The 56,091-nt window shown below is 73.3% G+C and carries 53 protein-coding genes and 1 pseudogene; 39 read left to right on the top strand and 15 right to left on the bottom strand.

Going from position 1 to position 56,091, the window contains the following annotated elements; genetic code table 11:
- Positions 1-120 precede the first annotated feature (120 nt).
- The 3 genes from ACN6LD_RS25000 (at position 121) to ACN6LD_RS24990 (ending at position 4,017) form a co-directional block, all read left to right on the top strand.
- Positions 121-2,643, top strand: coding sequence for a SpoIIE family protein phosphatase (locus ACN6LD_RS25000; protein ID WP_445044323.1), 2,523 nt, complete (start codon positions 121-123; stop codon positions 2,641-2,643).
- A gap of 204 nt (positions 2,644-2,847) precedes the next feature.
- Positions 2,848-3,573, top strand: coding sequence for a class I SAM-dependent methyltransferase (locus tag ACN6LD_RS24995; protein ID WP_445044322.1), 726 nt, complete (start codon positions 2,848-2,850; stop codon positions 3,571-3,573).
- Between the two features lie 102 nt (positions 3,574-3,675).
- The gene (locus ACN6LD_RS24990) at positions 3,676-4,017 is read left to right on the top strand and encodes a DoxX family protein (RefSeq protein ID WP_319192299.1); all 342 of its coding nucleotides are present in this window, start codon (positions 3,676-3,678) and stop codon (positions 4,015-4,017) included.
- 71 nt (positions 4,018-4,088) lie between these two features.
- Here ACN6LD_RS24990 and ACN6LD_RS24985 read toward each other — a convergent pair whose 3' ends face one another.
- Positions 4,089-5,012 (bottom strand): sigma factor, encoded by a 924-nt coding sequence (locus tag ACN6LD_RS24985; RefSeq protein WP_445044321.1) that lies wholly within the window; start codon positions 5,010-5,012, stop codon positions 4,089-4,091.
- A gap of 371 nt (positions 5,013-5,383) precedes the next feature.
- On the opposite strand from ACN6LD_RS24985, the gene ACN6LD_RS24980 reads away from it, so the two are divergent.
- From ACN6LD_RS24980 to ACN6LD_RS24955, 6 genes are all read left to right on the top strand, one after another.
- On the top strand, positions 5,384-6,217 hold the full coding sequence (locus ACN6LD_RS24980; RefSeq protein WP_445044320.1) for a M55 family metallopeptidase: 834 nt from the start codon (positions 5,384-5,386) through the stop codon (positions 6,215-6,217).
- Positions 6,210-7,514 (top strand): M20/M25/M40 family metallo-hydrolase, encoded by a 1,305-nt coding sequence (locus ACN6LD_RS24975; RefSeq protein WP_319192303.1) that lies wholly within the window; start codon positions 6,210-6,212, stop codon positions 7,512-7,514. The genes ACN6LD_RS24980 and ACN6LD_RS24975 overlap by 8 nt, the downstream gene beginning before the upstream one ends.
- Positions 7,511-9,550, top strand: coding sequence for a prolyl oligopeptidase family serine peptidase (locus ACN6LD_RS24970; RefSeq protein WP_445044319.1), 2,040 nt, complete (start codon positions 7,511-7,513; stop codon positions 9,548-9,550). The genes ACN6LD_RS24975 and ACN6LD_RS24970 overlap by 4 nt, the downstream gene beginning before the upstream one ends.
- A complete protein-coding gene (locus ACN6LD_RS24965; RefSeq protein ID WP_445044318.1) occupies positions 9,547-10,470 on the top strand; it encodes a S66 peptidase family protein in 924 nt (307 codons plus the stop codon). Before ACN6LD_RS24970 ends, ACN6LD_RS24965 begins: the two co-directional genes overlap by 4 nt.
- Before the next feature lie 68 nt (positions 10,471-10,538).
- Entirely contained in the window at positions 10,539-10,790 is a 252-nt protein-coding gene (locus tag ACN6LD_RS24960; protein ID WP_319192308.1) for a LapA family protein, read from the top strand.
- A gap of 20 nt (positions 10,791-10,810) precedes the next feature.
- Positions 10,811-11,374, top strand: coding sequence for a GNAT family N-acetyltransferase (locus ACN6LD_RS24955; RefSeq protein ID WP_319192310.1), 564 nt, complete (start codon positions 10,811-10,813; stop codon positions 11,372-11,374).
- Here the strand turns inward: ACN6LD_RS24955 and ACN6LD_RS24950 are convergent.
- Positions 11,334-11,693, bottom strand: a complete 360-nt coding sequence (locus tag ACN6LD_RS24950; RefSeq protein ID WP_319192312.1) for a DUF6204 family protein — start codon at positions 11,691-11,693, stop codon at positions 11,334-11,336. The two genes, ACN6LD_RS24955 and ACN6LD_RS24950, sit on opposite strands and share 41 nt — an antisense overlap.
- A 175-nt stretch (positions 11,694-11,868) precedes the next feature.
- Complete coding sequence (locus ACN6LD_RS24945; protein ID WP_319192314.1) at positions 11,869-12,822, bottom strand: TIGR03557 family F420-dependent LLM class oxidoreductase; 954 nt, start codon at positions 12,820-12,822, stop codon at positions 11,869-11,871.
- A gap of 229 nt (positions 12,823-13,051) precedes the next feature.
- Between ACN6LD_RS24945 and ACN6LD_RS24940 the strand changes: the two genes are divergently transcribed.
- The 13 genes from ACN6LD_RS24940 (at position 13,052) to ACN6LD_RS24880 (ending at position 21,884) form a co-directional block, all read left to right on the top strand.
- Positions 13,052-13,426: a hypothetical protein gene (locus ACN6LD_RS24940; protein ID WP_445044317.1), complete on the top strand. Its 375-nt coding sequence runs from the start codon at positions 13,052-13,054 to the stop codon at positions 13,424-13,426.
- Positions 13,427-13,430: 4 nt separating this feature from the next.
- Positions 13,431-15,278 (top strand): transketolase, encoded by a 1,848-nt coding sequence (locus tag ACN6LD_RS24935; RefSeq protein WP_445044316.1) that lies wholly within the window; start codon positions 13,431-13,433, stop codon positions 15,276-15,278.
- A complete protein-coding gene (gene ligD, locus ACN6LD_RS24930) occupies positions 15,275-16,207 on the top strand; it encodes a non-homologous end-joining DNA ligase (RefSeq protein WP_445044315.1) in 933 nt (310 codons plus the stop codon). Before ACN6LD_RS24935 ends, ligD begins: the two co-directional genes overlap by 4 nt.
- Before the next feature lie 117 nt (positions 16,208-16,324).
- Positions 16,325-16,744: a gas vesicle protein GvpO gene (locus ACN6LD_RS24925; protein ID WP_415924907.1), complete on the top strand. Its 420-nt coding sequence runs from the start codon at positions 16,325-16,327 to the stop codon at positions 16,742-16,744.
- A gap of 88 nt (positions 16,745-16,832) precedes the next feature.
- Positions 16,833-17,273, top strand: a complete 441-nt coding sequence (locus ACN6LD_RS24920; protein WP_319192320.1) for a gas vesicle structural protein GvpA — start codon at positions 16,833-16,835, stop codon at positions 17,271-17,273.
- On the top strand, positions 17,270-18,028 hold the full coding sequence (locus tag ACN6LD_RS24915) for a GvpL/GvpF family gas vesicle protein (protein ID WP_319192322.1): 759 nt from the start codon (positions 17,270-17,272) through the stop codon (positions 18,026-18,028). The genes ACN6LD_RS24920 and ACN6LD_RS24915 overlap by 4 nt, the downstream gene beginning before the upstream one ends.
- A 7-nt stretch (positions 18,029-18,035) precedes the next feature.
- On the top strand, positions 18,036-18,299 hold the full coding sequence (locus ACN6LD_RS24910; RefSeq protein ID WP_266725687.1) for a gas vesicle protein GvpG: 264 nt from the start codon (positions 18,036-18,038) through the stop codon (positions 18,297-18,299).
- Positions 18,296-18,997 (top strand): DNA primase, encoded by a 702-nt coding sequence (locus tag ACN6LD_RS24905; RefSeq protein WP_319192325.1) that lies wholly within the window; start codon positions 18,296-18,298, stop codon positions 18,995-18,997. Before ACN6LD_RS24910 ends, ACN6LD_RS24905 begins: the two co-directional genes overlap by 4 nt.
- A complete protein-coding gene (locus ACN6LD_RS24900; RefSeq protein WP_445044314.1) occupies positions 18,994-20,229 on the top strand; it encodes an SRPBCC family protein in 1,236 nt (411 codons plus the stop codon). The genes ACN6LD_RS24905 and ACN6LD_RS24900 overlap by 4 nt, the downstream gene beginning before the upstream one ends.
- Positions 20,226-20,636: a gas vesicle protein gene (locus ACN6LD_RS24895; RefSeq protein WP_319192329.1), complete on the top strand. Its 411-nt coding sequence runs from the start codon at positions 20,226-20,228 to the stop codon at positions 20,634-20,636. Before ACN6LD_RS24900 ends, ACN6LD_RS24895 begins: the two co-directional genes overlap by 4 nt.
- Positions 20,633-21,418, top strand: coding sequence for a GvpL/GvpF family gas vesicle protein (locus tag ACN6LD_RS24890; protein WP_319192331.1), 786 nt, complete (start codon positions 20,633-20,635; stop codon positions 21,416-21,418). Before ACN6LD_RS24895 ends, ACN6LD_RS24890 begins: the two co-directional genes overlap by 4 nt.
- Positions 21,415-21,603, top strand: coding sequence for a gas vesicle protein (locus tag ACN6LD_RS24885; RefSeq protein ID WP_057582194.1), 189 nt, complete (start codon positions 21,415-21,417; stop codon positions 21,601-21,603). Before ACN6LD_RS24890 ends, ACN6LD_RS24885 begins: the two co-directional genes overlap by 4 nt.
- Entirely contained in the window at positions 21,600-21,884 is a 285-nt protein-coding gene (locus tag ACN6LD_RS24880; RefSeq protein WP_057582193.1) for a gas vesicle protein K, read from the top strand. The genes ACN6LD_RS24885 and ACN6LD_RS24880 overlap by 4 nt, the downstream gene beginning before the upstream one ends.
- A gap of 105 nt (positions 21,885-21,989) precedes the next feature.
- On the opposite strand, the gene ACN6LD_RS24875 is transcribed toward ACN6LD_RS24880, so the two are convergent.
- On the bottom strand, positions 21,990-22,811 hold the full coding sequence (locus ACN6LD_RS24875) for a methyltransferase domain-containing protein (RefSeq protein ID WP_445044313.1): 822 nt from the start codon (positions 22,809-22,811) through the stop codon (positions 21,990-21,992).
- A 162-nt stretch (positions 22,812-22,973) separates the two neighbouring features.
- On the opposite strand from ACN6LD_RS24875, the gene ACN6LD_RS24870 reads away from it, so the two are divergent.
- Positions 22,974-24,593: an ABC-F family ATP-binding cassette domain-containing protein gene (locus ACN6LD_RS24870; RefSeq protein ID WP_445044312.1), complete on the top strand. Its 1,620-nt coding sequence runs from the start codon at positions 22,974-22,976 to the stop codon at positions 24,591-24,593.
- 314 nt (positions 24,594-24,907) lie between these two features.
- A pseudogene (locus ACN6LD_RS24865) lies at positions 24,908-25,162 on the top strand (DUF6158 family protein); the annotation flags it as partial.
- Positions 25,163-25,475: 313 nt separating this feature from the next.
- On the opposite strand, the gene ACN6LD_RS24860 reads toward ACN6LD_RS24865, so the two are convergent.
- Both ACN6LD_RS24860 and ACN6LD_RS24855 read right to left on the bottom strand, forming a co-directional pair.
- Positions 25,476-26,018 (bottom strand): type 1 glutamine amidotransferase domain-containing protein, encoded by a 543-nt coding sequence (locus ACN6LD_RS24860; protein ID WP_319192338.1) that lies wholly within the window; start codon positions 26,016-26,018, stop codon positions 25,476-25,478.
- Positions 26,019-26,154: 136 nt separating this feature from the next.
- On the bottom strand, positions 26,155-27,021 hold the full coding sequence (locus ACN6LD_RS24855; protein ID WP_445044330.1) for an NAD(P)-dependent oxidoreductase: 867 nt from the start codon (positions 27,019-27,021) through the stop codon (positions 26,155-26,157).
- Positions 27,022-27,238: 217 nt separating this feature from the next.
- On the opposite strand from ACN6LD_RS24855, the gene ACN6LD_RS24850 reads away from it, so the two are divergent.
- From ACN6LD_RS24850 to ACN6LD_RS24830, 5 genes are all read left to right on the top strand, one after another.
- Positions 27,239-27,856 carry a TetR/AcrR family transcriptional regulator gene (locus ACN6LD_RS24850; protein ID WP_319192342.1) on the top strand — a complete coding sequence of 206 codons (618 nt, stop codon included), beginning with the start codon at positions 27,239-27,241 and terminating at the stop codon, positions 27,854-27,856.
- A 306-nt stretch (positions 27,857-28,162) separates the two neighbouring features.
- Positions 28,163-28,771, top strand: coding sequence for a hypothetical protein (locus ACN6LD_RS24845; protein ID WP_445044311.1), 609 nt, complete (start codon positions 28,163-28,165; stop codon positions 28,769-28,771).
- A gap of 208 nt (positions 28,772-28,979) precedes the next feature.
- Positions 28,980-30,074 (top strand): GNAT family N-acetyltransferase, encoded by a 1,095-nt coding sequence (locus tag ACN6LD_RS24840; RefSeq protein ID WP_319191045.1) that lies wholly within the window; start codon positions 28,980-28,982, stop codon positions 30,072-30,074.
- Between the two features lie 259 nt (positions 30,075-30,333).
- A complete protein-coding gene (locus ACN6LD_RS24835; protein ID WP_445044310.1) occupies positions 30,334-31,719 on the top strand; it encodes a hemolysin family protein in 1,386 nt (461 codons plus the stop codon).
- The gene (locus ACN6LD_RS24830; RefSeq protein ID WP_319191041.1) at positions 31,716-32,735 is read left to right on the top strand and encodes a hemolysin family protein; all 1,020 of its coding nucleotides are present in this window, start codon (positions 31,716-31,718) and stop codon (positions 32,733-32,735) included. The genes ACN6LD_RS24835 and ACN6LD_RS24830 overlap by 4 nt, the downstream gene beginning before the upstream one ends.
- A 94-nt stretch (positions 32,736-32,829) precedes the next feature.
- On the opposite strand, the gene ACN6LD_RS24825 is transcribed toward ACN6LD_RS24830, so the two are convergent.
- Complete coding sequence (locus tag ACN6LD_RS24825) at positions 32,830-34,698, bottom strand: thiamine pyrophosphate-requiring protein (RefSeq protein WP_445044309.1); 1,869 nt, start codon at positions 34,696-34,698, stop codon at positions 32,830-32,832.
- 329 nt (positions 34,699-35,027) lie between these two features.
- On the opposite strand from ACN6LD_RS24825, the gene ACN6LD_RS24820 reads away from it, so the two are divergent.
- The 4 genes from ACN6LD_RS24820 to ACN6LD_RS24805 all read left to right on the top strand — a co-directional run bounded on the left by ACN6LD_RS24820 (position 35,028) and on the right by ACN6LD_RS24805 (position 39,602).
- Positions 35,028-35,825, top strand: a complete 798-nt coding sequence (locus ACN6LD_RS24820) for an RNA polymerase sigma factor SigF (RefSeq protein ID WP_319191037.1) — start codon at positions 35,028-35,030, stop codon at positions 35,823-35,825.
- Positions 35,826-36,225: 400 nt separating this feature from the next.
- Positions 36,226-36,966, top strand: coding sequence for a hypothetical protein (locus ACN6LD_RS24815; protein ID WP_319191035.1), 741 nt, complete (start codon positions 36,226-36,228; stop codon positions 36,964-36,966).
- 324 nt (positions 36,967-37,290) lie between these two features.
- Positions 37,291-38,538 (top strand): aminotransferase class I/II-fold pyridoxal phosphate-dependent enzyme, encoded by a 1,248-nt coding sequence (locus ACN6LD_RS24810; RefSeq protein WP_445044308.1) that lies wholly within the window; start codon positions 37,291-37,293, stop codon positions 38,536-38,538.
- The gene (locus tag ACN6LD_RS24805) at positions 38,535-39,602 is read left to right on the top strand and encodes an MBL fold metallo-hydrolase (protein ID WP_319191031.1); all 1,068 of its coding nucleotides are present in this window, start codon (positions 38,535-38,537) and stop codon (positions 39,600-39,602) included. Before ACN6LD_RS24810 ends, ACN6LD_RS24805 begins: the two co-directional genes overlap by 4 nt.
- Positions 39,603-39,672: 70 nt before the next feature.
- Here ACN6LD_RS24805 and ACN6LD_RS24800 read toward each other — a convergent pair whose 3' ends face one another.
- Together ACN6LD_RS24800 and ACN6LD_RS24795 are read right to left on the bottom strand one after the other, a co-directional pair.
- Positions 39,673-40,302 (bottom strand): DedA family protein, encoded by a 630-nt coding sequence (locus tag ACN6LD_RS24800; protein WP_319191029.1) that lies wholly within the window; start codon positions 40,300-40,302, stop codon positions 39,673-39,675.
- Complete coding sequence (locus ACN6LD_RS24795) at positions 40,299-41,072, bottom strand: MBL fold metallo-hydrolase (protein WP_319191027.1); 774 nt, start codon at positions 41,070-41,072, stop codon at positions 40,299-40,301. The genes ACN6LD_RS24800 and ACN6LD_RS24795 overlap by 4 nt, the downstream gene beginning before the upstream one ends.
- Positions 41,073-41,156: 84 nt before the next feature.
- Here ACN6LD_RS24795 and ACN6LD_RS24790 point away from each other — a divergent pair, with 84 nt between their 5' ends.
- The 3 genes from ACN6LD_RS24790 (at position 41,157) to ACN6LD_RS24780 (ending at position 44,701) form a co-directional block, all read left to right on the top strand.
- Positions 41,157-41,567 carry a hypothetical protein gene (locus ACN6LD_RS24790; protein ID WP_057582176.1) on the top strand — a complete coding sequence of 137 codons (411 nt, stop codon included), beginning with the start codon at positions 41,157-41,159 and terminating at the stop codon, positions 41,565-41,567.
- A gap of 103 nt (positions 41,568-41,670) precedes the next feature.
- A complete protein-coding gene (locus ACN6LD_RS24785) occupies positions 41,671-43,794 on the top strand; it encodes a phage holin family protein (RefSeq protein ID WP_445044329.1) in 2,124 nt (707 codons plus the stop codon).
- A 478-nt stretch (positions 43,795-44,272) separates the two neighbouring features.
- Positions 44,273-44,701 carry an OsmC family protein gene (locus ACN6LD_RS24780; RefSeq protein WP_319191024.1) on the top strand — a complete coding sequence of 143 codons (429 nt, stop codon included), beginning with the start codon at positions 44,273-44,275 and terminating at the stop codon, positions 44,699-44,701.
- Between the two features lie 98 nt (positions 44,702-44,799).
- Here the strand turns inward: ACN6LD_RS24780 and ACN6LD_RS24775 are convergent, their stop codons facing one another.
- From ACN6LD_RS24775 to ACN6LD_RS24760, 4 genes are all read right to left on the bottom strand, one after another.
- The gene (locus tag ACN6LD_RS24775; protein ID WP_319191022.1) at positions 44,800-45,237 is read right to left on the bottom strand and encodes a hypothetical protein; all 438 of its coding nucleotides are present in this window, start codon (positions 45,235-45,237) and stop codon (positions 44,800-44,802) included.
- The gene (locus ACN6LD_RS24770) at positions 45,234-47,090 is read right to left on the bottom strand and encodes a right-handed parallel beta-helix repeat-containing protein (RefSeq protein WP_445044307.1); all 1,857 of its coding nucleotides are present in this window, start codon (positions 47,088-47,090) and stop codon (positions 45,234-45,236) included. The genes ACN6LD_RS24775 and ACN6LD_RS24770 overlap by 4 nt, the downstream gene beginning before the upstream one ends.
- A gap of 211 nt (positions 47,091-47,301) precedes the next feature.
- Positions 47,302-48,165 carry a helix-turn-helix domain-containing protein gene (locus ACN6LD_RS24765; protein ID WP_445044306.1) on the bottom strand — a complete coding sequence of 288 codons (864 nt, stop codon included), beginning with the start codon at positions 48,163-48,165 and terminating at the stop codon, positions 47,302-47,304.
- Positions 48,166-48,279: 114 nt separating this feature from the next.
- Positions 48,280-49,146, bottom strand: coding sequence for a helix-turn-helix domain-containing protein (locus tag ACN6LD_RS24760; protein ID WP_445044305.1), 867 nt, complete (start codon positions 49,144-49,146; stop codon positions 48,280-48,282).
- A 265-nt stretch (positions 49,147-49,411) separates the two neighbouring features.
- On the opposite strand from ACN6LD_RS24760, the gene ACN6LD_RS24755 reads away from it, so the two are divergent.
- The 3 genes from ACN6LD_RS24755 to ACN6LD_RS24745 all read left to right on the top strand — a co-directional run bounded on the left by ACN6LD_RS24755 (position 49,412) and on the right by ACN6LD_RS24745 (position 52,597).
- Positions 49,412-49,714, top strand: a complete 303-nt coding sequence (locus ACN6LD_RS24755) for a 4a-hydroxytetrahydrobiopterin dehydratase (RefSeq protein WP_319191014.1) — start codon at positions 49,412-49,414, stop codon at positions 49,712-49,714.
- A 30-nt stretch (positions 49,715-49,744) separates the two neighbouring features.
- Positions 49,745-50,533, top strand: a complete 789-nt coding sequence (locus ACN6LD_RS24750; protein ID WP_445044304.1) for a class I SAM-dependent methyltransferase — start codon at positions 49,745-49,747, stop codon at positions 50,531-50,533.
- A 108-nt stretch (positions 50,534-50,641) separates the two neighbouring features.
- Positions 50,642-52,597, top strand: coding sequence for a rhamnogalacturonan lyase (locus tag ACN6LD_RS24745; RefSeq protein ID WP_445044328.1), 1,956 nt, complete (start codon positions 50,642-50,644; stop codon positions 52,595-52,597).
- Positions 52,598-52,660: 63 nt separating this feature from the next.
- Here ACN6LD_RS24745 and ACN6LD_RS24740 read toward each other — a convergent pair whose 3' ends face one another.
- Positions 52,661-52,939, bottom strand: coding sequence for a hypothetical protein (locus tag ACN6LD_RS24740; RefSeq protein WP_445044303.1), 279 nt, complete (start codon positions 52,937-52,939; stop codon positions 52,661-52,663).
- Between the two features lie 206 nt (positions 52,940-53,145).
- Entirely contained in the window at positions 53,146-55,812 is a 2,667-nt protein-coding gene (locus tag ACN6LD_RS24735; RefSeq protein WP_445044302.1) for a cellulose binding domain-containing protein, read from the bottom strand.
- Positions 55,813-56,091 lie beyond the last annotated feature (279 nt).

Genomic DNA, 56,091 nt, shown 5'->3' with positions numbered 1-56,091 from the left:
TACCCCGGCGCACCCGGGGGGAAACCAATTCCGTCATTGCCGCACATGCCCACCGGCGTGGCCGTACGGTGGTGCTGCGGGACAGATCTTGCACAGCTCTGGGGAGAGAGGGCCTGGGCCATGGACCGTGGCACCGAGAGGGACGCGCCTTTCAGCCGCGGAACCGGCGGTGAGGCGGCGGACCGCGCGGGCCGTGCGCCCCTACGGGCGCAGGGCGACCCGTCCGCCGACGCCGGGCGGGTCCCGCTGGCCGTGGTCGTGGTGGACCGCGAAGGTCTCGTCTCCCACTGGAGCAGCGGCGCACGCCGGCTCTTCGGCGTCGGCAAGGACGAGGCGATCGGCCGTCCGGCGATCGATCTGCTGCCCGTCGCCGGCGCGCTCCCCGACCCCGGCGACGACCTCCTCTACGACGACTTCCCGGGCGGCGCCTACAGCGAGTACGGCGCCTACGACGGCCTCGGGCCCGGACTGGACTCCTCCCTGGACCGCGGACTCGGCTACCCGGCGGCCGGACGGGCCCGGTTGACCGTGCCGGAGCGGGACCGCGTCGACGTCCTCTGGTGGGCCTACCCGCTGGTCGGACCGGGGACGGAACGGCTGCTGGTGCTGGCCGCCGACGCGGCGGTCCTGCGCCAGGAGGAACCGGCGGACGCCCTGGCCGTGGAACGCGTCGCGCCCGGCTTCGCCGTGCACACCGACTTCCCCGGCGCGGAGGAACTCGCCCGCCGGCTGCCCGAGATCCTGCCCAGCATGAGTGTCGGCGAGAGCGCCCGCATCGTCGGTCAGATCCTCGAACTCGGCTATCCCGTGCTGGAGTTCAGCCACAACGACCGGGTGCCCGTGACCCCCGACTGGGGGGTGGCCCGGCGCGTCGAGCGCAGAGAGCGGCGCGAGCACGCCGCCCGCGCCGCCGCCGAGGGGCTGCCGATACCCGACCAGCTCGCCGACGAGGGCGACGACCTCGAGTACGTCGCCGTCCGTGAGCGGCTGGAGTTCCTCAACGAGGTCAGCGGGCGGATCGGCACCTCCCTCGACCTCTCCCGCACCGTCGTCGAGGTCAGCAGAGCCGTGGTGCCGCGCTTCACCGACGTGGCCGGCACCTATCTGCGCGAACAGGTCGTCGCCGGCGAGGGCTTCCCCGACGGCGTGCCGGACACGACCACCATGTGGCACCGGGTCGCCCTCGAGCACACCGACGAACCCGGCCGCTGGGACGACGTCGTGCCCGTCGGCGAGGCCATGCCGTTCCCCGCGCACACCCCGTTCTTCCAGTGCATGACCACGGGCGAGCCGGTCCTCGTGCCGCGGATCGACGAGCAACTGGGCCATGCCATCGCGTCGCAGTTCGACAAGCGCGACATCCGGCCCCTCATCACCGGCCGTTCCATGCTGGTCGTCCCGCTGAAGGCCCGCAACGTCGTCCTCGGTTTCATGATCCTGCTGCGCCACCCCGAGCGCGTCGAGTTCAACGACATGGACCGGGTCACCGGCGCCGAACTAGCCGCCCGCGCGGGCCTCGTGCTCGACAACGCCCGCATGTACACCTATCAGGAGTCCGTCGCCGAGACCCTCCAGGACAGCATGCTGCCGCACATCCCGCGCAGGATGGCGGGATGCGACATCGCCACCCGCTATCTGCCGGGGACCCTGCTGGGGCGGATCGGCGGCGACTGGTTCGACGCGGTGAAACTGCACGGCGCCCGCACCGCCCTCGTCGTCGGCGACGTCATGGGCCACGGCCTCAACTCGGCTGCCATGATGGGACAGTTGCGCACCGCCGTGCAGACGATGGCCGCCCTGGACCTGCCGCCCGCGCAACTGCTGCGCAACCTCGACGACCTGGCCCAGCGGCTCGGCGACGGCTATCTGGCGACCTGCCTCTACGCGGTGTACGACCCGATCGCAGGCGAACTGCACCTCGCGAACGCGGGTCACATCCCGCCCGTGCTGGTGCGCGCCGCCGACGGCCGCAGCGAACTCCTCGAACTCCCCACCGGCGCGCCCATCGGCGTCGGCGGCGTGCCCTTCGAGGCGGTGCGGGTGCCCGTGGCGCCGGGCGACCGGCTGGTGATGTGCACCGACGGGCTCGTGGAGATGCGGGGCGAGGACATCGGCGTCGGTCTGGCGACCCTGTGCGAGTCCGCGGCCCATCCTGCCGCGTCGATGGACGACGCCTGCGACACCATCATCCGCGCCCTGAACACCCGGGGCGGCCGCAAGGACGACGTCGCCCTGCTGATGGCCCGGCTCGGCGGCATCGCGCCGCAGGACGTCGCCGAACGGCGCTTCCCCCTGGACCCGGCCGAGGTCGGCCGGGCGCGGGCGGCGGTCCGTGAGCAACTGCACGCCTGGGGGCTCGGCGAGTCGGCCGGCCCCGCCGAGCTGATGGTGAGCGAGCTCGTCACCAACGCCCTACGGCACTCCCGCCGCAGCCCCGTGGCCGTGCGCCTGGTCCGCGGCGACACCCTGCTGTGCGAGGTCGACGACGACGATCACGAGCTGCCCACCCTGCTGAGCGCCGGTCCCGGCGACGAGGTCGGGCGGGGACTGCGCGTGGTGAGCACCCTGGCCCGCGAGTGGGGCGCCAGCCGTACGCGCACGGGCAAGTCCGTGTGGTTCGAACTGGCGCTGCCGCGGCGCTGACACCCCGCAGCCTCGCGCCGGGGCCGGGGCCGGGGCCGGGGCCGGGGCCGGGGACGGAGGCGAGGCGGGGGCGCGCCACGCATCGTGGATCGCGAACGCGGCGTGAAGGAACACGCACCGTGCTTGTCGCGGCGAGCGCAGGACGGTAGACCGTACTCGCCCGTCGCTTACGGCGGATCGGCTGTGCACCCAGGGGAGTTGGGCATGAGCGTGGCGAGTCGGTACCGGCAGGCGTGGGAGGGCTTCTGGCGGGAGGCCCCGGACGAGCCGGGCGGTGTGTTCTGGGACGCGGACCCGAAGGTCACCGCCGCGCGCCACCTCGCCCTCTACGAGCCCCATCTCGCCGATCCGGAACTGGCGTTGGTGGATCTCGGCTGCGGCAACGGCACCCAGACCAGGTACTTCGCGGACCGTTTCCCGCGGGTGATCGGCGCCGACCTGTCCGCGGCCGCCCTCGACCACGCACGGCGCGCCGACCCCGCCGGAAGGGCCGTGTACCGGGAGCTGGACGCGGCCGAGAAGGGCGCGGCCGAGGCGCTGCACGCCGAACTCGGGGACGCCAACGTCTATGTGCGGGGCGTCCTGCACCAGTGCGAGGCCGCCGACCGGCAGCCACTGGTGGACGGCATCGCCGCGCTGGCGGGGGAGCGCGGCCGGATCTTCCTCGTCGAGCTGTCGGAGGCCGCGCGTCCCGTCCTCGGCGCGCTGGCGCAGAGTCCGTCCGGTCCGCCGCCGAAGCTCGCGCCCGTGCTCCGGCACGGCATCGCCCCCGGCGAGGTCGCCGACGACGCGGTGCCCGTCCATCTGCGGGACGCCGGGCTCATGGTGCTCGCGTCGGGCGAACTGCCTCTCATCACCACCGAGTTCACGGCCGACGGCGTCAGGATCGAGCTGCCGTCCAGATGGCTGGTGGCCGCCCGGAGCATGTGACCGTCGTCATACGGCAGCGGCCTCTCGTGCGGTCACATCTGCGCCGCGGGCGGTGTCAGGGGGGTGAGGAGCACACGGAAACCCCCAAGAGGAGCTGTTGAAATGTCCACTGCCTATGTCGTCGTCACCGTCGTCGCCGCAGCCATGGCGGGCTTCTCGGCCGCCTCGGTCCTCCTGGGAGCCGAGTGGGTGCTGAAGCCGCTGGCCGACTACGGAGTGCCGCGCGCCTGGGGACCCTGGCTCGGCGCGGCCAAGGCCGCCGGAGCGGTCGGTCTGCTGGCCGGACTGTTCGTGCCCGTGGTCGGCCCGGCCGCCGCGATCGGCCTCGTCCTGTACTTCCTGGGGGCGGCGGTCACCGTGCTGCGTGCGCGCTGGTTCTCGCACGTGCCGTTCCCGCTGCTGTACGCGGCGCCGGCGGCCGCCTCGCTGATCCTGGCGTTCTGACCGGGCGAAGGGGCGGCCGCAGGACCCGGCCGCCCCTCGCCTGTGCGTCACGGCCGCCCCTCGCCTGTGCGTCAGTCGTCGGGTCCGGCGGTGTGGGCCGGCGCGGCGTCGAGCACCGTCACGTCGATCCCGGCCAGCCGCTCACGGTCCGCCACCACGTCGATCGCGGTGATGCCGCCTTCCGCGAACGTGAAGACGAGCGCGAGCCGCAGCCTTCCGCGCGGCGCCATGACAAGGCCCACCGTGCCGTCCAGCAGGGCGGGGCCGGTGAACCGGGCCCGGCCGGTCGCCGCCATCGCGCCCTCGGCCACCGGGCGGGCGCCGCTCACGCCGACCGGGCCGGGCGTCGGGATCACGAACCGGTCGGCGGTGAGGACCACGTCCGGGTGCAGCAGCGCCAGGAGCGCCTCGAAGTCGCCGCCCCGGGTGGCGGCGAGGAAGGCCTCGACGACCTCGCGCTGCCTGGCCCGGTCGGCGGCGGGAGCACCGCCGCCCCGGACGCGGCGGCGGGCCCGCCCGGTCAGCTGGCGGGTGGCGGCCGGGGTGCGCTCGATCAGCGGGGCGATGTCGTCGAACGGCACGGAGAACAGGTCGTGCAGGACGAACGCCAGCCGCTCGGCCGGGGCCAGCGTGTCCAGGACGACGAGGAGCGCCACCCCGACCGCGTCGGCGAGGAGCGCCTCCTCCTCGGGGTCGCCGGCCTCCGCCGCAGCAGCGGCGAACCCGGCGGTGTCGGCGCTCTCGGCGTCGAGCGGCGTCTCGGGACGCCTCCCGCGGGAGCGCAGCATGTTCAGGCCCACCCGGCCCACCACCGTGGTCAGCCACCCGCTGAGGTTCGCCACGTCGCCGACATCGGCCCGGCTCGCCCGCAGCCATGTCTCCTGCACGGCGTCGTCCGCCTCGCTGAGCGAGCCGAGCATCCGGTGGGCGACGGCGCGCAGCCGCGGCCGGTCGGCCTCGAAACGCTCCGCCGCCAGCGTGGTGTGTGCGGTCATGACCGGATCCCCCTCGTGGTCACCGCGGCGCGGACACGCGGTCACCGCGGTGTGGATGTGTACGCGGAGATCACAGCACGCCGCTGTGCGGTGGTGCCAACGGCCGCACACGGGCGGGGGCCTCGTCGCGCCGACGCCCTCCCGCGCCCCGGTCACCGGCACCGCACCCCGGCCGCCCGGCGCCGCGCCTCGGTCATCGGCGTCGCGCCCCGGCCGCCCGGCGCCGCACCCCGGCCGCCCGGCGCCGCACCCCGGCTGCGCGGCACCGCGCCTCGGTCACCGGCGTCGACGGATGTTGCGGCCTTTCTCCGCCGTGATCGACCGGAGAGGTCCTAGGCTCGGACTTCCTGGACCGGACGGGGGCCGCGGACGTGAAGATCCTGATCAGTGCCGACATGGAGGGCGCCACCGGCGTCACCTGGCCCGCCGACGTGCTGCCGGGGACCGCGCAGTGGGAGCGGTGCCGGACGATGTTCACCTCCGACGTCAACGCCGCCGTGCTGGGGTTCTTCACCGGCGGAGCCGACGAGGTCCTGGTCAACGAGGCCCACTGGACCATGCGCAACCTGCTCCTGGAGCAGCTCGACGAGCGGGCGCAGATGCTCACCGGGCGGCACAAGTCGCTGTCCATGGTGGAGGGCGTCCAGCACGGGGACGTCGACGGCATCGCGTTCGTGGGCTACCACGCGGGCGCCGGGATGGAGGGCGTCCTCGCCCACACCTACCTCGCCAACTCCATCACCGGCGTCTGGCTCGACGACGTGCGGGCCAGTGAGGGGCTGCTCAACGCACGGGTGGCCGCCGAGTACGGCGTGCCGGTCGTCCTCGTCACCGGCGACGACGTGGCCTGCGAGGACGCGCTCGGCTACGCGCCCGGGGCGCTGAAGGTCGCGGTCAAGGACCATGTCTCGCGATACGCGGCCGTGTGCCGCACCCCGGCCCGCACCGCGGCCGACATCCGGGCGGCGGCGAAGGCGGCGGCCCGGCTGGCGGTCCGTCAGGAGCCGGTGGCCGCAGGCCCGTTCACCGTCGCCGTGGAGTTCGACGCCGAGCACCTGGCGATGGCGGCCACCGTCGTGCCCGGCGTCGCCCGCACCGGGGAGCGCAAGGTCGCGTACACCAGCGGCACCATGTACGAGGGCATCCGCACCTTCAAGGCGGTCACCACGATCGTCTCGGCCGCGATCGAGGAGCAGTATGGCTGACGCACGCGCCCTGGACGAGGTCGTCCGCTTCACCTCCGACCTCATCCGCTTCGACACCGGCAACCGGGGCGGCGGCGACTGCCGGGAACGGCCCGCCGCCGAGTACGCGGCCGCGCTGCTCGCCGAGACGGGCGTCGAGCCGGCACTGCTCGAACGCACGCCGGGCCGCACCAACGTGGTGGCCCGGATCGAGGGCTCCGACCCCCGCGCGGACGCCCTGCTCGTCCACGGCCACCTGGACGTCGTCCCGGCCGAGGCCGCCGAGTGGAGCGTGCACCCCTTCTCCGGCGAGGTGCGCGACGGTGTCGTGTGGGGCCGCGGCGCGGTCGACATGAAGAACATGGACGCGATGATCCTCGCCGTGCTGCGGGCCTGGTCCCGGCAGGGTGTGCGGCCCCGGCGCGACCTGGTCGTCGCCTTCACCGCCGACGAGGAGGCCAGCGCCGTGGACGGCTCCGGGTTCCTCGCCGACCGGCATCCGGAGCTGTTCGAGGGCTGCGCCGAGGCCATCGGCGAATCCGGGGCGTTCACCTTCCACGACGGCGCCGGACGCCAGATCTACCCTGTCGGGGCGGGCGAGCGGGGCACCGGCTGGCTGAAGCTCACCGCGCACGGGCGCGCCGGACACGGCTCCAAGGTCAACCGGGAGAACGCGGTGACCCGGCTGGCCGCGGCCGTCACCCGGATCGGCGAGCACGAGTGGCCGCTGCGGCTCACCCCGACGGTCCGCGCAGCGCTCACCGAACTCGCCGCGCTGTACGGCATCGAGACCGACCTGAGCGACGTCGACGGCCTGCTGGAGAAGCTCGGCCCGGCCGCCGCCCTCGTCGAGGCCACCGTGCGCAACAGCGCCAACCCGACCATGCTGGACGCCGGTTACAAGCTCAACGTGATCCCGGGAACGGCCGTCGGGTACGTCGACGGACGGTATCTCCCCGGCGGTGAGGAGGAGTTCCGGGCGACGCTCGACGCCCTCACCGGACCCGACGTCGACTGGGAGTTCGCGCACCGCGAAGTCGCGCTCCAGGCACCGGTGGACGCGCCGCTCTTCGCCCGGATGCGGGCCGCGGTGCAGGAGTTCGCGCCCGAGGGGTACGTGGTGCCGTACTGCATGTCCGGCGGCACGGACGCCAAGCAGTTCTCGCGGCTCGGCATCACCGGCTACGGCTTCGCCCCGCTGAGGCTGCCGCCCGGCTTCGACTACCAGGCCCTCTTCCACGGGGTGGACGAACGGGTCCCGGTCGACGCGCTGCACTTCGGCGTCCGCGTCCTCGACCGGCTCCTGCGGACGGCGTGAACCGCGTCGTGGGCGCCACGGAAGGCGAGGCGCGGGTACTGCCCTACGGGTCCTGGCCGTCGCCCGTCGACGCGGCCCTCGCGGCCGCACACGACGGCCGCCCCGAGTACGTGGGCTTCGTCGGCGACGAGGTGTGGTGGACCGCGCCCAGGCCGGCCGAGAACGGCCGCCGCACCCTCGTCCGGCGACGCGCGGATGGTGCGCAGGAGTCGGTGCTGCCGCCGCCCTGGAACGTGCGCAGCCGGGTCGTCGAGTACGGCGGGCAGCCCTGGGCGGCCGCGGTGCGCGGCGACGAGGTCCTGGTGGTGTTCGCGCACTTCGCCGACCAGCGGCTGTACGCGCACGAGCCCGGCTCCGGCGGCGCGCCGAGGCCGCTCACCCCCGTCTCGACGGTGGGCGGCGGGCTGCGCTGGGCGGAGCCGCAGTTGCTGCTCGGCCGGGACGAAGTCTGGTGCGTGCTCGAGGAGTTCACCGGTGAGGGGCCCGGCGATGTGCGCCGGGTGCTCGCGGCCGTGCCGCTGGACGGCTCGGCCGCCGACGACCGCGCGGCAGTGCGCGAACTCACCGACGACCGCCGCCGGTTCGTCACCGGCCCGCGGCTGACCAGGGACGGCCGCCGGGCCGCCTGGCTGGCCTGGGACCATCCACGGATGCCCTGGGAGGGCACGGAGGTCCTGGTCGCCGACGTCACACCGGACGGCGCCCTGGGCGCGGCCCGGGTCGCGGCGGGCGGCCCGCGGGAGTCCGTCGCGCAGGTCGACTGGGCGCCGGCGGCGGACGGCAGGGCCGGGACGGCGGGCGAGGGGGGACCGCCGGCGGACGATCGTCTGCTGTACGTCAGCGACCGCAGCGGCTGGTGGAACCTGTACCGCGACCACGAGCCGCTGTGCCCGCGGCAGGAGGAGTTCGGCGGAGCCCTGTGGAAGCCCGGACTGCGCTGGTTCGCGCCGCTCGACGACGGGCTGATCGCCGTCGTGCACGGCCGGGGGACCACGGCTCTCGGGATCCTCGACCCGCAGACCGGCGAGCTCGCCGACGCGGCCGGCCCGTGGACCGAGTTCGCGCCCACCCTGGCGGTGCGCGGTGACCGCGTCGTGGCCGTCGCGGCGAGCCCGCGCAGCGGATACGAGGTGGTGGAGATCGACGCCCGCACCGGCCGTTCACGCGTCGTGGGCGCAGCGCACCACGATCCGGTGGACCCCGCCCACTATCCCGAGCCCCGGGTGCGGACCTTCGCCGGGCCCGGCGGGCGCGACGTCCACGCGTACGTCCACCCGCCCCGCCACCCCGGCGTCGTCGGCCCCGACGACGAGCTGCCGCCGTACGTGGTGTGGGCGCACGGCGGGCCGACCGACCGCACGCCGCTCGTGCTGGATCTGGAGATCGCCTACTTCACCTCCCGAGGCATCGGGGTCGCCGAGGTCGACTACGGCGGCTCCACCGGGTACGGGCGGGAGTACCGGGAGCGGCTGCGCGAGCAGTGGGGCGTCGTCGACGTCGAGGACTGCGCGGCCGTCGCCCTGGCCCTCGCCGAGGAGGGCCTCGCGGACCGGGCACGGCTGGCGATCCGCGGCGGCAGCGCGGGCGGCTGGACCGCCGCCGTGTCGCTGATCCGCGGCGGCGTCTACGCCTGCGGCGTCATCCGCTACCCCGTGCTGGACCTCGTGGGGTGGGCGACGGGCGGAACCCACGACTTCGAGTCGCACTACCCGGACTCCCTGATCGGACCGCTCGCCGAGACGCCCGCCCGGTACGCGGAGCGCTCGCCCGTCGAGCACGCCGACCGGATCACCGTGCCGTTCCTGCTGCTGCAGGGCCTGGACGACGTGATCTGCCCGCCCGCCCAGTGCGAGCGGTTCCTGGACCGGCCGGCGGGGCGGCGCGTGCCGCACGCCTACCTCACGTTCGCGGGAGAGGGGCACGGGTTCCGGCAGGCCGCCACGACGGTGCGCGCCCTGGAGGCCGAGCTCTCGCTGTACGCTCAGGTGTTCGGGCTGCACCCGCCCGGCGTCCCCAGGCTGGAGCTCGCACCGTGAAGGAACTCGTACGGCCCTCCCGTCTCGCCTCCGGCGCCCGGGTCGCGGTCGTCGCCCCCAGCGGGCCGGTGGCGGAGGAACGGCTGCAGGCCGGTCTCGACCTGCTGCGAGGCTGGGACCTCGACCCCGTCGTCGCCCCCCATGTGCTGGACCGGCATCGCGCCCTGCCGCACCTCGCGGGCACCGACGCCGACCGGGCCGCCGACCTCCAGCGAGCCTGGTGCGATCCCGCCGTCGACGCGGTGCTGTGCGCACGCGGCGGCTACGGCGCCCAGCGCGTCGTCGACCTGCTCGACTGGGACGCGATGCGGGCCGCCGGCCCCAAGGTGTTCGTCGGCTTCAGCGACAGCACCACCCTGCACGAGGCGTTCGCCGTCCGGCTGGGCCTCGTGACGCTGTACGGGCCGGTGGCCGCGGGCGTCGACTTCATCAAGAACGCCCGGGCGCAGGACCATCTGAGGGCCACCCTCTTCGCCCCCGAAAGCGTCCGCGTGGTCGGCGCCGCCGGCTCCGCCCTCGCCCCGGGGCGGGCGCGGGGCGTCACCCTGGGCGGCTGCCTGATGCTGCTCGCCACCGGGTACGGCACCCCGCACACCCGGGCCGGCGCCCGCGGCGGGCTGCTCCTGCTCGAGGACGTGGGTGAGCCGCCGTACAGCGTCGACCGGGCCCTCACCCAGCTGCTGCGCACGGGATGGCTGGACGGCGTCGCGGGCGTCGCCCTCGGCTCCTGGGACCGGTGCGGCCCCTACCAGGAACTCCGTCCGGTCCTCGCCGACCGGCTCGGCGGTCTGGGCGTCCCCGTCGTCGAGGAGCTCGGGTTCGGGCACTGCGAGGGAGCACTGACCGTGCCCTTCGGCGTGAGCGCCGAGCTCGACGCCGACGAGGGCACGCTCACCCTCGACGCGCCCGCCCTGCGCTGACCTCGCCGCGTCACCCGAAGGGCTGCCCTCACCGCGCGGGAGCGGGCCGCCGGGCCGACCCTGGTCCCATGAGCCCGAAGACCTCGAAGACCGCCAGGACCTCCGGGAGCCGGGGGACGACGATGACGCCAGGCCGGATCGCCGTCCTGGTGCTCGCCGTCCTCGCCCTGGTCTTCATCTTCGAGAACACCCAGGCGACGGAGATCCGGCTGCTCGTCCCCGTGGTGACCATGCCGCTGTGGGCGGCCCTGCTGGCCACAGCGGTGGTCGGCGCGCTGTGCGGGTCGTACTTCGCCTACTCCCGGACCCGGCGGAGGTGACCCGGTCGTAGGCTGGCTCGATGCCGCACACCGCATCGCGCTACCTCGCCGAGGGCCCCCGCGTGGGGATACGCCACTTCGCCTATGAGGACGGACCGGAGTTCACCTCCCGCGCGCGGGAGAGCAAGGACCTGCACCACCCGTGGCTGTTCCCGCCCGCCACCGCCGACGCCTATACGGCCTACGCGGGCCGGCTCATCGAGGATCCGTCCAAGGCCGGCTTCCTGGTGTGCACCCGGGAGGACGACGCCATCGCCGGGTTCGTCAACGTCAACAACATCGTCGAAGGCGCGTTCCAGAGCGGCGCACTGGGCTACGGCGCGTTCGCGCACGCGGCCGGACGGGGGCTGATGCGCGAGGCGCTCGGCCTGGTGGTGCAGTATGCGTTCGGACCGCTGCGGCTGCACCGGCTGGAGATCAACGTGCAGCCGGGCAACGCCGCCTCGATCGCCCTCGCCCGCGCCTGCGGCTTCCGACTGGAGGGATTCTCCCCGGAGATGATCCACATCGACGGGGAGTGGCGCGATCACGAGCGGTGGGCGATCACCGCCGGGCCGCGGACCGTGCCGCCGACTTCTGGTTGATCTTCATGGTGTCGAGGTCCGTGACCGTCGACCGCAGCCCGGTGAATCCGTAACCGAGTTCCCGCAGCGCCGTCTCCGCGCGCTCCTCGGCGAGCGCGCCCGCCATCTCGTCGCCGTCCGCCGCGTCCGACACCACCACGTAACGCATCGAGAAGTGCTTCAGCGGCGACGACTCGTAGGTCAGCGTGCCCTCCTCGGTGAACCGCATGCTCGTCAGCCCGTGGTCGGCCGCCCCGGCGATCAGCCGGGCGCGGTCCTCCTCACGCAGGCCGTCCCACGTGCCCCGGACGATCACCCGATAGGTGTGCTGCTCACTCACTGCCGCTCCTTCACGCATGCGTCGAGCCGTCGACGCCGTCGAAGGAGCGACTCTACGGGCGCGGGGCCGCCGCCCACCCGGAATTTCCGGGGCGGCCGGGCGGCGTCGGCCACCCCGGCGGCCTCGCCGGTCCGGGTGTCCGTCCAAGGAAACCGGCGCCGTCCGTCCGGTCCGCTCACGGCAGATTCGCAAGCACCTTGGTGCGGTAGAAGTCGAAGAAGCCGCGCTGGTCGGGGCCGATCTGGCCGACGTAGACGCGGTCGAAGCCGGCGTCACAGAAGGCCGTGAGGGCGGCGAGGTGCTCGTCGGGGTCGTCGCCGCAGACCGTGTTCTCGCCGACCATCTCCTCGCTGACCAGCGGATCCAGCTGCTCGAAGTGGCTCGGCGTGGGCAGGATCTGGGCCATCTCGCCGGGCAGCAGCTGGTTCGACCACAGCCGGCGTACCGTGCGGACGGCTTCGGCGCGATCCGTGCCGTAACAGACCTTCGTGCCACCGCTGACGAGCTTGGCGCCCCCGCCGCCCTTGCGGAACTGCTCGACCATCGGCCCGTCCGGCATCATCGTGATGTAGCCGTCGCCCACCCGGGACGCGAGGGAGGTCGCCTTCGGGCCGAATCCGGAGACGTCGATGGGGACCGGCTCGTCGGGGACCGTGTACAGACGGGCGTTCTCCACCGTGTAGTGGGGTCCGTAGTGGCTGACCTCCTCGCCGGTGAACAGCCGGCGCATCACCTGGACCGCCTCCTCCAGCATGTCCAGGCGCACGTTCGCGGGCGGCCAGGCGTCGCCGAGGATGTGCTCGTTCAGCGCCTCGCCCGAGCCGACGCCGAGACGGAAGCGGCCGTTCGTCATCACCGCGGCCGTGGCGGCGGCCTGCGCCACCACCGCCGGATGCATCCGGACCGTCGGACAGGTCACGGCCGTCTCGATCGGCAGCGACACCGCCTCCGACAGCGCGCCGATCACCGACCACACGAACGGGCTCCGGCCCTGCGCGTCGTTCCACGGGTGGTAGTGGTCGGAGATCCACAGCGCCTGGAATCCGGCCTGCTCGGCCATGCGCGCCTGCTCGACGAGTTCCGCAGGGTCGAACTCCTCGCAGGCCAGGAAGTAGCCGTACTCGGCCATGGGGGGTACCTCCGCGACTGATGGTCCGCTGACGCCGCCCGGGTACCCGGGGCCCGGACACGAAACCGGCGCACGTTTGGCCGCCCCTGCCCGGGGGACGCGGAAACCCTCGTACGACACCCGCCCGGACACCGCCGGAGGCCTGCTGTGAGCCCACTGCGCATCGTGCTCGCCGGCGTCGGCTTCGCCGGGCGCCGGGCGGCCCGACGACAACGATGAGGGGAACGACGTGAACGACCAGAATCAGGCGACCACCGAGTCCGGCGAGCTGCGTCCCTCCCCGGAGGACGATTCCCAGTCGATCACCGCGCCCACGCCCGAAGTGGGGCGGCACGGGGACGGAGACGCCGGATCCGCCCGGGACCGGTCCTCGCCGGAGGACGGCTCCCAGTCGATCGACGCGCCGACGCCCGAGGTGGGACAGCACAGTCCCGGACCGGCGAGGACGTCGCACGACGGCCGCGACGGCGAGCCCGCCGAGGAGCCCGCGAAGAACCAGCCCGGCGGGGAGCCCGCGAAGAACCAGCCCGGCGGGGAGCCCGCGAAGAACCAGCCCGTTCCCGGGGCCGCCCAGCGCGACGACCGCGCGGAAGGAGACCGCTGACCCGATGGAAACCGCCGAACTCGTCGAACTCGGACAGCAGTTGAGGGTGGACAGTGTGCGCGCGTCCGCCGCCGCGGGATCCGGGCACCCGACGTCCTCGATGTCGGCCGCGGACCTGATGGCCGTCCTTCTCGCCCACCACCTCCGCTACGACTTCGACCGCCCGGCCCACCCCGGCAACGACCGCTTCGTCCTCTCCAAGGGCCACGCCTCCCCGCTGCTGTACTCCGCCTACAAGGCCGCCGGGGCCGTCGACGACGAGGAACTGCTGACCTTCCGGAAGCTCGGCAGCCGGCTCGAGGGGCACCCCACCCCGCAGCGGCTGCCGTGGGTGGAGACGGCCACCGGATCGCTCGGCCAGGGCCTGCCGGTCGGCGTCGGCATCGCGCTCGCCGGGAAGCGGCTCGAGCGCACCGGGTACCGCGTCTGGGTGTTGTGCGGGGACAGCGAGCTCGCCGAGGGCTCGGTGTGGGAGGCCGCCGAGCACGCGGGCCACGAGCACCTGGACAACCTCACCGCGATCGTGGACGTGAACCGGCTCGGTCAGCGCGGCCCCACCCGGCACGGCCACGACCTGAACGCCTACGCCCGCCGGTTCCAGGCCTTCGGCTGGCACACGGTCGAGGTCGACGGTCACGACGTGGACGCGATCGACCGCGCGTACGGCGAGGCGGCCTCCACCAGCGGGCAGCCCACCGTGATCCTCGCACGCACCCTCAAGGGCCGCGGCGTGGCCGCCGTCGAGGACCGTGAAGGCATGCACGGCAAGCCGCTGCCGGACGCCGACGAGGCCGTCGAAGAGCTGGGCGGCATCCGTGACCTGCGGGTCCGTGTGCATGAGCCGGCCGACGCCCGGATGCTGCACTCCGTCCCCTCAGGACAGCCGGACCCGCCCCGCTGGCAGGTGGGAGAGGAGGCGGCGACCCGGGACGCCTTCGGCAAGGCCCTCGCCGCCCTCGGCACCGCCCGCGAGGACGTCGTCGCCCTCGACGGCGAGGTCGGCGACTCCACCCGCGCCGAGGCCTTCGCCAAGGAACATCCCGACCGCTACTTCGAGTGCTACATCGCCGAACAGCAGTTGGTCGCCGCCGCGGTCGGACTCTCGGCGCGCGGCTGGACGCCGTACGCCTCCACGTTCGCGGCCTTCCTGAGCCGCGCCCACGACTTCATCCGCATGGCAGCCGTCAGCGGCTCCGGCGTCAACCTGGTCGGCTCCCACGCGGGGGTCGCCATCGGGCAGGACGGCCCCTCGCAGATGGGCCTCGAGGACCTGGCGATGCTGCGGGCGGTGCACGGTTCCACCGTGCTGTACCCCTGCGACGCCAACCAGACCGCCCGGCTCGTCGCCACCATGGCGGGCCTGGACGGCGTGCGCTACCTGCGCACCTCGCGCGGCGCCGCACCGGTTCTCTACGGGCCGGACGAGGAGTTCCCGGTCGGCGGCAGCAAGGTGCTGCGCTCCTCGGAGCGCGACCGGATGACGATCGTCGCGGCGGGCGTCACCGTGCACGAGGCGCTGAAGGCCGCCGAGGCGCTCGACGGCGAGGGCATCGCGGTCCGGGTCGTCGACCTGTACTCCGTCAAACCCGTCGACCGGGCCACGCTGCGGCGCGCCGCCGAGGAGACCGGCTGCCTGCTGACCGTGGAGGACCACCACCCGCAGGGCGGCCTCGGCGACGCGGTCCTCGACGCCTTCCTCGACGGCCGCCCGGTGCCCCGCCTGGTGCGTCTCGCCGTCCGGACGATGCCCGGGTCGGCGACCCCGGCGGAGCAGCTGCACGCCGCCGGCATCGACGCGGAGTCGATCGCCGCGTCCGCACGGCTGCTGGTGGAGCAGGCGATCACGCCGTGAGCGGCGACCGGGTGCACACGGTGCGCGCCGGCCGCCGGACCCTGGAGGTGCACCGGCCGGACAAGATCCTCTTCCCGGGCGGCGGGGACGCGAAGGAGTACACGAAGGGCGACCTCGTCGACTACTACCGGGAGGTCGCCCCGTTCATGCTGCCGCAGCTGCGCGGCCGCCCCCTGATGCTGGAACGGCATCCGGACGGCGTCGAGGGGCCGCAGTTCATGCAGAAGAACACGCCGGAGCACTACCCCGAATGGATCACGCGGGTGGAGCTGGCGAAGGAGGGCGGCACGGTCTGTCACACCGTGTGCGACGACGCAGCCACGCTGGCGTTCCTCGCCGACCAGGCCTGTGTCACCCTGCACCGCTGGCTGTCCCGGTCCGACCGGGCCGACCGCCCCGATCTGATGGTCTTCGACCTCGACCCGGCGGACGGCTCCCGCTTCGCAGCCGTCCGCGAGACGGCCGGCCTGCTGCGTGAACTCCTCGGCGAGCTGCGGTTGCCCGCCGACCTGATGACGACGGGCTCGCGCGGGCTCCACGTCGTGGTCCCGGTCGACGGGCAGGACGATTTCGACGAGGTCCGCGCATTCGCCCGGGACGTCGCCGCACTCCTCGCCGCCGAGCATCCCGACCGGCTGACCACGGCAGCCCGCAAGAAGGACCGCGGGGAGCGGCTCTACCTGGACGTCCAGCGCAACGGGTACGCGCAGACCGCCGTCGCCCCCTACACGGTGCGCGCGCTGCCGGGGGCGCCCGTCGCCACGCCGATCAGCTGGGGGCAGCTCGACGATCCCGATCTCGGCCCGCGCCGCTGGACCATCGCCGACGCCGTCGAGCAGGCCCGCACGCGGCCCTGGTCCGGGACGTCGGGACGGGGGCGCGCGCTGGGCCCGGCCCGACGCCGCCTCGACGCACTGCGGGGCTCGTGAAGGTTTGGCCAAGGGAGTTCCGGCCACCCGGAGGGAGAGGTGGCCACGATGAACACGAAAAACACTTCACGCACACATCGATCCCGCGATCCCGACGGTTCGCGCGATCGGGACGACATTGACTCCTCACACCATTCCGACCGCTCGAGCAGTTCCGGCCGTTCGAGCGCTTCTGACAGTCCTGACAGTGCTGACGATCCGAGGAATCCGGACAGACGGCGGACCCCTCGGCGCGGGAGAGGCGGAGACGACGTGGCAGACGACCGGCCGGGCCCCATGGACGTGCTGCGCCAGGCGCGCGCCCAGCTCGCGGAGCTGACCGGCATGAGCGCCGAGAGCGTCTCGTCCTTCGAGCAGACCGAGGACGGCTGGTCCCTGGAGATCGAGGTCATGGAGCTGGCCCGGGTGCCGGACACGATGAGCCTGATGGCGAGCTATCAGGTCGACCTCGATTCCGGCGGTCAGCTGACCGGCTACCGGCGTGTCCGCCGCTACGAGCGCGGGCGGGCCGACGCACATCGGCAGGGCGGCCGCTAGGCCGCCGGCCCGTACTGCCGTCCGACCGTCCGTTTCAAGTGCCCGACCATCCACTTCAAGAACTTCAAGACAAGGAGGCGCGGTAGACATGACCGTTGTCCCGGCACAACAGACCGGCGGGGGAGGCGGCTCCAGCGGCCTCTACGACGTGCTGGAGCTCGTCCTCGACAGGGGTCTCGTCATCGACGCGTTCGTGCGGGTGTCCCTGGTCGGCATCGAGATCCTCAAGATCGACGTCAGGGTCGTGGTGGCCAGCGTCGACACGTATCTGCGCTTCGCCGAGGCCTGCAACCGGCTCGACCTGGAGGCAGGGCCGCGCAAGGACCCCGGCCTGCCCGACCTGGTCGGCGAGATGACCGAGTCCGGCGCCCGCGGCAAGTCCAAGGGAGCGCTGTCGGGCGCGGCGGAGACCATCTCCGACGCGTTCAAGCAGGCCCGTGGCGATGACTCCTCCGGGGAGGGTGAGCGCGAGGCCAGGCCCCGGGCCCGTAAGAGCACCTCCGCGCGCCGGAAGGAGGAGCAGGAGTGAGTACGTACGTCTACGGCATCATCGCGCGGTCGCACCCCGCCCTCCCCGACGGCCTGGCCGGTGTCGGCGAGCCGCCGCTGCCGGTGCGCGTCCTGACCGAGGGCGAGCTGGCGGCGATCGTCAGCGACGCCCCCGAGGGGCTGCGGCCCAAGCGCAGGGAGCTGCTCGCCCACCAGACCGTGCTCGCCGAGGCGGGCGCCGGCGGCTGTGTGCTGCCCATGCGGTTCGGCAGCGTCGCACCCGACGACAGCTCCGTCACCGGAGTCCTCGCCGAGCGCGCCGGGCACTACAAGGAGCGTCTGGACGTCCTCGAGGGCCGGGTGGAGTACAACGTCAAGGCCTCGCACGTCGAAGAGGCCGTGCTGCACCAGGTGATGGCCGAGAGCCCCGAACTGCGCGGTCTGGCCGAGGCCAACCGTCAGTCGGGCGGCGGCAGTTACGAGCAGCGTCTGCAGCTCGGCGAGATGGTGGCCGCCGCGGTCAAGGCCAAGGAGGCCGAGGACGCGGCGGACGTGCGGCAGCACCTCGAGCCGCTCGCCGCGCACGTCAGCGTGGGCCCCGAGTCCACGGGCTGGCTGGTCAACCTGTCCTTCCTGGTGGATCGCGACTCGGCGGCCGGGTTCCTGGAGGCCGCGGAGGAGCTCCGCAAGGGCCGCCCGCATCTCGAGGTGCGGGTCAACGGGCCGCTGCCGCCGTACAGCTTCGTGGAGCCCGGTCCGGCCGAACCCGAACCGGCGGGCGCCACCGGGGAGTAGGCGTGTCATGGGACTCATCTCAGAGGTGCTTCTTCTCCCGTTCGCGCCGGTCCGCGGCAGCGGCTGGGTGATCGGCCAGGTGCTGAAGGAGGCTGAGCGGATCTACTACGACCCGAGCACCGTTCGGGCTGAACTCGCCCGGCTGGAGGAGCAGTTGGACGCCGGTGAGATCACGGAGGAGGAGTTCGACCGGCAGGAGGACGAACTCCTCGACCGGATGGAGATCGCGACGCGCAGAAGCGCGGGAACGGACGACGGGTGGGCAGGATGAACCGAACGGGATTGGGCCTCGCGGTAGGGGCCGGGTACCTCCTCGGACGTACCAGGAAGCTGAAACTCGCTCTGGCCGTGGGCTCGCTGGTCGCGGGCAAGAAGCTGAACCTCACGCCCAAGGGCATCGCCGACCTGGTCTCCCAGCAGCTGCGGGACAACCCGCAGTTCAAGGAGATCGGCGACCAGCTCCGCACCGACCTGCGCGGCGTCGGCAAGGCGGCCTCCGGGGCGATGGTCGAGCGGCAGATGGAGGCTCTGGCAGACCGTCTGCACGGCCGCACCGCCGAGGTGCGCGACCAGCTCGAGGGCGTCGTGCCGGGCAAGGACACGGACGGCGACGCTGACGACGAGGCGGACGAGGAGTACGACGAGCCTCGGGACGACCAGGACGAGCCTGAGGACGACCAGGAGGACGAGGGCGCCCAGGACAGCGCCGACGACGCCGACGACGCCGACGACGAACAGGACGAAGAGGAGGAGGCGCCGCCGAGGAGGACCGCGGCGAAGAAGGCGCCGGCCAAGAAGTCGGCGAAGAAGGCGCCCGCGAAGAAGGCGCCCGCCAGGAAGGCCTCGGCCCGCACGCCGGCCGCGAAGAAGACCGCGTCGGCCGGGAAGACGGGCACGAGGACCGCAGCGAAGACCGCCTCGGGCGCCACGTCCCGGTCCCGGCGGCCGAAGGGAGGCGGCGACCGATGACCGAGACTCTCGGATCCGCCAAGTCCGCGACCTCCGCGGCTTCCGGCGCGGCGGGCAAGGCGGCCGGCGGCAACGGCAGCCCGCTCTCCGGCATCGCTCACAGCGAGGCCGCCGACCGGCTCAAGGAAGAGGTGCAGGAGTACCTCGCCGCCCAGGCCACGCGCCTGCTGACCGGCGTCGGCCACAAGCTCGGCGACACCACGTCCAAGCTCAACGACATCGCCGAGGGCAACAGCCCGGGCTTCGCCAAGCTCGCCCTCGACGGCGGCCGGAAGATCGCCGAGGGCAAGGGGCCGGTGCGCTCCGCACTGGAGCTCGGGGCCTCGCGGGCCAAGGACAAGGTGACCGGCGCCCTGAAGAACCTCGGCGGCGGCAAGGGCGGCAAGGGCAAGAAGAGCGCGGGCAAGAAGCCGACCGTGATCATGGAGACGATCGACGTCGGCGTCTCCCTGCGCACCGCCTACGACCAGTGGACGCAGTACCAGGACTTCAGCACCTTCGCCAAGGGCGTCAAAAGCGCGAACCGCGCCGACGACACCACGAGCGACTGGCAGGCGAAGGTCTTCTGGTCCAACCGCAGCTGGAAGGCGAAGACCACCGAACAGGTGCCGGACGACCGGATCGTCTGGACGTCGGAGGGCGCCAAGGGCACCACGAAGGGCGTCGTCTCCTTCCACGAGCTCGCCGAGAACCTGACCCGCATCCTGCTGGTCATCGAGTACTACCCCACGGGCCTGTTCGAGAAGACCGGCAACATCTGGCGCGCCCAGGGCCGCCGTGCCCGTCTCGACCTGAAGAACTTCGCCCGCTTCATCACCATCAAGGGAGAGGCGCAGGACAGCTGGCGCGGCGAGATCCGCGACGGCGAGGTCGTCACCTCCCACGAGGACGCGATGGCCGAGGAGGAGGAGCAGGAGAACCGCGGCGACGACGAGAACGAGGACGCCGAGGCCCGGGCAGGCGACGGCGACGTCGACGACGACGAGCCGCGGGATGCCGAGGACGGCCGCCTGGAGGACGATGAGGAGGACGACGAGGACGCCCCGTACGCCGAGGACGAGTACGAGGACGCCGACGAGGCCGAGGACGAGGCGTACGACGACGAGGAGCAGCCCGAAGCCGAAGAGGGCGGCGAGCCGGCGGACGCCGAGGCCGAGGACGAGTACGAGGAGTACGACGAGGAGGAGCCCGAGGACGAGGACGTGGACGACAAGCGCAGGAGTCGTCGATGACCATGGCGAGCCGGATGCCGGAGCCGTACGGCCAGGGCGGCGGAGCCAACCTGGCCGACATCCTCGAGCGTGTCCTGGACAAGGGCATCGTGATCGCGGGCGACATCCGGATCAACCTGCTCGACATCGAACTGCTCACCATCAAGCTGCGGCTCATCGTCGCCTCCGTCGACAAGGCCAAGGAGATGGGGATCGACTGGTGGGAGGACGACCCGGCGCTGTCCTCCGGCGCCCGCCGCAAGGAGCTCGCGCGGGAGAACGCCGAGCTGCGCGAGCGGCTGGCCCGGCTGGAGGAGCTGGCTGACCCGGAGGAGCTGGAGGAGCTGGAGCCGGCCCGTCCCCGGCAGAGACCGCGGCGGGACGCTCCGCGTGAGGCCCGTGGGAACGCCCGGAAGGAGTCCTCGTGATCGGACTGCGCTACGTGTACGCCGTCTGCCGCCCGCTCGGCGCGCCCCTGCAGACCGCCCTGTCGGGCGTGGCGGGGGATCCGCCCCGGCTGCTGGCTCACCACGGCCTGATCGCCGTGGTGAGCCATGTCCCCGAGCGCGACTTCGCGGAGGAGCCGCTCCACCGCCGGCTCGAGGATCTGGACTGGCTCACGGAGACCGCCAGGGCCCACCAGCAGGTCATCGACGCCCTGACGGCCGTCACCACGCCCCTGCCGCTGCGGCTGGCCACCGTCTTCCGGGACGACAGCGCGGTCCGCGTGATGATGGAGGAGCACGAGCAGGACTTCCTGCGTACCCTCGACCGGCTCGACGGGCGGGTCGAGTGGGGCGTGAAGGTGTACGTGGAGCCCGGGGCGCGGGAGCCCGAGTCGGCGGCGAAGCCCGTCTCCGGCCGTGACTACCTCAGGCAGCGGCGTACCCGGGCCCGGGCCCAGGAGGACACCTGGCAGCGCGCCGAGGAGTTCGCCGCGCGGCTGCACACGACGCTGTCCGCGCGCGCCGAGGACGCCCGGCTCCACCCGCCGCAGAACTCCGCGCTCTCCGAGGCCTCCGGGCAGAACGTGCTGAACGCCGCCTATCTGGTGCCGCGCGCACAGTCCGAGGAGTTCGTGGAGATCGTGGACCGCACGAAGGACGAGGAGCCCGGCATACGGGTGGAACTCACCGGGCCGTGGGCGGCCTACTCCTTCGTGGACATGACGGAGGGCGTCGGGACCGGCGGGCCGGGGGAGGACGCATGACCGTCGTGGAGCGCCGCGAGGTCGCCCTGGTGGATCTGCTCGACCGGCTGCTGGCCGGCGGGGTCGTCATCACGGGCGACATCACCCTGCGCATCGCGGACGTCGATCTCGTCCGCATCGACCTCAACGCGCTGATCAGCTCGGTGAACGAGAACGTGCCGTCGCCCTGGGGGGATCTGCTGTGACGGACCGTCGCCACCGCGTGGACCTCGAGCCCGACACCGTCGAGCGCGACCTGGTCAAGCTCGTCCTGACCGTCGTGGAGCTGCTGCGCCAGCTGATGGAACGGCAGGCGGTGCGCCGCTTCGACACGGGCGATCTGAGCGAGGAGCAGGAGGAGCGCATCGGGCTCACGCTGATGCTGCTCGACGAGCGCATGACCGAACTGCGCGAGCGCTACGGACTGCGGCCCGAGGACCTCAATCTGGACCTCGGGCCGCTGGGACCGCTGCTACCGCGGGAATGAGGATCGGCGACCGCTGTCTTCCCCGGGAATGAGGGTCGGCGACCGCTGTCTTCCCCGGGAATGAGGGTCGGCGACCGCTGCTCCCCGGGATGAGGGGCCGGAGGTTCAGGCGGCCTTGCGGCAGAGGATCTCCCCGTGCAGCACGCTGAACCAGCCGTCCTCCCGCAGCCCCCACTCCCGCCAGGCCTGTGACACGGCCGCCAGCTGTTCCGCCGTGGCGTGCCCGCCGCCCGTGGCGCGCTCCGCGTACGCCGAGGCGACCGTGCGGTCGGCCCACAGACCGCTCCACCAGGCCCGTTCCTCGGGCGTGCTGAAGGTCCAGGTGGCCGAGGTGGCCGTGACGTCGGTGAACCCGGCCGCCAGCGCCCAGGACTTCAGCCGGCGACCGGCGTCCGGTTCGCCGCCGTTGGCCCGGGCCACCCGGTGGTACAGGTCCAGCCAGTCGTCCATGCCGGGCGAGGCGGGATACCAGGTCATCGCCGCGTAGTCCGAGTCGCGGACCGCGACGTAGCCGCCCGGCCTGGTCACCCGCAGCATCTCGCGCAGGGCCTGCACGGGGTCGCCGACGTGCTGGAGCACCTGGTGGGCGTGGACGACGCAGAACGTGCCGCCCGGGTAGGCCAGTGCGTGCACGTCGGCTGTCGCGAAGTCCACGTTGCCGAGGCCCCGCCCGGCCGCCGCGGCGCGGGCCTGCTCCAGGACGCCGGGCGCGTGGTCGACGCCGGTGACGTGTCCGTCGGGGACCAGGGCGGCCAGGTCGGCGGTGATGGTGCCCGGGCCGCAGCCGATGTCGAGGATCCTCATGTGCGGCTTCAGCGAGCCGAGCAGGTAGGCGGCGGAGTTGGCCGCGGTCCGCCAGGTGTGCGACCGCAGCACCGACTCGTGGTGTCCGTGCGTGTAGACGGCGGTCTCCTGCGCTTTCGGCATGGCTGTACCCCTTCTCGACTGCTCGGCGAACCGGGTGCCCGGCGTCACCACCGTACGCTGCTGCTCGCATGTTGAGACAGATCGTTTCACCATGCGGACGCCGTGCGGGGTGCGGGTATTCGGTTTGCCGCGGGTCGGGGACGGCCCGCAGAATGCCTCACCATGGGACACCTGGAAGCCGCGCACCTCGAGTACTACCTCCCCGACGGGAGGGCGTTGCTCGGCGACGTGTCCTTCCGGGTGGGTGAAGGGGCCGTGGTGGCCCTGGTCGGCCCCAACGGCGCCGGCAAGACGACGCTGCTGCGGCTGATCTCGGGTGAGCTGAAACCGCACGGCGGCACGGTCACCGTCTCGGGCGGTCTGGGCGTCATGCGCCAGTTCGTGGGCTCCGTCCGGGACGAGACGACCGTGCGCGACCTGCTGGTGTCCGTCGCCCCGCCCCGCATCCGCGAGGTGGCGGGCGCCGTCGACAGGGCCGAGCACGCGATCATGACCGTCGACGACGAGGCCGCTCAGCTCCAGTACGCCCAGGCCCTCTCCGACTGGGCCGAGGTGCGCGGGTACGAGGCCGAGACGCTGTGGGACATGTGCACCACGGCCGCGCTCGGCATCCCCTACGACAAGGCGCAGTTCCGTCTCGTGCGGACGCTCTCCGGCGGCGAGCAGAAGCGGCTCGTGCTGGAGGCGCTGCTGCGCGGCGGCGACGAGGTGCTGCTGCTCGACGAGCCCGACAACTACCTGGACGTGCCCGGCAAGCGGTGGCTGGAGGAGCGGCTGAAGGAGACCCGCAAGACGGTTCTCTTCGTCTCCCACGACCGCGAACTCCTCTCCCGCGCCGCCGAGAAGATCGTCTCCGTCGAGCCGGGGCCGGCCGGCGCCGACGCCTGGGTGCACGGCGCCGGCTTCACCACGTACCACGAAGCCCGCCGCGAACGCTTCGCCCGTTTCGAGGAACTGCGCCGCCGGTGGGACGAGAAGCACGCCCAGCTGAAGAAGCTGGTGCTGAACCTCCGTCAGGCCGCCTCCATCAGCCATGAGTTGGCGTCCCGCTACCAGGCGGCACAGACCCGGCTGCGCAAGTTCGAGGAGGCGGGACCGCCGCCCGAGCCGCCGCGCGAGCAGGACATCACGATGCGCCTCAAGGGCGGCCGCACCGGCGTGCGGGCCGTCACCTGCAAGGGGCTCGAGCTCACCGGCCTGATGAAACCCTTCGACCTGGAGGTGTTCTACGGCGAGCGGGTCGCCGTCCTCGGCTCCAACGGCTCGGGCAAGTCGCACTTCCTGCGACTGCTCGCCGGTGACGCCGTGGCGCACACGGGGGAGTGGAAGCTCGGCGCGCGGGTGGTGCCCGGGCACTTCGCCCAGACGCACGCCCATCCCGAGCTGCTGGGCCGCACCCTCCTGGACATCCTGTGGAGCGAACACTCCCAGGACCGGGGTGCGGCCATGTCCCGGCTGCGGCGCTACGAGCTCACCCAGCAGGCCGAACAGGCATTCGACAGGCTCTCCGGCGGGCAGCAGGCCCGCTTCCAGATCCTGCTGCTCGAACTGCAGGGCGTCACGGCCCTGCTCCTCGACGAGCCGACGGACAACCTCGACCTGGAGTCCGCGGAGGCGCTCCAGGAGGGCCTGGAGGCCTTCGAGGGGACGGTCCTCTCCGTCACCCACGACCGGTGGTTCGCCCGCTCCTTCGACCGGTACCTGGTCTTCGGCAGCGACGGCCGCGTCCGGGAGACCGCGGAGCCGGTATGGGACGAACGGCGAGTGGAGCGCGCCCGGTAGTCCGCGCCCGGTAGTCCGCGCCCGGTAGTCCGCGCCCGGTAGTCCGCGCCCGGTAGTCCGCGCCCGGTAGTCCGCGCCCGGTGGTCCACGCCGTCCCCGCGGGGGCGTAAGCGCACAGGCCGGCCCTCCGGGACATTGGTGCAGGGACGCCCTCGCGCCGGGGCGTTCCCCGTGCGGCCGGGCGTCGACGTGCACGGAGGCCCGGGGGCCGGAATGTTCGTACAGTGGAGGCAGAGACACGAGCTCCCCGGTTCTCTCCCGGGTCCCACCGCGAAGGAGTGCTGACACCGCTCCCGGGCGGGTACCCGGACCGCATGGACGAACACGACGAGCGGGGCACCACGATGACCGGAGTCGACCCGGACCGGCTGGACGACCAGCAGCTGATGAAAGAGCTGGAGACGATCCACCGCACGCGCCACGACACCCTGCTGCACGGCTCGAACGACGCCCTGCGCGCCCACAACGACCGCATGGCCCAGCTGGAGGGGGAGTATCTGCGCCGCAACCCGCGCCGGTTCGTCTCCCCGGGACGCACCCGCGACGGGGCCCGGGAACGCGGCACCGGTCCGAACGGCGGCGCCCGTCAGACCCCGGCCGGGATCAGGGCCACCGGGGAGCCCGACCCCGCGACCACACCCGTCGGCAAATGGGGCCCGGGCACGAGCAGCCCCGGCACGAGGGGATCGGGTTCGAGGGGACCGGGCCAGAGGGGCGGCCCCGGCGGGACCTGAGCCCGCACCGGGGCCGGCACCCGCCTCGGGGCGGCATCCGCGTCGGGGCCGGAATCCTCATCGGGAGCGGAACCCGCCCCGGACCCGGTGTGCAGGTCCGGGGCGTGGGCGTCCCGCTGCTGTCCGGCTCTGGGCGTCGCTTGCTTGCTCAGGCCGCCTCCTGCGCGAAGACGCGCAGGTACGTCTCGCAGAACGCCTCGAGGTCGTCCGGCTTGCGGCTGGTGACCAGCTTTCCGGGTCCGTGGTCGCAGATCTTCACCTGCTCGTCCACCCAGGTGCCGCCCGCGTTGCGGATGTCCGTCCGCAGGCTCGGCCACGAGGTGAGCACACGGCCCCGCACGACGTCCGCCTCGACGAGGGTCCACGGTGCGTGGCAGATCGCGGCGACCGGCCGGCCCTGGTCGAAGAAGTCCTTGACGAACGCCACGGCCTTGTCGTCGGAGCGCAGGACGTCGGGATTCGCGACGCCGCCGGGCAGGACCAGCCCGTCGAAGGAGTCCGCGGACGCCTCGCCGACGACCTCGTCCACGCCGAACGTGTCCGCCTTGTCGAGATGGTTGAACGCCTGGACCTTGCCGGGCTCGGTCGACACCAGGACAGGCTCGTGACCCGCGTCGACAGCGGCCTGCCAGGGATCGGTGAGCTCGACCTGCTCGACGCCCTCGGGCGCCGTCAGAAACGCGATGCGCATGGTTTTCCCACGTCCTTTCCGTGTCCTTGCGGCGTGACCCTTTGTTCCTCGGGTGACCACCGCGTACCCGGGGACGGGAGGCCGACACGGTCCGCGTGCGAGCCGGCTCCTCCTCTCGCCCGCGGCCCCGGCCGGCTCACGCCCCGTGGACGGCTCCGACGCCGGAGGCGGTCCGGGTCTCGAGCGCGTGCAGCACCGCCGCCATGTCCTCCTCGCCGTACCCCTGCTCCACGGCCTCGCCGAACAGGGCGTGGCAGACGTCGAGGAGCGGTGACGCCAGCCGGGTCCTTCGGGCGGCCTCGGCGATCAGCCGGTTGTTCTTCAGGACGTCCGCCGCGGCGGCCTGGACGCTGAAGTCGCGGGTCAGCAGCTTGGCCGCCTTCGTCCGGGAGACGGCGCTGGCCATCGGGCCCGCGTCCAGGACGTCCCGGAGCAGACGCCGGTCGAGCCCGTGCCGGTCGGCGAAGTGGAACGCCTCCGTGAGACCGGTGACCAGAGTGATCAGGAACAGGTTGACCGAGAACTTCATCAGCAGGGCCTCAGGCACCGCCCCGCAGGCGAAGGTCTCCCGGCACAGTGGGCCGAGCAGCGGCCGCACGGCCGCAACGGCGTCCGCGTCGCCCGCCAGCATCCCCACCAGCTCGCCCCGCTCGGCAGGGACGCGGGAGCCGGAGACGGGGGCCTCGACATAGCGGCCGCCCGCGGCCCGGACGTCGGCTTGCAGGCCGTGCGAGTACTCGGCCGAGGTCGTGCCCATGTGCACGACGGTGCGCCCGGTGACGCGCGCGGCGAAGTCTTCCGTCCCGCGTGCGAGCACGGCGTCGACCGCGGCCTCGTCCGCCAGCATGAGGATCACGGCCCGGGCCCGGGCGAAGACCTCGCCGGGGCCCGTCGCGACCTCGGCGCCCGCGGCGCGCAGGGGGTCGCACCGGCCCGGGGTGCGGTTCCACACCACGAGAGGGGTTCCGGCGCGCGCGAGGTTGAGCGCCATGGGCTGCCCCATGACCCCGAGGCCGATGAAGCCCGCGAGACCGGCCGATCCGACGTCGTCCACGATGCACCGCGCTTTCCGCCGGGCGGCCGGCCGACCGCTGCCGCGGAGTGCGGCTGCTGCCGCCCTGCCGCCGCTGACTATGACAGCGGTCATAGTAGCCGGTTCTATGACGCCGGTCATAGGGTGGGAGCCGACGCGAGTGCCGATCATGGCGTGGGAGGCGGCGATGGCGGTGTCCGAGCGAGGACCGCGCGAGCGGATGGTCTTCAGTGCCGCCCAGCTGATCCGGCGCGACGGCGTCGCCGCGACCGGCATGCGTGAGGTCGCCGCCCACGCGGGGGCGCCCCGCGGATCGCTCCAGCACTACTTTCCCGGCGGCAAGGAGCAGCTCGTCAACGAGGCGGTGGGCTGGGCGGGCCGCTACGCGGGCAACCGGATCGCCCGCTTCCTCGCCGCGCTGCCCGAGCCGACGCCCGGCGCCCTGTTCGCCGAGATGGTGCGGCAGTGGACGGACGAGTACGCGTCCGCCGGCTTCGGGGGAGGCTGCCCGGTGGCGGCGGCCACCGTGGACTGCGCCCGGACCGCGGAGTCCAGCCGGGACGCCGCGGCCGCCGCGTTCGCCGCCTGGACGGAGCCGGTGGCCCGTGCGCTGACGGACATGGGCGTGCCCGAACAACGCTCCGGCGCCCTCGCCACCCTCATGATCAGCGCCCTGGAGGGCGCGCTCCTCATCGCCCGCGCCGAGCAGGACGTACGCGCCTTGGAGACCGTGACCCGAGAACTGCGCCCCCTTCTGGACGCGGCGGCCGATCAGGGCAGGGCGACGACGCGGCAGGACGGCTGACGGTCGGCGGCGGGGCTGCGGGGCTGCGTGCTCTGGGGGGCGGGGCTGCGGGGCTGCGTGCTCTGGGCGGCGGGGCTGCGGGTCCGCGCGTCTCCGGGTCTGCGGGGCCGGGTGTCCGCAGGACGGCCGGTCCGGTCTGCCCGGTGTGCCGGGCGAGGGGGATGCCCTCGAGCACCTGCACCGGCCACCGCCCACCGCCGACCTGCGGTTCACCCGCAGACGTGACCGGTCGCCCGAACGTTCGCACCCGTCGGTTTCGCCGTTCCGGACCGCCGGCACGCATGTCTCCTCGACCATGGACGGGACATGACCGTGCACCCGCTCCCTCTCGCCTGCCGCGGCCTTCCGCACGCCGATGGCGTGGCCGGTACCGGAGCGCTGTCGGCCGTCGGCCTGGCCGCCACCACGACGGCCCTGGCCGCCGCCGGCCACCACCTGGTCTTCGCGCGCACGGTCTCGTTCGCCGACTGCCTGGTGGTGGCACTGGTCTTCTTCACGTGCGCCCTGCCGCGGTCGCGCGTCTCCGGGTCCGGCGCCCTGCTGCCCGACCTCGGCGCCATGGTGTCGGCGCAGGTCGCGGCCTGCTGCTGGTTCCTCTTCGCCGACGCCGGCCCCGGCCCCGGCCCCGCCGGAGGGACGCTCCACGAAGGTGTGGGCATGGCGATCCATCTGGCGATGACCCTGGTCACGGTATGCGGGCTGCGAGCCGTGGCACGATCGCGGTTCCCGCTCTCGGACATGGTCCAGTCGGGTCTGCGGAGCCTCTTCCGCCGCCTGTGCGCCCTGCTGTCGGCGCGGACGTCCGCGGCCGCGGCAGCGGACCCGAGCCGCTTCCCCGGAGCCCGTCCCGCCGACGAACGGTGCCTCTCCGAGGTGCTGCTCACCGGCGCGTCCGGTCGGCGGGGCCCTCCCTAGCGCTGCCGGACCGGCACCGCCTGCACGCACGCGACGCGTCACCGCACACGGTCGCGCCGCACACCTCCCCCCATCACCCCGCAGGTCCGATCCCCCCATCCCTCCGCAGGTCCGATCCGCCCACCCCCCGCAGGTCCGACCTGTCGCGCACCTCGCGAGGGCCCGGCGGACGACCTTCTTGCCGCGAACCAGGAACCCAGGGACCCCCATGACCACTCCACGCATCGACATCGTGCACGCAGGCGACCTCACGCCGGGCGACCTCGCTCTCTGGAACGAACTCCGACTCGCCACGACCGCCGCACCCGCCAACCCCTTCATGAGCGCCGAGTTCACTCAGGCCATCGGCCGGGTACGCCGCGACGCCCGCGTGGCGGTGCTGCGTCGCAGACGGCAAGCGGTCGGCTACTTCCCCTATCAGCGGGGGCGATGGGGCCATGGCCGCGCGGTCGGCCTGGGGGTGTCCGACTGCCAGGGCGCCGTCCTGCACCCCGACGACATCCACCTCGACCCGCACCACCTCATGCGCGCCTGCTCCCTGAACGCCTGGGAGTTCAACCACCTCGAGAACGGCCAGGACCTCTTCCTGCCGTACGCGACCGGCCGGTTCGCGTCTCCCGTCGTCGACCTCGCCCACGGATACGCCGCATACGAGACCCATCTGCGCGCCCACTCGCGGAGCCTGCTGAAGACGACCCAGGCCCAGGAGCGCCGGCTGGCCCGGCACCTCGGCCCGCTGCGGTTCGTCCACGGCGAACGCAACCCGGCGGCGCTGCGGACCCTCGTCGGCTGGAAGTCCGCGCACTACCGGCGCACCGGCCGCCGCGACCCCTTCACCCAGCCGTGGATCGCCCGACTCATCGCCCTGCTCGCCGACTCGGACTCACCCCACTGCTCCGGCGACCTCTCGGTGCTCTACGCCGGTGACAGGCCCGTCGCCGCCCACTTCGGCCTGCGCTCCCGCACGGTCCTCTCCTGCTGGTTCCCCTCCTACGACCGTAGCGTCGCCACCTTCTCGCCCGGCCGGATTCTCTACCTGCGCATGATCGAGGCCGCCGCCGCGTCCGGCATCCGTCTCGTCGACTTCGGCAGAGGCGAGGCCGCCTACAAGAACTCCTTCAAGACAGGCGACCTCATGGTCCACGAAGGAGCGCTGCGCACGTCCGGCCCGGGCGCCGCCCTGCACTGGCTCCGCCGTGAGCCGTTGCGGGCAGCCCACCGGCTGGTGCGCGAACACCCCGCCCTCAAGGACGCGGCGGTGCGCACGCTGAGGGCCGTCGGCACGGTCCGGGGCTCCGCCTAGCGTCCTGCCGCACCCCGGGCACGACGGTACGAGCATCGCCCAGCGTCCTGCCGCAGCCGGAACACGACCGCACGAGCCGCCTCGTCGGGCGCCGGGAACCCGGACGTGCTCACAATCGTTCCTCCAGTCACACCGCTACTTCAGGAGAGCAACGCTTGTCCGCCACGTCGACGGACCCCTCGGGGCACGATCCCCGACCATCCCGCCGCGCCCGGTCCACGCACGGCGCACCACAGGGCGCTGATGCTCCGTGAGTGTCATGAGCGCCGTACTGGGCCTGCTGGCGGTGCTCGTGCTGACCGCCGGCACCGGTTACTTCGTCGCCCAGGAATTCGCCTACGTCTCCGCCGACCGGCTCGCCCTCGCCCGTGAGGCGCAGGCGGGGGACAGGAAGGCCGCCCGCGCGCTGACGGTGCTGGAGCGGCTGTCCTTCATGCTGTCGGGCGCACAACTGGGCATCACCGTGACGGGCCTGGTCGTCGGCTTCATCGCCGAACCGTCCGTCTCCGCGCTCCTGGAGCCCGCGCTGTCCGGCCTGGCCCTGCCCGAGGCCGCCGTCTCCGCCGTCTCCGTCGTGATCGCCTTCGTCGGCGCGACGGTCGTGCAGATGGTGCTGGGCGAGCTGGCCCCGAAGAACCTCGCGATCGCCGTGCCCGAGCGGCTGGCGAAGTCCCTCGCCGGTTCCACGATCGCGTACCTGAAGGTCGTCGGCCCGGTGGTACGCGTCTTCGACGGCGCGGCGAACAGGCTGCTGCGCGGGGTCGGCATCGAGCCCGTCGAGGAGCTGCACCACGGCGCCACCCTGGAGGAGCTCGGCCACCTCATCGGCGAGTCCCACGAGCAGGGCGAACTGCCCAAGGACACGGCCGCGCTGCTCGACCACGCGCTGGACTTCTCCGAGCGCACCCTGGACGAGGTGATGGTGCCGCGCGCCGACGCCGTCTTCGTCCGCAAGGACGCCGACGCCGCCGAGGCGATCGACCTGATCGGCAGGCACGGGCACTCCAACTACCCCGTCCTCGGCGACCACCCGGACGACGTCACCGGCGTGCTGGGCGTGCGCGAGTTGACGCGTCTGCCGGCCGCCCTCCTCACCGTCACCACTGCCGGCGCGCTCGCCCGCCGTCCGCTTCTGCTGCCCGACACCCTGCCGCTCCCGAACGCGGTCGAACAGATGCGTGAGCAGGGTGACGAGTTCGCGGTCGTCCTCGACGAGCACGGCGGTGTGGCGGGCATCGTCACCTACGAGGACATCGCCGAGGAGCTGGTCGGCGACATCGCCGACGAGTCCGACACGGTCACCGAACTCGCCCTCGCCGACGGGGAGGGCTGGCTGGTGGACGCGGGCCGCCGGCTCGACGAGGTGGCCGACGCCACCGGCGTCGAACTGCCCGAGGAGGAGGACTACGACACCGTCTCCGGTCTGATCGTGGACCGGCTGGGCCGCTTTCCGACGATCGGTGACCGCCTCACCGTCGAACTGCCGGACGGCGGCCGCGCCGTGATCGACGTGCACACGCTGAACCGGCACGTGCCCGAGCGCGTACGGATCGAGCGATCCGACGAGCGATTCGACCGGGGATCGGACGGGGGACCGGACGAGCAGGCGGACGAGCGTGCGGACGAGGGGAAGGGGCAGGCATGAGTTTCCCGATGGCGCTCTTCGTCACCGTGCTGCTGCTGATCGGCAGCGGGTTCTTCGTCGCCGCCGAGTTCGCGCTGGTCGCCGCCAGACGGCACCGCGTGGAGAAGGCCGCGGCCGAGGGGCAGCGTGGGGCCGGGGCCGCGCTGGCCGGCATGCGCGAGCTGTCGCTGATGCTCGCCGGCGCCCAGCTCGGCATCACCGTGTGCACCCTGGGCCTCGGCTCGGTCTCCAAGCCCGCGATCTCGCACGAACTCGACCCTCTGCTGCACACGTTGGGCCTGCCGGCCTCCCTGAGCTACGCGATCGCGTTCGCCGTGGCGATGATCGTGGTGGTGTTCCTGCACATGGTGGTCGGCGAGATGGCCCCCAAGTCCTGGGCCATCGCCCACCCGGAGCGATCGGCGATGCTGCTCTCGCCGGCCTTCCGCGGCGTGGTGAAGGCCGTACGGCCGGTCATCGGGCTGCTGAACAAGGTGAGCAACGCGCTGGTGCGCCTGTGCCGCGTGACGCCACGCGACGAGCTGGCCGCCGTCCACAACCGCGAACAGCTCACCCGTCTCATCGAGGAGTCGGAACGGCTCGGTCTCATCAGCGTGACGGATTCGGAGCTCCTCACCAGCTCGCTCACCGAGCCGCACAATCCGGTGAGCGACCTCCAGGTGCCCGCCGCGCAGATCACCGCGGTGCCGGCGGAGGCGGACGTGGACGAGATCCTCGCCCTGGCCGCCGAGCACGACCGCAACCGTCTGCTGGTGCGCGACGGGGACCGCGTCGTCGGCTCGGTGCACGCGCGCGACGCGCTCATCGCCCGAGCCCGCGGACGGTCGGCCACGGCCGGCGACCTGGCCCGTCCGCTGCCGGAACTGACGGAGCTGGACACGATCAGCCATGCCATCGAGCAACTGCGTCGGCGCCGCGCCTCGCTCGCCGTCGTCCGCGACGACGCCGGCCGGCTCACCGGCATCGTCACCCTCGACGATCTGCTCGGCCGGCTGATGCACCCGCAGGCGGTGTAGCGGCGCCCTCCGGCCGGCGGTCACGGTGTGGCGGGTGTGGCGGGTGTGGCGGGTGTGGCGGGTGCGTGCGTCCGGTGTGTCCGTCCGGTCCTCGTCAATCGGGGGTGTCCCCGCCAGGCTCCCGCCCCGGCAGGAACTCCTGGACCTTCGCCTTGAAGCCCTGCCGGATCACCGCGCCCCGGTCGGCGTCGCCCGCGAGGATCGACGCGGCCGTGGCCTCCAGCCGCTCCCAGGTGGTGTGCGGCGGGAGCGGAGGCACGGCCGGGTCGGTCAGGAACTCCACGAGGGCGGGCCCGTCCGCCTCCAGGGCCACCCGCCATGCCTCCTCCACGTCCTCGGGCCGCTCCACGCGCAGCGCGGTCAGGCCCAGCGAGCGGGCGAACTGCGCGTACGGCACGTCCGGCAGTTCCTGTGAGGGCAGGAAGGACGGAGCGCCCTCCATGGCACGCATCTCCCAGGTCCCCTGATTGAGGTCGCGGTTGTTCCAGACGGCGACGACAAGCCGCGGGTCCTGCCACCGGTCGCGGTACCTGGCCGCGGTGATCAGCTCCGCGAGCCCGTTCATCTGCATGGCGCCGTCGCCGACCAGGGCGATCGCGGGCCGGTTGGGATGGGCGAACTTCGCGCCGATGGCATACGGCACCGCGCATCCCATCGTCGCGAGCGTGCCGGAGAGGGACGCGCGCATGCCCGGCCGCAGTCTGAGACAGCGGGCGTACCAGGTCGTCACCGAGCCCGAGTCGCAGGAGACCATTGCGTCGGGCGGCAGCAGCGGGTCCAGGACCCGGGCCACGTACTCGGGGTTGATCGGATCGGCCGACAGCCCGGCCCGGCGCTCGGAGACCTCGTCCCAGCGCCGGACGTTCGCGCAGACGGTGTCGAACCACTCGCGGCCGCGTTCCGCGCCCCGGATCAACGGGATGAGCCGGCGCAGGGTCTCCCTCGCGTCGCCGACCAGGTTCACCTCGTAGGGGTGACGCGTCTCGTTCCTCCGCGGATCGACGTCGATCCGCACGCCGCGCGTCCTGTCCGCATCCGGCAGGTACTGCGCGTACGGGAAGGACGATCCGATGGTCAGCAGCGTGTCGCAGTCGCGCATCAGCTCGTAGGAGGGCCGGGTGCCCAACGGGCCGACCGCCCCCGTCACATAGGGGAGTTCGTCGCTCAGGACGTCCTTGCCGAGCAGCGCCTTCGCCACTCCCGCGCCGAGCAGCTCGGCGATCCGCTCCACCTCGGCGCGGGCGCCGGCAGCCCCCTGACCGGCCAGGATGGCCACCTTGTCACCGGAGTTGAGGATCTCCGCGGCCTGCCGCAAGGAATCGTCCGACGGCGCGTCCGGCGGCGGGTCCGACGGGACGCCGTGGTCCGCGCCGGGCGCCACCGTGAACTCGTCCTCGGGAGGCGCGTACACGAGATCCTGGACGTCCGCGGGGATGACGACCACGGCCGGGCAGCGGCGGGCGTACGCCGTGCGGATCGCCCGGTCCAGGACGACCGGCAGCTTTTCGGGTGCGGTCACCGTGGCCATGAACTCCGAGGCGACGTCCGCGAACAGCGCGTGCAGGTCCACCTCCCGCCGGTGCGCGCCGCCCTTCGCTGTCGCCTCCGCGATCCCGTCCGCCGTCGCCTCCGCGGTCCCGTCCGTCACCGGGTCCGGCGTGCCGAGGATCGCCAGGACCGGGACGCGGTCGAGCTTCGCGTCGTACAGACCGTTCAGGAGATGGACCGCGCCCGGCCCCGAAGACGCCGCGCAGACCCCCAGTCGGCCGCTGAACTTGGCGTAGCCGACCGCCTGGAGCGCGGACGTCTCCTCGTGCCGCGCCTGCACGAACCGTGGCTCGTCCCCGGCCCGCCCCCACGCCGCGAGCAGGCCGCGCAGGCCGCTGCCGGGGTACCCGAAGACATGCTCGACCCCCCATGCGCGCAACTGTCGCAGGACGTGGTCGGAGACTCTGACGCTCATGGAAGGGGCCTCCCGGGGCCGGAGAACCACGCCCACCGGGTGTGGGGGTGGGCGTGGACAGGAACGTGGGGCAGGACACGGCTCGTGCCCGGGTCCGACGCGTGACGGGTGACCCGGACTCCGGCGGGAAAACCTGGGCGGTGCCCGGACGGTGTCCGTGCGGTGTTTGGAGGCGGGCGTCGCGGGCAGGCGCAGCATCAGTGCTTCGGACCGGAGGCACCTCCGTGGGAACGCCGCGCCGCGCGGCCCCCGGCAGGCCCGGTCGGGCTGCCGTCGCTCCCCGGTGACCCGGTCGATACCGAGCACTTCCAAGGGAGTTGCTGTACCCCATGCCGAACCGAGCGAACACCAAGCGCCATCCGCACGACGACGCCCCCGACACCGCCGACGCCTTCCGCGAACTGGCCGCCCTGCCCGCGGGGCCCCGGCGTGACGCGCTGCGGGCCCGCATCGTAGAGGCCTGGCTGCCCATGGCCGACCGCCTCGCCGGACGGTTCCGCAACCGCGGCGAGAACCACGAGGACCTGCGCCAGGTCGCCGCCCTCGGCCTGGTCAAGGCCGTGGACCGCTACGACCCCGCGCGCGGGAACGCCTTCGAGAGCTACGCCGTGCCCACCGTGACCGGCGAGATCAAGCGGCACTTCCGCGACCACATGTGGACCCTGCACGTGCCGCGCCGGGTCCAGGACCTGCGCAACCGCGTACGCATCGCCGGCCAGGACCTCTCCCAGACCGTTTCCGGACGCCGTCCCACCGTCGCCGAGATCGCCGAACGCGCGCAGCTCAGCGAGGAGGACGTCCGCATCGGTCTGGAGGCGCTCGACAGCTTCTCCGCGCTGTCCCTGGACGCGGAACTGTCCGGCAGCGAGGGCGGGTACTCGCTGAGCGACGTGCTGGGCGCGGCGGACCCGGCGCTTGCCACCGTCGTCGACCGAGAGGCGGTCAGGCCCCGGCTCGCCGCCCTGCCCGAGCGCGAGCGGGCGATTCTCTACATGAGGTTCTTCCGGGACATGACGCAGAGCCGGATCGCGGAACAGTTGGGCATCTCGCAGATGCATGTCTCCCGCCTGATCAGCCGTTGCTGCGACCGGTTGCGGGAACAGGTGCTGCAGGAACCGCCCGAGTAACCCCCGCCGAAACCGCTGTAGCAACCCCTTCGGAGAGGGCTGCGGAAACCGCTGCGGAAACCGCTGTAGCAACCCCTTCGGAGAGGGCTGCGGAAACCGCTGCGGAAACCGCTGTAGCAACCCCCTCGGAGACAGTCGCAGAAACCGCTGCGGAAACGGTTGCGGTAACACCCTCGGAGACAGCTGCGGAAACCGCTGCTGTAACTCCCTCGGGGACAGCCGCAGAACCGCTTCAGAAACCGGCTTCCGCAACGGCCGGGGGGCGGGACGGTGTCACCCGCTTGGGGGCCGCCGTCCCGCCAATGGCGTCCGGTCGCGCACGGCCGGGGACCCCTCGGGCTGTGATGGCAGTGGGGCAGGAACGCCCCGCCCCGCTGTCACCGGCCGAAGGAGCCGTCCCATGGGTCGCACCGCCCACTTCATCTCCGCCCTCGCCGTGGCCGGTGCCGTGCTGGTCGCCGCCGGACCGGCCGCGGCGGCCGACCCGTCGGCTGAGGTCAGCCCCGGCAGCGTCGCCCCGGGGGGCAGCGTCACCGTGTCCGTCTCGTGCGGCGCCCTCGGCGTCGCCGCGCCCGACAGCCTCGAGGCCACCTCGCAGGCCTTCGCCGACGGCGCCGTCAAACTGACCAAGGTCCCCGGCGGCGACGCGCAGGCGGACGCGGCCTACCGGGGCACCGCACTCGTCGCCCCGGCCGCCGAGCTCGAGGTGAGCCCCGACGCGGTCGGACCGGACGCCGCCTGGACCGTCGACGGAACCTGCCCGGCCGCGCCCGGCGGACCGGGGAAGCCGTGGAGCGCGACCCTCGACGTCGCGCGCACCCCGGACCAGCCGTGCGGCCCGGTCGCCGGAGCGTCCTGCCCCACCGTCAGGGCCTGCCCGGAGCCCCTGACCACCGCGCAGCCGCACCCCGCCGGCTGCCGCACCGCACCGCCCTGCGGCCGGCCCGAAGCGCAGCCCCGCGTCCCCGCGTCGCCCGCCGCCTGCCCGCCCGCGACCGTCGACCACGGGGTACAGGCCGGCGCGGGCGGCGCCTTCACCGACTCCGTCCCCGCGCTTGCCGCCGGCGGCCTGCTGATCGCCGGCGCACTCGGCGCCGCAGTGCACCGGCTGCGCCGCCGCGCCCGCGCCGGCGATGCCTGAGGCGGTACGCCGGTCCGTCGGCCCGCGCTGTGACCGGCGCGACGCGCGAAACCGGTCATGACGCGCGGCCTCAACGGGTATGAGGAATCACGGGGGCACGAACCGTCCCGTACGCGACGTCACGTCCCGTACGAGCGCCGGGCCCCGCACAACGCGTCACGCACCACAGACCCACACGGCCCACACGGCCCACGACGACGTCCGGCGGCGGGCAGGCGGCACAGCGTCGGGTGGCGGCGGGCCGCGGGCGGCGGCGGACGCACGGCATCAGGCAGGGCGCCAAGCACGGACTGCACGGACTGCACGGACTGCACGGAGGACCACATGCGGCGGACGGAACCGGAGGACCACGGCCCCGTCCGCTACGGCCCGCCGCTCCCCCCGGACGGCCTGCCGGTGCTGCCCGAACTGGCCTCGGTGCTCGCCGGGGCCGCCGACCGCGCCGAGAGCGAGCCGATCGGCGGCGGGCGCGCCCTCCTCGACGCGGCCCAGGGCTACTGGGCGCGGCGCGGCGGCCCCGCCGAGCCGGGACGGGTGGTCGCCGGACCAGGCGCCCCCGCCCTGCTGCTCGCGCTGACCGCCGCCCTCGGCGGCGACGTCCTGGTGCCGCGGCCCTGTGCGGCCTGGTGGGCGCCGTACGCCCGGCTGCTGGGCAGGCCTGTGTTCCACGTCGCGACGCCGGCGGAGTGCGGCGGCGTCCCGGACCCCTTCGCGCTGCTGGAAACCGTGCGGCGGGTGCGCGCCGAGGGCGGCGACCCGCGCCTGCTGGTGCTGTCCGTCGCCGACGACCCGACCGCCACCGTGGTGCCACCGGAAGTGCTGCACGAGGCCGTGGAGGCCGCCGCGGGGGAGGGCCTGCACCTGGTCAGCGACGAGACCTGGCGCGACACCCTGCACACCCCGCAGGACACCGTGCTGGTCAGCCCCGCCGAGATGCTGCCCGGGGAGGTCACCGTCGTCAGCGACCTGGCCGGGGCCCTGCTGCCCGTCGGCTGGCCGGCGGCCGTCGCCCGGTTCCCCGCCTCGGCCGCCGGTGACGCCCTGCACGCGCGCGTGCTCGACGTGCTGACGGCTCTCGACGCCCGGGTGGCCGCGCCGGTCGCCGCCGCTGCCGCGTACGCCCTGACCGAGCCGGAGCCGGTCACCGCGCGCGCGGCCGTCGCCGTCCGTCTGCACGCGCACGTGGCGCGGGAGATGCACGCCGCCGTGGTCGCCGCGGGCGGCCTGGCCCTGCCGCCCCGGGCCGGCCGCCACCTCTACGCCGACCTCGGCCCGCTGCGCGACGCCCTGTCCGCCCACGGCGTGGGCGACGCCCAGGAACTGGAGGACTTCCTCTCCGCCCGGCTCGGCATGCCCGCGCCGGGCGGACACCGCTTCGGGGACGACCTCAGCGCCCTGCACGTCCGGTTCTCCACCGGCATGCTGCTCAATGGCGCGGACGCCCGGCGCACGGAACGCCTCAGCTCGCCCACACCGTGGGAACTGCCCCATGTGCAACGTGCGTTGACGCTCATGAGGTCGGTCTTCGACGATCTCCGTGACGAAGCTCAGCGATGGGAGCCTCCTCGATGACGCAGCAGTCCGAGTCGACCACCACCAGCACCGTGACCGGCGGGATCGTCGGCGCCGCGCCGTCCCCGTCCCCCCTCGCGCCGGCGCCCGCGGTCCCGCCGCTCGCCGAACCCCGGCCGCCGGGCGAGCGCCGGGTGTGGCCGCGGACCTTCCACGACCGGCTCACCTCGCCGCTGCCCGGTCTCAAGGCCATCGCCAGGTTCGCCCGCGAAGGCGCCGTGCGCCCCGGCAGGGACGGCCTCGCCGACATTCCCCGCCTGCCCTTCGCGCCCGCCCCGCTGCCTCGGGCGGACGCTCGCACTCTCGCCGTCAGCTGGGCGGGGCACGCCAGCTGGGTGGTGAGCATCGGCGGCCTGACCGTGCTGACCGACCCGGTGTGGTCGCGCCGGATCCTCGGCACCCCGGCCAGGATCACCCCCGTGGGAGTCCCCTGGGGCGCGCTGCCGCGCGTCGACGCCGTCGTCATCAGCCACAACCACTACGACCACCTGGACGCCCCCACGCTGCGCCGGCTCCCGCGCGACACACCGGTGTTCGTGCCCGCCGGGCTCGGACGCTGGTTCCTGCGCCGCCGGTTCACCAGGGTCACCGAGCTGGACTGGTGGGAGGCGGCCGAACTGTCCGGTGTGCGCTTCGACTTCGTGCCCTCGCACCACTGGTCCAAGCGCAGCCTCACCGACACCTGCCACTCCCTCTGGGGCGGTTGGGTGCTCACCGCCCCCGACGGCCGGCGCGTCTACTTCGCCGGGGACACCGGCTACGGCCACTGGTTCTCCCGTATCGGCCGACGCCACCCCGGCATCGACCTGGCACTGCTGCCGATCGGCGCCTACAACCCCCGCTGGTGGCTCCGCGATGTGCACTGCGACCCGGAGGAGGCGGTCCGCGCCGCCCTCGACCTCGGGGCACGGCGCATGGCTCCCATGCACTGGGGCACGTTCGTGCTCTCCGCCGAGCCCGTCCTCGAACCCCTCACGCGCGTGCGCGCCGCCTGGCAGAAAGCGGGCCTGGACCGTGACGACCTCTGGGATCTGCCGGTGGGAGGCTCGCGGGTACTGGAGTAGTCGGGCCGCCCGGCGGGCGGGTTCGCGTCGCCGGGCCGGTTCCCGGGGCCGGGCCTCGCAGCCGTGGCTCTCAGGCCGTCCGGGCGCCCCTGATCCGGCGCCACAGGCTCGGGGCCACGCCGACCAGCACGGTCAGGGCGATCGCGGCGACCACGCCCTCCCACGGCTCGGGGAACAGCGAGCCGCCGAGGATGCCGATCAGCTGGTACGTCACCGCCCAGGCGAGACAGGCCGGAAAGTTGCCGCGCGAGAAGCGGCGCAGCGGCCACTTCGCCATCAGACAGGCCAGCATCACCGGGATGCGTCCCGCCGGCACCAGCCGGGACAGCACCAGCACCGTCGTGCCGTGAGCGGCGAGCTTGCCCTGCGCCTGCGCCAGCCGCTCCTCGGGCGCCCGCGAACGTATCGCCTCCAGCCAGCGCGAGCCGTTCTTCGACCGCATCCCGCGCCGCCCCAGCCAGTACAGGGCCGCATCCCCGCAGAACGCGGCCAGCGACGCCGTCACGAACACCAGGAGCAGGGAGAACGGCGCCTTCTGGTGGAACGCGACCACGGCCGCCGTACTCACCAGCGCCCCTGTCGGCACCACCGGCACCAGCGCGCCGATCAGCACCAGCAGGAACAGCGACGGATAGCCGAGCGCCTGCTGCGTGGCCTCGGTCGGTATGACCGTCGTGACCGCCGCGGTCGACAGGGTCACCGCGCCTCCTCCAGGCGCACGCTCTCCCCGTGCCCCAGCCGGTGCACGGCCACGCCCGGCGCACGCTCCGCCGCGAGCCGCACGAACTCCTCGCCGGGCGCGTGGAACTCGTGGGGCCGCACCGCGTCCATGCCGATCGGCCAGTAGGTGCCGTAGTGCACCGGCACCGCGCTGCGCGGTCCCAGCCGGGCCAGCGCCTCGGCCGCCCGCCCCGCGTCCAGGTGCCCCTCGCCGAGATGCGGCCCCCAGCCGCCCACCGGCAGCAGCGCCACGTCGACCGGCCCGACCTCCCCGGCCATGTCCTCGAACAGGCCGGTGTCCCCGGCGAAGTACGTCCGTGCCTCGCCCTCGACGACGTACCCGAGGGCGGGGGAGGAGCGTCTGCCGACCGGCAGCCGCCGGCCGTCGTGCCGCGCGGGCACCGCCCGTACCCGCACGCCGCCCACGGACGTCTCGTCACCCGGCTCCATCTCGCTCAGCCGTAGATGCCGCAGCCGACGCAGCCCGGGCACGGCGCGCGGCGCGCCCCTGGGCACCAGCAGGCGCGTGCCCGGCGCGAGGCGCTCCAGCGACGGCACGTGCAGATGGTCGGCGTGCAGGTGGGAGACGAGCGCGACGTCGGCGTTCCAGGCCCCGGGCGGGGGCAGCGCGCCGCGACGGCGGCGCAGATGCGCGAGTCGACGTGCGAACAAGGGGTCGGTGAGCACACGCACGTCCGAATCCTCGACCGTGCAGGTCGCGTGACCCCACCACGTGATCTCCACCGGCACCTCTTTGCCTCCTTCGCGCGACTCCCCCGAAGCCTACGGGCAGGAGTAGGGTCGGCGACTGAACCCGGAGGTGAGGGGGACGCCATGGGACCGCTGCGGGTCATGCGGGTCACCGCGATCGCGAGTCTGACGCCGCTCGAGGAACTGGACGCCGATCCCTTCCTGGTGGACTCCCGCAGCCAGCACGCGATGTGCGCGCGCTGGGCCGCGGAACGCGGACACGTCGTCAGCCGGGAACTGCTGGTGCGCGGACTGCGCGCCGACCACAGCGTGCTGTGGGACGGGGTGGTGCCGGGCGTCGACCTCTTCGTCGCGCCGAGCCGCCGGGTGCTGGAGAGCGCGCTGTCGTCCGTCGAGGAGTTCACGGCCGAGTGCGCGCGGCGCGGGGTGCGCGTGGAGACGGTCGGAAGCGCCGAACCCGCCTACGACGCGCAGATGAAGGCCCGGGTGCACCGCAGGCTGTCCATGCCGACGGCCGGCTACGACGGACGATAGTCCCCGGGGTGCCCCTCGCCGCGGTATGGCAGGGTGGAGGACGGCTCCCACAGGCGTCGGGGCCGGAACGCGAGGTGTGCGGGGCGTGCGTGCGGTGCCTGGGGTGCGCGGGGTGCGATGGCGGCGGGCCGTCAGTCAGGCCGGGCGGAGCGTCGCGGTGTGGGCCGTCTCCACCCTGACGATGCTCGTGCTGGCGGGGATCCTGCCGGACTTCCGGCTGCAGTCGCCCGACGGCGACAGCGCCACCACCATCGCCATGACCGCGGCCGTCGGCGCGGGCGTCTTCGGCGTGCTGTCCGCCCTGGTCTGGCCGCTGCTGGTCCGCCTCCTGCTGCTCGTGCCGGCGCTGGTCCTCGGCCTGCTGGTGTTCTTCCTCAACGGCTCGCTGCTGCTCCTCGCCCTGCGGCTGAACCCCTCCGGGCAGAGCGAGGCGGCCCCCGAGACCGCCGTCATCGTCGCCGCCGTGATGTCCGCCGTCGCCTCCGCGACGGGCGCAGCCCTGGCCGTACGCGACGACGACGCCTACCGCCGGCGCCTGTACCGCCTCGCCGACCGCCGGCGCAGGAGCGGCCCCGCCTGCCCCGCCACCCACGGCGCCGTGTTCCTCCAGCTCGACGGCGTGGGCCACGACGTGCTGGTCACGGCCGTGCGGAAGGGACTGATGCCGACCGTAGCCCGGTGGCTGGGCGACGCGCCCGCCGACGGCGGCCCGGGTGCACCGGGGAGCGCGCCGCGGGCCACGCACCGCCTCACCCTCTGGCGCACCGACTGGTCCAGCCAGACCGGCGCCAGCCAGCTCGGCATCCTGCACGGCAGCAACCACGACGTGCCCGCCTTCCGCTGGTACGAGAAGGACACCGGGGAGGTGATGGTCTGCAACCGTCCGACCAGCGCCGCCGAACTCCAGCGCCGCGCGGTCGAACGCACCGGTGACGGCGGACTGCTGTCGGCCGACGGCGCCAGCCGCGGCAACCTCTTCGGCGGCGGCGCCGACGAGCAGGCGCTCGTGCTGTCCATAGCCGCCGGCCGGCGCAGCCGCGAGACCCGCTCGCGGGCCGGCTACTTCGCCTACTTCAGCGACCCGGCCAACGCCGTGCGCACCGCCCTGTCGTTCGTCGCCGAGGTCGTCCGCGAGATCGGCCAGTCCACCCGCGCCCGGCTGCGCGGCGACCGCCCGCGCGTCGGCCGTGGCGGCCTCTACCCCTTCGTCCGCGCCTTCGCGACCGTCGTCGAACGCGACGTCGTGGTGGCCGCGGTGATGGGCGACATGCTCGCCGGGCGCAGCGCCGTCTACGCCGACCTGGTGGCGTACGACGAGGTCGCGCACCACTCCGGGCCGCTCGGCCGGGACACCGAGCAGGTCCTCGGCCGGCTCGACCGGGCGCTCGCGCTGATCGAGACCGTCGCCGAGCACGCTCCCCGCCCCTACCGGATCGTCGTCCTCTCGGACCACGGCCAGAGCCCCGGCGAGACGTTTCGCACCCGCTACGGCCTCACCCTCGCCGACCTGGTGCGGGCCGGCTGCGGACTGCCCGTGCCGCGCAGGGCGGAACGCACCCACAGCGGAGCCGAGGCCCGCGCGGCCGTCCGTGCGGCGCTGCGCCGCCCCGTGGAGAAGACGGCCGGGGGCCGCGAGCCGTCCGGCCGCGGCTCGGAGCCGGTGGTGCTGGCCTCCGGCAACCTCGGCCTGATCTCCTTCCCGGACGTCCCGCACCGGATGAGCAAGGAGGAGATCGACGCCCGTCACCCCGCGCTGCTGTCCACCCTCGCCAACCATCCCGGCGTCGGCTTCCTGCTGGTGCGCAGCGAGGAGCACGGCGGAGTCGTCCTCGGCGCACACGGCGCGCAGATCCCTCTCGACCGGCTCGACGAGACCCCCGGTCCGCTGGCCGCGTTCGGGCCCGGCGCGGCCGACGCCGTGCGCCGCACCCACACCTTCCCGCACACCGCCGACATCATGGTCAACTCCAGCCATGACCCGGCCGACGGCGAGGTTCTCGCCTTCGAAGAGCAGATCGGCTCGCACGGCGGCCTCGGCGGCGCCCAGGCCCGGCCGTTCCTGCTGTCGCCGCTGGCCCTGTCCGCGCCGGCCGCGGACGGCGTTGAGCTCGTCGGCGCGGAACACGTGCACCGCGTCCTGCGCCGCTGGCTGCGCGAGTCCGACGGCCCCCAGGTCCCGCTGGAGACGGCACGCGAGGAGCCGGCCCGTGAGGAACGCGCCGCCTGAAGACGGCTGCGCCGGGCAGCGCGCGGGACCACGGCTTGTGTGCGGGTCCGTTCGCCGTCCCGCCCACTCCCGCACCCCTCGCTTCCCCCGAGGACCTTCGCCGTGCGGCGCAGGCCGCCGTCGCCGTCACCCCTCCCGCGTCCCCTCCCGCGTCCCCTCCCTCCTCCCCGACCTCCTCCTCGGCCTCGGCCTCGGCGTCGGCGTCGGCGTCGTGCGGCCAGTGTTCCCCGGGGGCACCCGGCCTCGGAATGTCCTCACCAGTCGGGGAGTTCGCCTCTCTCCCGGCGCGCACCTCCCGGTGATCGCCGACGGCCGGTGCGACGTCCTGCGGTGCGGCGCGAGCACCTCTGCGCGCCGCCTCGCCGACGGCTGCCGTTCACGGCGCGAGGGCCGGTGTTCCGGGTGCGGTGAGGCGGAGTGTGATCGGATGGGGGCACGCAATCCCGTCCACCGGGATCCCCATGCGAAAGGAAGAAACGTGGCCACCACGCGCTCCGCACACACCGTCTGGGAAGGCAACCTGCTCGAGGGCAACGGGGTCGTGACCTTCGACTCCTCCGGCGCCATCGACCAGCAGCCCGTGACGTGGGCCGCCCGTACCCAGGAGGCGAACGGCAAGACCAGCCCCGAGGAGTTGATCGCGGCAGCCCACTCCAGCTGCTTCTCCATGGCCTTCTCGCACGCCCTGGCAGGTGCGGGCACGCCGCCCGCCAAGCTCGTCACCTCGGCCGACGTGACCTTCCAGCCGGGCGAGGGCATCACCGGCATCCACCTGACCGTGGAGGGCACGGTGCCCGGTCTCGACGAGGACGGCTTCCTCGCCGCCGCCGAGCAGGCCAAGGTCAACTGCCCCGTCAGCCAGGCCCTGAAGGCCGTCCCGATCACGCTGTCGGCCAAGCTCACCTGACCGGCCGCCCTCGCCGGGCACGCCGGGCCGCCCCCGACGGACGGTCCGCGCGCCCGGCCCGGGCGGGCCCGCCCGCCTCGTCGTTCGGACGAGGCCGGTCAGACGAGGCCGGTCAGACCCCTGATCGCCGACTGGGCCCACTCCTGCGCTCCCACCGCCGTTCCCGCCGCCAGGCCGGTCGCCACGGGGGCCAGGGCCCCCTTGAGCGTGGTGACCGCACGGCGGACGCGGCCGGGCTCGGGGGAGTCCGAGCCGGTGATCTCCGCGATGACCTCCTCGGCCGCCGTCGCGGCGTCCGTACGATCGCGGTCGGCGAGGCCCGCCCCGGGCAGCTGCCGGAGGAGATCGTTCACCAGCGCCGCGAGTGCTTCGTAACCGGGCGCGACCGAACCGTCGTTGATCTGCTGGTTCTGCGTGACCGTTCCGTTGTTCCAGGCCAACTGGGCGTTCGTGACACCCTTGTTGAACACCGGGCCGTCGTAATGGTTCACCTGCTGCGCATCGTTCGCGTCGTTCGGTACGTTCGGGTCGTTCACCGGCTGGCTCCGTCCGGGTCGGTGGGGTCGGTGGGGTCGGTGGGGTCGGTGGGCGAGGCGGGGGAGGCCGGAGCGCGTCGGGGCCGATCGCCATGGGCGTCGGGGCCTGCGTCATCGGACCGCTCGCTCCGCTCGGGTCGCCCGCTCCGGCCGTCCGGTCGGCTCTGATGCGTCTGCTGCTGGACGACGTTGGCGTTGCCCCACGCCAACTGGGCACTGTGGACCGCCTCCACGAACACGGGGCCGTGGTAGTTGTTCACGATCGTCGGCGGCGGGGCGGGCTCGGTGATCTCCCTGACCGGCAGCGTCGTACGCAGCGAGACCAGCTGGACGCGCCCGTTGTGCTGCACCGCCGTGCTCGACGTCCCGGTCACGGAACAGTCCACCAGCCGGCCGCCGCACTCCTCGTCGCAGCGCAGGCCCGCGGCCGCACAGTCCTCGAAGCGGCTGCCGGCGACGTCCAGATACGCGGAGCCCGTCCCGCACAGCCCGAACGACTGCGCACCCGTCACCGTGAGGTTGCGGGCGACGAGCCGTGCCGTACCGAACGCCAGGGCCCCACCGCTCTCCACCCCCGTGACGGTGCAGTCGTACAGGTGCAGTTGCGCCTCCTCGCCCGCGCCGAAGCCCAGCAGCCCGCGCTCGGCCGTGGACGCCCTGAGCGTCACCCGGGACTGGCCGACAGCGGCCACGGCGATCATGTCGAAGTCACCGAAGACCACGCCGGTGAGCTCGGCCGTGGTGCCGCCGTTGCCCTTGGCGTCCAGGCCGAACGGGCAGCGCTCGACACGGACGTCCTCGAACACGGCCTTGCTCTCGTCCCAGACCCGCAGTCCCACGCCGGTCAGGTCCTGCACATGGCAGCCGGTGAACCGGCCCCGGGCGCGCTCGGTGACGGCGATGCCGACATTGCCGCCCGAGACGCGGCAGCCGCTCACCCGCGGAGCGCCGCCGCGCGTCGACAGCACCGCGACGTTGCCCGCGTCGACGACCTCGCAGTCCTCGAAGGCGCCACGCCCCGCGTCCTGGACGTGGATGCCCGTGTCGCGGCACCCGGTGAAGACACAGCCCCGCACCTGCGGGTCGGCGCCGCCCGCCACCACGATCCCGTTCTCGGCGTCGACGACCCGGGTGTCCAGGACGGCGCCCCTGGACTGCTCGACGAACTCGAGCGCAGCCCCGTGCACACCCTCGATCCGGCAGTCCTCGACGGTCAACTCCGCCTGCGCGTCCGCGATCACCGCTGTCCGCTCGGTGCCGGTGATCTCGCACCCGGTGAGCTGCGCCCAGGCGTCGCTGACGCGCACCCCGTGGATCCCGGCGCCGTCGATCCGGCTGCTCCGGACCGTGAGCCGGGCGCTCTCGACCGCCGCTACCGCGTTGTCGGCCGCGTCGGCGAACCGGCACCGCTCGATGAGTCCGGTGCCGCCGGCGAACACGGTCCGGCCGAACCGGAACGCGCTGTCCGTCAGGGTCGCGGAGGCGCCCGGCGCCACATGCACGCACACCCCGTGGTGCGCCCGCACCTGGGCCCTGTCGAGGGCGAGGAATCCGGTCGCGCAGTGGACGACTCCGGCGTCGGCGTCCCGGCCGGTCAGCACGAGGCCGCGGACCACGACCCGCCCGAGGGCGGTGAGCACGGTGCCCCGCGGCCGGCCCACCAGCACGGAGCCGGGTTCGCCGGCCGCCACCAGCTCGACCTCGCCGCGGACCGTGAGCTGCTCCTCGTACCTGCCGGGCGCGATCTCGATCCGCGCGGCGCGTCCGCGCGCGGCCGCGGCCCGCAGAGCGGACCCGATGTCGGGATGCGCGCCGCGGCCGCCGCCCGGGGAGACGACGTACTTCCTGACCATGTCCGCCTCCCCCGAAGCGCCTGTTCGCACATCACCGTCGAGCGCCCGTGCGGGTCCGTTGACTGCCCGTCACCGATGCTACCCGAGCGGTGCTGCCGTGCCGGGTGTGCGACGAGAGGCCTTCACGGAACCCGTCGCGACGCCCGGCCCCCGGCCGGATCCCGCCGCCGACCGCCCCGGCGCGCTCTCGGGCGCGGGACTCCGGCCGGGTTCAGATGCTGTCGCGGGCGTCCCGCAGGATCTGCTTGGTGTGGTCCGCGGTCGCGGCGTGCGTCGTCATGTGGTCGAGGACCTCCAGGTGGGCGGAGACCTCCTTGCGGACGTCGAGGTAGAGCGCGCCGGTCAGATACTCGGTGACGACCATGTCGGGCAGCTCGGGCTCGCCGAAGCGGAACAGCGAGAACGGGGCGGACGTCCCGGGGTGCGGACCCGCGGCGAACTCGGAGACCTGCAGAGTGACCCGGTCCCGCTCGGCGAACTCCATCAGCTTGTCCAGCTGTTCGGCCATCACGGCGGCGTCGACGCTCACCGGCCGGCGCAGCACCGTCTCGTCCATCACCACCCACAGACGGGGCGGGTCGGCGCTCTCCAGCAGCCGCTGGCGCGCCATGCGCAGGGCCACATGCCGTTCGAGGGAGTCCGGCGTCGTGCGCCCGACGGTCCCCGCCTCGAGCACCGCCGTCGCGTAGGCCTCGGTCTGCAGCAGCCCGGGCACGAAGTGCGGCTCGTACGATCGGATCAGCCGTGCGGCGCCCTCCAGGCTCACATACAGGCTGAACCACTCCGGCAGGACGTCGTGGTAGCGCTGCCACCAGCCGGGCCGGTTCGCCTCCTCGGTGAGCGAGACGAACCCCTCCGCCTCGTCCCGGGGGACGCCGTACGCCTCCAGGAGGACCTGCACGTACGGCACCTTCAGCGCGACGTCGGCCGTCTCCATGCGCCGTACGGTCGCCGGGGCGACGCGCAGGGCACGGGCGGCCTCGTCGCGGCTGAGGCCGGCCGCCTCGCGCAGTTCCTGCAGCCGTCTGCCGAGCACCACCTGGCCCACCGTGGGCGCGGGCCGTCTCTCACTCACCCCACGTCTCCCCTGCGTGTTCGAGGCACGCGGGCCAGTGTGTCACGTCCCGGCCGTGATCTCACGGATAGCGGAGTGGTGCATTCACCCGGTTCCACACCGGCTGATCGGGCGTCAGTCGGTGAGGTCGCGCAGGTACTTGGCCGTCGCCGGGTCGGCGGGCAGGAACGTCTCGACGGCGAGTTCGGCGACCGTCACGTCCATGGGGGTGTTGAAGGTGGCGACCGAGGAGATGAAGGAGAGGATCCGCCCCTCGTGCTCGATCCGCATCGGCAGCGCGAAGTACGGCACGGGCTCGCTCGGCTCGCCGGCCGGCTCGGTGTGCGCGACCGGATAGGCGGCCACCTCCTCGTACAGCTCCCGCAGCGGCTTCGAGCGGTACAGCGCGATCTGGCGTTCCATCTGTGCGAGCAGGTGATCGCGCCACTCACGCAGATTGCGGATGCGCGGTGCGAGACCTTGCGGGTGGAGGGTGAGACGCATCGCGTTGAGCGGCTGCGTCAGCAGGGATTCCGGGACGCCCTCCAGCAGCATCGCGATGCCCCGGTTGGCCGCCACCACGTCGTAGCGGGCGTCCATGACCAGCGCCGGATACGGCTCGTAGCCCTGGAGCAGCCGCTCCAGGCCCGAGCGCAGCGCGTCGAGCGCCGGGTCGTCGAGCGGGGTCTGCGGGAACCGCGGCGCGTATCCGGCGGCCAGGAGAAGGGCGTTGCGCTCGCGCACGGGCACGTCGAGCTGCTCGGCCAGCCGCAGCACCATGTCCTCGCTCGGTCGCGAGCGACCCGTCTCGACGAAGCTGACGTGCCGCGCCGAGGAATCGGCGCGCAGCGCCAGCTCCAGCTGACTCATCCGCCGCTGTTCCCGCCAGGCCCGCAGCAGTGGGCCCACGCCCCGGCCGCCGGCATCGGTGGGGGTGGCGGACCCGGCGGGCCCGGCAGGGCCGGCGGGGGCGGATTCCGTGCCGATCGCTACAACGGTCATGCCCACGACCGTAGTTCACTCTCCGGGAGGTCACGCGCCCGTCCGGTCCCGGCCGGTGTCCGACGGCATCCGTCCGGTCCCGGCCGGTGTCCGACGGCATCTGTCCGGCCCCGGCCGGTGTCCGGCGGCGCGCGCGGAGCCGGCCCGGGGGGGACGACGGCCGCCCTGGACGGTCGTACGCACCGCGCAGCCCTGCTGACCAGCGCCGTACCGGCGTTCCTGTGGCACGCTGGACGGGTAGCGACACCCACGAAGGGAGCCGGTCATGGCCGAACCGCTGTCGCGGAGCGAGATCGAGGAGCGTCTGGGCGAGCTGCCCGGCTGGTCCCTGGTCGACGGCCGCCTCACCCGCGCCTACCGGCTCGACTCGCACTTCGCCGCGACCTCCCTGGTCATCCATGTCGCACAGATCCAGGAAGAGCTCAACCACCACTCCGAGCTCACCCTCGGCTACAACACCGTGTCGCTCAGTGTGCACACCCACAGCGCGGGTGGCGCCGTCACCGGTCTGGACGTCGAACTCGCCCGCCGCGTGGAGGCCGCGGCCCCCGCGCACGGGGCGCACTGACCCGCGCGGCGGGGGAGGGGGACGGGCGCGGTGCTGGACTACGACGAGGAAGCCGAACGCTACGACACCCTGCGCGGCGGGGAGCCCCGGGCCGCCGCGGCGGCGGACGCCGTTCTCGGCCTGGTGCCTGGCGGCGCGCGCAGCCTGCTGGACGTCGCGTGCGGCACCGGCATCGTCACCCGGCGGCTCGCCGAGGGACGGGCCGGCCTGCGCGTGACGGGCGTGGACCGGGCCCCGGCCATGGCGGGCCATGCCGCCGCCCGGCTGCCGGGCGCGGTGGTCCTCGCCGACGCCCGCCGGCTGCCCTTCGGCGCGGGGCGGTTCGACGCCGTCAGCAGCGTCTGGCTGCTGCACCTCGTGGAGGACGCGGCGGACGGACGGCGGATCGTCGCCGAGTGCGCCCGGGTGCTGCGTCCGGGCGGGGTCTACGTCACCACGGTCGACAAGGGCGCGTCGCACAACGTGGGCAGCGACATCGATGTCGTCCTGGCCTCGCGCCCCCGCCGGCCGGCCTCGGACGCCGCCGCGCTCGTGGAGTCGTACGCCGTCGAGGCCGGCCTGGTCCCCGCGGGGCAGGCCCGCTTCGCAGGCCGGGGGCAGGGCCGCAGCCCGCGCCGGGCCATCGCCGACCTGCGACGCGGTTGGTTCGTCACGCTGCCGCCCGGCCATCCGCTGGCCGACGGGTTCGCCGCCCGCCTCGCGGCCCTGCCCGACCAGGACCGGCCTCGCCCGGATCCCGTGTTCGCCCTGCAAGCGTTCCGGAAGCCGCTTTCCGCCCGGTTGCCGGAGGGGGGCCGCCCGGGCCCGCAGGACGTCTGAAGCCGGCCGCTCGACCCGGCAACTCGGTTGTCCGCGGCGGCGACTGAAAGAGCGGAACCCGCCCGTCCCGCTCAGGAGGTACGTCTCGTGCAGCAGCCGCACCCGCACCTGCACTCCCCTCGGCAGTCGCGACCACCGCGGACCGAGCAGTCGCCGCGGTCGCGTCCGCGCAGTCACCGCAGACGAAGGGCCGTCCTCACCGCGCTGGCCTGCGCCGCCGTCCTGCTGGGCGCCGGACCGGCCGCCCTCGGCGCCGGCGCGTCCCCCGCACTCGAGCACGCGCGCGGGGGAGCGGCCCCGACGGCCGCGACCGCTCGCCAGGTCGAGGCCCTCGACCGGGGCGTCGTGAGCGTGCACACGGACAGCGGCAACCTGGTCAGCTGGCGCTGGCTCGGAACCGATTCCGACACTGTTTCCTTCAACGTGTACCGGGCCGGCACGAAGGTGAACCCGACGCCGGTCACGGGCTCCACGAACTACTTCCACTCCGGCGCCCCGGCGCAGGCCGACTACACCGTGCGGGCGATCGTCGACGGCGTGGAGCAGCCCGACTCCGTCTATGCGGTGCAGTTGCGCACCGGCTACAAGGACGTTCCGCTCACGCCGCCGCCCCCCCCCACGACCCCCGACGGCGTGGCCTACACCTACGAGGCCAACGACGCCTCCGTGGGCGACCTGGACGGCGACGGCGCGCTGGACTTCGTCCTGAAGTGGCAGCCGACGAACGCGAAGGACAACTCCCAGTCGGGCTACACGGGAAACACTTTCCTCGACGGTCTCACGCTCGACGGGACCCGACTGTGGCGGATCGACCTGGGCCGCAACATCCGTTCCGGGGCCCATTACACGCAGTTCCAGGTCTACGACTACGACGGCGACGGCCGGGCGGAGGTCGCCGTGAAGACGGCCGACGGCACGGTGGACGGCGGCGGCACGGTGATCGGCAGCCCCTCCGCCGACCACCGCAATTCCAGCGGGTACGTCCTGGCCGGCCCCGAGTACCTGACCATGTTCAACGGCCGGACCGGCCGGGCGATGCAGTCCGTCGACTATGTCCCCGCGCGCGGCACGGTCTCGTCCTGGGGCGACTCGTACGGAAACCGCGTCGACCGTTTCCTTGCCGGAACCGCTTACCTGGACGGTTCCCGCCCGTCGCTGATCATGGCACGCGGTTACTACACGCGTACGGTGATCGCCGCCTGGGACTGGCGCGGCGGCGCCTTCACCCGCCGGTGGACCTTCGACACCAACTCCTCGTCCAACACCGGCAAGGGCTACGACGGCCAGGGCTCCCACAGCCTCTCCGTCGGGGACGTCGACGGAGACGGCAAGGACGAGATCGTCTACGGCGCGATGGCGGTCGACGACAACGGCAGCGGTCTGTGGACGACGAAGACCGGACACGGCGACGCCCAGCACCTCGGCGACCTCGACCCCTCGCACCCGGGCCTGGAGTACTTCAAGGTGTCGGAGTCGGCCGGTCAGCCCGCCGAGCTGTACATCGACCCGGCGAACGGCGCCGTGAAGTGGAAGCTGGCGGCCTGCTGCGACAACGGCCGCGGAGTCGCCGGCGACATCTGGGCGGGCAACGCCGGCGCCGAGGTCTGGTCGGCGTCCGACGGCTCGATCCGCGACGAGGCGGGCGCGACCAAGGGCCGGGAGCCGTCCTCCGTCAACTTCCTGTCCTGGTGGGACGCCGACCCCGTGCGCGAGCTCCTCGACGGCACCCACATCGACAAGTACGGGCCCACCTCGGACACCCGGCTGCTGACCGGCGCCGGCGTCCACTCCGACAACGGCACCAAGGCGACCCCGTCGCTGTCGGGGGACATCCTCGGCGACTGGCGCGAGGAGGTCGTGTGGCCGACCGGCGACAACAGGGCCCTGCGCATCTACTCGACGCCGTACGAGACGGGCACGCGGATCACGACCCTGCTGCACGACACGATGTACCGCACCGGCCTGGCCTGGCAGAACACCGCCTACAACCAGCCGCCGCACCCGAGCTTCTTCCTCGGCGACGGCATGGCCACCGCGCCCAGGCCGCGGGTGTACACGCCCTGACGGAGCGGTGGGGGGGCTCCGCCCGGTCGGGGCGGAGCCCCCTCGTCACGTTGGTGCGGCAGGTCAGTTCAGCGCCTTGGGCACGTCCCCGTAGAACTTGATGGTGGGCCAGCCCCGCGAGGCGAGCAGCTCGTTGATCGCTCCCGCGACGTCCAGGGCGGTGACCTTCTGCATCGTGGGCGAGGGCATTTGGTCGATGCTGAACGTCATGCTGATGTACCCCTCCTCCGGACCCGGCGGGGTGGTGCCGCGGAACTGGATGCCCCCGCCCCAGTCGTCGTCGGCGTCGGCGGTCCGCTCGGTGACGCCGGCCTGCTGGGCCGTGGCGGTCCGGTCGGTCACGTCTGCCTCCTCGGCCCGGGCCGACCCGGCGGACGTGAGCACCGCGCCCGCCGCGGCCGTACTCGAGTACCCCAACAGGGCACGTCTGGACACTCCCATGGTTCCCCTCCCCGTTCTCCCGCCCCCAGGACGGAGGCGGGATCGATCGTATGAGCGAAAAGGGGGCCATGGTGCTGAACGAGTTGGTCCGGTTGGCGCCGCGGGTCTCACCCCACCGTGCAGCTCCGGTCGCCGAGTCTGAACGCCGTCGGTCTGGCGTTCGTGCCCGACCAACTGCCCGTGAAGCCGAAGGCGACGGACGAGCCGGCCGCCACGTTGCCGTTCCAGCCGATGTTCTTGGCCGTCACCGTCGAACCCGACTGGGTGTAGTCGGCGTTCCAGAGCTGGGAGACGCTCTGACCGCCTGCGAACGTCCAGTTGAGGCTCCAGCCGGACCAGGCGCTCGTGCCGGTGTTGGTGAGCCTGACGTCCGCCTGGAAGCCGCCCGACCACTGGTTGGTGATCGTGTACGTCACCGCGCAGCCGCCCGTCGGGGTGGGCGTCGGGTCCGTGCCCCCGCCCCCGCCCCCGCCCCCGCCGGCGTCGGAGGTGTCTCCGTAGATCACACCCCGGCCGTTCGTCGAGACGTACACGCGCCCGTACACCCGAGGGTCACCGGTGATCGCCCCGCCCGTCCAACCCCACTGGTGGGCGTCGTCGTTGATGCGGGTCCAGGTGACACCCCTGTCCGTCGAGCGGAAGACGCCCCGGACACCGGCGATCTTCGCGCTGGTGTAGAGCGTCTGGTACGAAGCCCCTGCGGCCGCCTTGCCGAATCCGATCGTGTCGGCCTGCTCCACGGACGACAGCTTGCTGAAGGTGGCTCCGGAGTCGGTGGAGTGCCACAACCCGTACGCCCCGTCGCTCGCCCCGCCGGCCAGCCAGACGTCGCCCTTGACGCCGGGCAGCGCCTTGAACCGCACGCTGTCGCCGCTGGGCAGACCGCTCGCGGCGGACGCGGTGAAGGTCGCTCCGCCGTCCGAACTCACGTAGAACTTGCCGGACTTGAAGCCGTAGAAGGTTCTGGCGTCGACGCGGTCGGATTCGACGACCGCACCGGCCGGGATGCCGCTGGACGCTGACCACGAGGTGCCGAACCCGGCGGTGTACTGCACGCCCGCGCCCGCCGGACTCCACACGAACCGGCTGCCGTCCGCGGATGCTGCGACCGTGCCGCCTCCGCTGACGCCCGAAGGGTCGGTTCCCGCGAACCAGTTGGCCCCGTTGTCCGTGGAGAACGCCACATGCGGACCCGAGTCGAGATCGCCGACCCGTACCACGGTGTCGGGTTTCGTCTCGGCGTAGTCCAGGCTCGTCGTCGTCGTGAAGTTCGGGGAGGTGAACATCATCGACGGCGCCTTGGTCAGGTCCGTGTGGCGGAAGCCGCCGATGTCGCCGAGGGCGCTCAGCAGCGGTGCGCCGGCCGGGGGAGAGGCGAGGTCGTTGACCGCCGTCTCCTCCAGCCCCTGCACCATCGGCCGCACGGTGAACTGCCCGCCGCTGTCCCAGTCGGCGAGGTTCTCCGTGCCGTAGATCGTCGCGCCCGTCCCGTACATCATGCGACTGGAGTTGAACGGGTCGATCTCCAGCGCCTCGGTCATCCAGCCGAGTTTGGGCGACTGCTCCGGCGGCGAGGGGTTCGCGCCCCACGTCAGCCACGGCGACGAGGAGACGTCCATCGTGAAACGGTTGGAGCGGTTGGGGTACGAGGTGTAGTCCCAGGCCTTCGTCCAGGCCCCGCCGCTGTTCGTGGAACGGAAGATCTGGGTGTCCGGCCACCAGGCGCTGTAGGCGGTGGCCATGACGGTGCCCGGCTTCTGCCGGTCGACCGTCAGCCCGCTGAAGCCGTAGTAGGTGTCGGCCTCCGCCACCGGGGAGATGTCCGTCCAGGTCCCGGTGGCCGTCGCATAGCGCCACAGCCGGCCCTTGCCGCCGTCATAGGGGCCACCCTTGTCGCTGTAGGCCAGGTACAGATAGCCGTTGACGGCGTCCAGCACGCCCTTGTGCGCCAGATATCCCGTCGGCTGCCCGGCCAGCCGAGACCAGGTCGCGCCGGCGTCCGTCGAGCGGTACACCGCGTTGTCCTTGTCCGCCACCCCGACGTAGATCGTCTTCGTGGCGGCGCCGGACGTGCCCGTGGACTCGTCGAAGGTGACCCACACGATGCCCTGGTTGTCGGACGCGTACCCGCTCGTGTCGGTCGGATCCTGCTGGTAGTTGCCGACGTTGGGGAAGTTCGCCACCTGCGACCAGGTGACGCCCGAGTCCGTCGATCGCCACAGGCCCTTGCCGCTCGGCGCGCCCAGGTACAGCACGCTGTCGCGGTTGGGGTCGACCGCGAGCCGCTCACCCATGCCCCGGCCCGGCATGTTCCCGCCCAGCTTGAAGGGCAGGTCCGTCTTCTGCCAGCTCGCGCCCTGGTCACCGGACCGCAGCACCGCCCCGTTCCCCGGGTCCCAGCTGTTGGTGTAGGTGCCGACCGCCGCGTACACCTTGTTCGGGTCGACGGAGTCGGAGGCCAGGCTCACCACGCCGGTGTGTCCCCAGTCGGCCCAGCCGACCGAGTCCAGCAACGGCGTCCAGGTCTTGCTCGACTCCTGCCACCGGTACGCGCCGCCGATGTCGGTGCGCGCGTAGGCGAGGTTCTTCTCCTTGCGGTTGAAGACGATGCCGGGGACGAAGCCGCCGCCGTCGATCCGGGCGTTCTTCCAGGTGTACGACTCGGCGGCCACTGTCGTCTGCGGGCTGCCGGACGCGGCCAGTACGGGCGGACTGCCCGCGATGAGGCCGGCGGCGAGCGCCAGTACGGCCGTGAGGATGCGGGTTCTTCGCACGGTGGGGGTCCTTCCTCGCGAAAAGCCATGGGGAGGAGACGGGGTGCGTGGGGAGAGGGATGCGCGACGTTCAGGACGTGCGGGATGCGCGGGATACGCGGGATGCGCCGGATGTGCGGGACGGGCGAGGCGCGCGGTGCGGGATGCGCGGGACGGGCGAGGCGCGCGGTGCGGGAGGTTCGGTCGCCTGGGGTGCCGGGCGTGAGAGGAAGTGCAGTGGCGTGAAACTGACACGGCGTGACGTGCGACTGCCGGGCGGCCCCCTGTGCGGGTGGGGGC

It is taken from the genome of Streptomyces sp. SAS_272 (assembly GCF_052543235.1).
This window is presented reverse-complemented; position numbering and strand designations above follow the sequence as displayed.

What these genes read in the sequence shown, in the direction of transcription:
- ACN6LD_RS24860 (WP_319192338.1), bottom strand. Translation starts at nt 26,018, where the DNA reads ATGCGCATCGCGTTTCTGACGGCGCCCGAGGGCGTCGAGCAGGTCGAG.
- ACN6LD_RS24805 (WP_319191031.1), top strand. Translation starts at nt 38,535, where the DNA reads ATGACGCAGCAGTCCGAGTCGACCACCACCAGCACCGTGACCGGCGGG.
- ACN6LD_RS24770 (WP_445044307.1), bottom strand. Translation starts at nt 47,090, where the DNA reads ATGGTCAGGAAGTACGTCGTCTCCCCGGGCGGCGGCCGCGGCGCGCAT.
- ACN6LD_RS24920 (WP_319192320.1), top strand. Translation starts at nt 16,833, where the DNA reads ATGACCGTTGTCCCGGCACAACAGACCGGCGGGGGAGGCGGCTCCAGC.
- ACN6LD_RS24830 (WP_319191041.1), top strand. Translation starts at nt 31,716, where the DNA reads ATGAGTTTCCCGATGGCGCTCTTCGTCACCGTGCTGCTGCTGATCGGC.
- ACN6LD_RS24975 (WP_319192303.1), top strand. Translation starts at nt 6,210, where the DNA reads ATGGCTGACGCACGCGCCCTGGACGAGGTCGTCCGCTTCACCTCCGAC.
- ACN6LD_RS24835 (WP_445044310.1), top strand. Translation starts at nt 30,334, where the DNA reads ATGAGCGCCGTACTGGGCCTGCTGGCGGTGCTCGTGCTGACCGCCGGC.
- ACN6LD_RS24815 (WP_319191035.1), top strand. Translation starts at nt 36,226, where the DNA reads ATGGGTCGCACCGCCCACTTCATCTCCGCCCTCGCCGTGGCCGGTGCC.
- ACN6LD_RS24790 (WP_057582176.1), top strand. Translation starts at nt 41,157, where the DNA reads ATGGGACCGCTGCGGGTCATGCGGGTCACCGCGATCGCGAGTCTGACG.
- ACN6LD_RS24850 (WP_319192342.1), top strand. Translation starts at nt 27,239, where the DNA reads ATGGCGGTGTCCGAGCGAGGACCGCGCGAGCGGATGGTCTTCAGTGCC.
- ACN6LD_RS24905 (WP_319192325.1), top strand. Translation starts at nt 18,296, where the DNA reads ATGAACCGAACGGGATTGGGCCTCGCGGTAGGGGCCGGGTACCTCCTC.
- ACN6LD_RS25000 (WP_445044323.1), top strand. Translation starts at nt 121, where the DNA reads ATGGACCGTGGCACCGAGAGGGACGCGCCTTTCAGCCGCGGAACCGGC.
- ACN6LD_RS24935 (WP_445044316.1), top strand. Translation starts at nt 13,431, where the DNA reads ATGGAAACCGCCGAACTCGTCGAACTCGGACAGCAGTTGAGGGTGGAC.
- ACN6LD_RS24855 (WP_445044330.1), bottom strand. Translation starts at nt 27,021, where the DNA reads ATGGGGCAGCCCATGGCGCTCAACCTCGCGCGCGCCGGAACCCCTCTC.
- ACN6LD_RS24825 (WP_445044309.1), bottom strand. Translation starts at nt 34,698, where the DNA reads ATGAGCGTCAGAGTCTCCGACCACGTCCTGCGACAGTTGCGCGCATGG.
- ACN6LD_RS24870 (WP_445044312.1), top strand. Translation starts at nt 22,974, where the DNA reads ATGGGACACCTGGAAGCCGCGCACCTCGAGTACTACCTCCCCGACGGG.
- ACN6LD_RS24840 (WP_319191045.1), top strand. Translation starts at nt 28,980, where the DNA reads ATGACCACTCCACGCATCGACATCGTGCACGCAGGCGACCTCACGCCG.
- ACN6LD_RS24955 (WP_319192310.1), top strand. Translation starts at nt 10,811, where the DNA reads ATGCCGCACACCGCATCGCGCTACCTCGCCGAGGGCCCCCGCGTGGGG.
- ACN6LD_RS24810 (WP_445044308.1), top strand. Translation starts at nt 37,291, where the DNA reads ATGCGGCGGACGGAACCGGAGGACCACGGCCCCGTCCGCTACGGCCCG.
- ACN6LD_RS24995 (WP_445044322.1), top strand. Translation starts at nt 2,848, where the DNA reads ATGAGCGTGGCGAGTCGGTACCGGCAGGCGTGGGAGGGCTTCTGGCGG.
- ACN6LD_RS24760 (WP_445044305.1), bottom strand. Translation starts at nt 49,146, where the DNA reads ATGACCGTTGTAGCGATCGGCACGGAATCCGCCCCCGCCGGCCCTGCC.
- ACN6LD_RS24845 (WP_445044311.1), top strand. Translation starts at nt 28,163, where the DNA reads ATGACCGTGCACCCGCTCCCTCTCGCCTGCCGCGGCCTTCCGCACGCC.
- ACN6LD_RS24820 (WP_319191037.1), top strand. Translation starts at nt 35,028, where the DNA reads ATGCCGAACCGAGCGAACACCAAGCGCCATCCGCACGACGACGCCCCC.
- ACN6LD_RS24945 (WP_319192314.1), bottom strand. Translation starts at nt 12,822, where the DNA reads ATGGCCGAGTACGGCTACTTCCTGGCCTGCGAGGAGTTCGACCCTGCG.
- ACN6LD_RS24960 (WP_319192308.1), top strand. Translation starts at nt 10,539, where the DNA reads ATGAGCCCGAAGACCTCGAAGACCGCCAGGACCTCCGGGAGCCGGGGG.
- ACN6LD_RS24755 (WP_319191014.1), top strand. Translation starts at nt 49,412, where the DNA reads ATGGCCGAACCGCTGTCGCGGAGCGAGATCGAGGAGCGTCTGGGCGAG.
- ACN6LD_RS24990 (WP_319192299.1), top strand. Translation starts at nt 3,676, where the DNA reads ATGTCCACTGCCTATGTCGTCGTCACCGTCGTCGCCGCAGCCATGGCG.
- ACN6LD_RS24985 (WP_445044321.1), bottom strand. Translation starts at nt 5,012, where the DNA reads ATGACCGCACACACCACGCTGGCGGCGGAGCGTTTCGAGGCCGACCGG.
- ACN6LD_RS24910 (WP_266725687.1), top strand. Translation starts at nt 18,036, where the DNA reads ATGGGACTCATCTCAGAGGTGCTTCTTCTCCCGTTCGCGCCGGTCCGC.
- ACN6LD_RS24900 (WP_445044314.1), top strand. Translation starts at nt 18,994, where the DNA reads ATGACCGAGACTCTCGGATCCGCCAAGTCCGCGACCTCCGCGGCTTCC.
- ACN6LD_RS24885 (WP_057582194.1), top strand. Translation starts at nt 21,415, where the DNA reads ATGACCGTCGTGGAGCGCCGCGAGGTCGCCCTGGTGGATCTGCTCGAC.
- ACN6LD_RS24895 (WP_319192329.1), top strand. Translation starts at nt 20,226, where the DNA reads ATGACCATGGCGAGCCGGATGCCGGAGCCGTACGGCCAGGGCGGCGGA.
- ACN6LD_RS24875 (WP_445044313.1), bottom strand. Translation starts at nt 22,811, where the DNA reads ATGCCGAAAGCGCAGGAGACCGCCGTCTACACGCACGGACACCACGAG.